Raw genomic sequence first — 54,590 nt, 5'->3', positions numbered from 1 at the left:
AATGCCGACCAGGTATTTTTCCTTGTCGGTGCCCTTGATCTGGTTTTCCAACTCGTAACTGATGTCGAAATGGTCTTCCAGGGCGCGCTTGCCACGGCCGGTGACGATGGAGATTTCCGTCAGGCCCGCATCCAGGGCTTCTTCGACGCCGTACTGGATCAGTGGCTTGTTCACCACCGGCAGCATTTCTTTGGGCATGGCTTTAGTCGCTGGCAGGAAGCGAGTACCGTAACCGGCTGCTGGGAACAAGCATTTCTTGATCATATAAGTCCTTGAAAAGGCGGTGTGTACAAGTTTCGGCGCAGTCTAATCAGCCGGCAGGCACCTTACAATGCCTGCGCTGGCCAACCGATGCCATCATAGAGAAATAAACCGGCGGATAGTTCAATCGCCTTTCGCTTCGATGGTTCCAGCGGTCCCCACTGTACGCCCATCAGCACGGTTTGCGAGCATTTGGCGTATCATGGCCGCCTTGATTCCGCCAACGAGGCAGCTAGATGTCGGCAACACAGAACGCAAACGGTTATTCGGTCAGCCAGGACAAGGACGGCCAGTGGTGGATTATCAACTACCACGGCGAGCAGGTCGCCGGTCCCTTGCCCACCAAGACAATGGCGGTGGAAGTCGCCGCGGTCTTTCAGGACGAACGTTCCGCCCCGGCGCCCCGGGAACGTGAACAGGCGCCAGCGCGCAATACTCGCCGCAAGAAATAAACAGACGGCCCCGCCGAAGCCCTGGTGCTCGGAAGGGGCCGCGGGTTTAGCTGTACCGGAATGGCCATTCGCTATAATCTCGCGCCATTCCTCCCCATCCTGATGACAACCCCCCAATGAAGACAATCCTGGTGCTGTTTGCAGTTCTGGCCCTGGCAGGCTGTGCCTCAGCCGAAAAAACCTATCTGGATACCGGTGAACAAGGCTTGGCCATCGACTGTTCAGGCGAAGCCAATTCCTGGGCGACGTGTTACGAGAAAGCGGAAGCTTCCTGCGCCGGTACGGGCTACCGCATCGTCGGCACGGATGGCACGCCACAGGCCAACGACAGCGAAAAGACCCTCGGTGTGGACGTGGGCAACTTCACCAGCCGCAGCGTGGTGGTCGTCTGTAAATAAAGGACGGGCCCTGCTTAACCGGAAATACAAGCGTTGGCCGCGTCCTGAACGTCGCCCGGGCGCACCGGTACGTTGGAGAGGCTTTCGTGCAGCTTGATGCTGGAGCCGCTGGAGCGTTCGTCGATGTCGAACACCGCGGCCGGTAGCGCCGACAGCTTGCCGGGGACGATCACCCGCACGCCATTCTTATGCGGCTCCATTTGCAGCGGACCACGGCTCTCCAGAAGCTTGTCGGCAACGCACTTGGCGTATTCATGAGGTTTTTTGCCGGAGATGACGCTCATGGTGGGCGGCGTCTGGTTGATGTCCGATACCGATGCACATCCACCCAAGGCCAAGGCCAATACCCACACGCTGCGCTTCATATGAATCCTCCAATAAAGACCCTCCGACAATGCAAACGTCGATTTTCTCCAACGTCCTCTCATTTTTTATTCGCCACCGCCTGATAAATGAATGACACCCAGGACAGGGGCCGGATATTAACCCGCGGTGCTGATAAACTGCGCTCCATTATCATTGCTTCATCTTACTGTCCTGATTTGCAAGAAATGCCCTTCTGGAGGCGCCCATGAAATTCATCCACCAGCGCGAGCACCTCAACGAAGACGATATCGTCGTGATCGAATGCTCCCAAATGTGCAACATCCGTTTGATGAACGACGCCAATTTCCGTAGCTTCAAGAATGGTGGCCGCCACACCTACCACGGCGGCGCGTTCGACACGTTCCCGGCCAGGATCACGGCCCCCAGCACCGGCTTCTGGAATATCACCATCGACACCGTCAACCGTCGCGCCATCAGCGTTACCCGCAAGCCGACCCTGACCCACAAGATCAAGATCATCCGGCGCTCCAGTTCGAAGCTGAGTTGAGCCCCCCGTCCAAGATAGGTAAAACCGTGGCCCAGACAACTAAATACGTTATCAAGTACAAACTCAACGGCGAGCGCCGCTTCGAGTTCGCGCAACTGCAGACCGGCACCGAGGAAGAAGCGCTGGTCGCGCTGCAAAAGTTGCATGGCGAGACCGATGATCAGATCACCGATCTCAAGGTCAGCAAGGCACTCTAAAGCCTGCCAGCTGGCTTTTTGTGGTGAGGGAGCTTGCTCCCTTTCTACAAAAAGCGCTTCACATCGCAAGAATCGGAGTGCCCGGCAGCGCTGCACTCTTCAGGCTGAACAGTCCTTTTATCCAGGATTGCAATCATGTCCTCAACGCCTCTATTGACCCAACACCTCCCCCACCTCGATTGGCCCACCATGGTGGATAGCCTCGATGAGGACGGCTGCGCGATCATTCGCAACCTGCTGCCGACCGTACAATGCCGGCAGTTGAGCGGTTTGTATGAGGACGCCGGGGTTTTTCGTTCGCGGGTAGTAATGGGGCGCCACGGTTTCGGGCGCGGTGAGTACCAGTATTTCGCTTATCCGCTGCCTGAGATCGTCCAGCAATTGCGCCAGTCGCTCTATCCGATGCTGGTCCCAGTGGCTAATCGCTGGAACGATTGCATGGGCCTGGAAACGCGATACCCCGACAAGCACACGGATTTCATCCGCCGTTGCCATGCCGCCGGGCAGCAGCGTCCCACACCGTTGCTCCTCCAATACGGCCCGCAGGATTACAACTGCCTGCACCAGGACCTTTATGGCGAACAGGTGTTCCCGCTACAGGTAGCCATCCTGCTGTCGGAACCGGGAGACGACTTTACCGGGGGCGAGTTCGTCCTCACCGAGCAACGCCCGCGCATGCAGTCACGCCCCCAAGTCATCGACTTGAAACAAGGCGACGCCGTGGTGTTCGCCGTACACCAGCGGCCGGTCAAAGGCGTTCGCGGGTATTATCGGGTTAACTTGCGCCATGGCGTCAGCCGCGTACACAGCGGTCGCCGGCATACACTCGGGATCATTTTTCATGATGCGCAATGACGACACCCCCGTCACTCTCGACCTGTTCGCCGACCAGGCGCCCACCACGCCTGGCCAGGTCGAACAGATCGGCCAGCAATCCTTCGTGCTACGCGGGTTTGCCCTGCCCTGGCTCGACCGTTTGTTGCCAGCGCTGGAAACAGTCTTGCAGGCCGCACCGTTCCGGCAGATGGTCACGCCCGGTGGCTTTACCATGTCGGTCGCCCTGACCAGTTGCGGCGCACTCGGCTGGACCACCGACCGCAGCGGCTATCGCTACACCGCCCATGATCCACAGACAGGCGATCCCTGGCCCGCCATGCCGCCAGTGTTTCGCGAGCTGGCCCAGGCCGCCGCCCGGCAAGCGGGCTTCGAGCACTTCGAGCCCGATGCCTGCCTGATCAACCGCTACGTGCCCGGCGCGCGGATGTCGCTGCACCAGGACAAGAACGAGCGCTCCCTGACGGCCCCCGTCGTCTCGCTTTCCCTTGGCCTGCCGGCGACATTCCAGTTTGGTGGATTCGAGCGCAGCGACAAAAGCCAGCGCATTCCGTTGTTTCATGGCGACATCGCAATCTGGGGCGGCGTGGATCGGTTGCGCTACCACGGCGTGCTGCCGCTCAAGCCGGGACAACATACACGTCTGGGCGCCCAACGCATCAACATGACGTTCCGCATGGCCGGATAACAATGCAGAATTCAACCGCAAGACCCGGAGTGTCGTCACCTGGATGGCTCAGTAATCTAGCCAAAACGGGCCAAAGGAATCACGACCATGAACAGCACTTCAAGTACGCTCGCCCCTGATCAGGACCCTCGCTGGGCCGCCGTACTCGCCCGGGATCCGCGCGCCGATGGCACCTTTGTCTACGGCGTGAAGACCACCGGCATCTATTGCCACCCCAGCAGCCTGTCGCGCCTGCCCAACCCGCGCAATGTCGAATTCTTCGACACGCCGGAACAGGCCCAGGCAGCCGGTTATCGTCCCAGCAAACGGATGGCCAGGGACCAGACCCAGATCGCCGCGCAACAAGCGGCGCGGGTGGCGGCGGCCTGCCGGCAGATCGAGGCGGCCGAGCAACTGCCAGGCTTGACTGAACTGGCACAAAGCGCCGGCCTGAGTCCCTTCCATTTTCATCGCGTCTTCAAGTCGATCACCGGCCTGACCCCCAAGGCCTACGGCGCCGCCCATCGCTCGCGCAAAGTGCGCGAACGCCTGGCCGACGCCGGAACGGTGACCGAAGCGCTTTACGACGCAGGCTTCGGTTCCAACAGCCGCTTCTATGAAGCCGCCGACAAAGTCCTGGGTATGAAACCTGGCGAGTATCGCGCCGCCGGGCTGAACACCGATATTCGCTTCGCCCTCGGCCAGTGTTCCCTGGGAGCGATCCTGGTGGCGCAAAGCGAGCGTGGCGTGTGCGCGATCCTGCTGGGGGACGACCCGGATGCGCTGCTGCGTGACCTGCAAGACAAGTTCCGCCGCGCCAACCTCATCGGTGCCGACCGGGAATTCGAGCAACTGATTGCCCAAGTGGTGGGCTTCATCGAGGCACCGGCGCTGGGCCTGGACCTGCCACTGGACTTGCGTGGCACGGCGTTCCAGGAACGGGTCTGGCAAGCCCTGCGAGAGATCGCGCCCGGCAGCACCGCCAGCTATGCCGAAATCGCCCAGCGCATCGGCATGCCCAAAGCGGTGCGCGCGGTGGCCCAGGCCTGCGGCGCCAATAGCCTCGCCGTGGCGATCCCCTGCCATCGAGTGGTGCGCAGCGACGGCAACCTGTCGGGCTACCGCTGGGGCGTTGAGCGCAAGCGTCAGCTGTTGGCGCTGGAACGCTCGCCCGAGGATTGAACACCGATATAGATCGCCACCGAGTCGGGTGCGTTATAGACCTCGAAATCGGTGCTGAACCGGCGCACGGCCTGCGGGTTGTCGGCGAAGTACGCCCAGATCAGCCCCCAGGTCTGGATCACGCAATCGGGCATTTCGCCCTTGGCCGAGAACATCAGGTAATCCCCGCCTTCGACTTCCACGGCGGGGTAGCCTGCGCTCGTGGCGTCGACCTGTACGCCCGCCGTCACATTGAAGTAGCCGGTGGCATCGGACTCGTAGCCGGAGTACACACCGTAGACGAACGACTCCGACTGCCGCGCCGGAACTCGCTCGAACAACCCTTCGGTGAAGAATTGCTGCCACATCGGGCCGATTTTCGCCGTATCGCCCTGTTGCTCCTCGGCGTTGCGGGTGCGTACCTGCAAACCGGCGACCGTGAAAGGTTCGACGGTCTTGAGTTTCACGTCCATGGGTTCGGCTCCTTGATAAGTGGTGTCCCATGGTACCCATCCCGCCGTTGGTATCAAACCCGGGCAGCGATTGAAAAACTCGACTGGCCCTGGCCGGGTCACACCTGCTAAAAACACCGTTTCCTTCTGCCGTCGGAGACACCCGAACATGAGTCAGTGGCCAGACACCCGCATTCTTGACCTGCTCGGCATCGAGCATCCCATCATCCAGGGGCCGCTGGCCGGGGTGACCGGTCCGGCGATGGTGGTCGCCACTTGCAATGCCGGCGGACTGGGCTCGATGCCCGCGGCGATGCTCGACGTGGAGCAACTGCGCCAGGCACTGACGACCATCGCCGAGCAGACCGACAAGCCGTTCAACGTCAATTTTTTCAGTCATCAGCCGCCCGCTTTCGACGAACAACGGGCCGAGGCCTGGAAACAGCGCCTCAAGCCTTATTACGAAGAACTGGGGGTGGATTTCGACGCGCCGACGCCCGTATCCAATCGCACGCCGTTCGACGATACGGCCTGCCGGGTGTTGGAGAAGATGCGACCCAAGGTGGTCAGCTTCCACTTCGGCCTGCCGGAAAAATCGTTGCTCGATCGGGTCAAGGCCACCGGGGCGAAAGTCCTCTCTTCGGCCACCACCGTGGAAGAAGCGATCTGGCTCGAGCGACACGGCTGCGACGCGATCATTGCCATGGGTTATGAAGCCGGCGGTCATCGAGGGATGTTCCTCAGCGACGACCTCGATACTCAGGTGGGCCTGTTCGCCTTGCTGCCGCAAGTCGTGGACGCGGTGACCGTGCCGGTGATCGCCGCCGGCGGTATCGGCGATGCGCGGGGCATCGTCGCCGCATTTGCCCTGGGTGCGTCGGCGGTGCAGCTGGGCAGCGCCTACCTGTTTACCCCGGAAGCGAAGATCACGCCTTCCCATCACCGGGCGTTGCGCACGGCCAAGGAAAGCCAGACTGCAATCACCAACCTGTTCACCGGTCGGCCGGCCCGAGGGATCGTCAACCGGGTGATGCGCGAGGTCGGCCCGATGAGCCCACTGGCGCCAGCATTTCCGCTGGCGGGCGGCGCGTTGATGCCCCTTCGCGCGAAGGATGAAGCCGACTTCGCCAACCTTTGGGCCGGCCAGGCGTTTCCCCTGGGGCGGGAGCTGCCCAGTGGCGAGCTGACGCGGCGCCTGGCTGAGGAGGCTCTGGCTCGGTTCAAGGGCTGAGCGCTAGCCTGACAGTCTCCGGCGCTTGACCGGACGCTATCGCGAGCAAGCTCCCTCCCACAGGGGTTCAGTGTGAATATCAATCATGCATTCATCCCGAAATCCTGTGGGAGCGAGCTTGCTCGCGATGACGGCAGCCCTGCCACCGCTGACTTCTGACAAAAAGCCACGTTCCGTTTGTCAGCCTTTCGCTATATATTCCGCTATATAGCGAAACCATTTCCACGGAACCCTGCCCATGCGCCTGACCCCGCTCGTCCTGCTGCTTGCTACTTGCTTTTGTATCAACGCCGCCCAAGCCGATGAAGTGCAAGTCGCCGTCGCGTCCAACTTCACCGCCCCGATCCAGGCCATCGCCGCCAGCTTCGAGAAGGACACCGGGCATAAACTGATTGCCGCCTACGGCGCGACCGGGCAGTTCTATACCCAGATCAAGAACGGCGCGCCATTCGAGGTGTTCCTGGCTGCCGACGACACCACGCCGGCGAGGCTGGACAGCGAAGGCGACACCGTGCAGGGCTCGCGCTTTACCTACGCCATCGGTACGTTGGCGTTGTGGTCGGCCAAGACCGATTACGTCGACGCCAAGGGGCAAGTCCTGCGGGACAATGCCTTCCAACACCTGTCCATTGCCAATCCGAAAACCGCGCCGTATGGCCTGGCCGCCACACAGGTGCTGGAAAAGCTGGGGCTCACCCATCAGGTCAAGGGCAAGATCGTCGAGGGCCAGAACATCACCCAGGCCTATCAGTTCGTTTCCACTGGCAATGCCGAACTGGGTTTCGTGGCCCTGTCCCAGGTGTTCAAGGACGGCAAGCTGACAAGCGGTTCCGCGTGGGTTGTCCCGGGCGAACTGCATGATCCGATCAAGCAGGACGCGGTGATCCTGGCAAAGGGACGGGGCAACCCCGCCGCCCAGGCATTGATGAGCTATCTGAAGGGCCCGAAAGCCGCCGCCATCATCCAGGCCTACGGTTACCAACGCTGATGCCACTGACCGACGCCGATTACGCCGCCATCTGGCTGACCCTGAAACTGGCGTCGCTGACCACGGTGATCCTGCTTTTCATCGGCACGCCCATCGCCCTGTGGCTGTCGCGCACCCAATCGCGGCTTCGCGGTCCGGTGGGTGCGGTGGTCGCCCTGCCGCTGGTACTGCCGCCTACCGTGATTGGCTTCTATCTGCTGCTGGCGCTGGGACCCAACGGCTGGATCGGCCAATTCACCCAAGCCCTCGGGCTGGGCACCCTCACCTTCAGCTTTACCGGACTGGTGATTGGCTCGGTGATCTACTCAATGCCCTTCGTGGTGCAGCCGCTGCAAAACGCCTTTTCCGCTATCGGCAGTCGTCCTTTGGAAGTCGCCGCCACCCTGCGGGCCGGGCCGTGGGATACCTTTTTCAGCGTCATCCTGCCTTTGGCCCGACCGGGTTTCATCACCGCCGCAATCCTCGGCTTCGCCCACACGGTGGGTGAGTTTGGCGTGGTGTTGATGATCGGCGGCAACATCCCCGAGAAGACCCGGGTGGTGTCGGTGCAAATCTACGACCACGTCGAAGCCCTTGAGTACAGCCAGGCCCATTGGCTGGCGGCGGCGATGCTGGTGTTTTCTTTCCTGGTGCTGCTGGCGCTGTACTCTAGCCGCCGAACTCGCGCCGGTTGGAGCTGATCGATGATCGAGGCAAGGTTTCAACTCGACCGTGGCGATTTTTCCCTGGACCTGGACCTGCAATTGCCCGGCCGTGGGGTGACGGCGCTGTACGGCGAGTCCGGATCCGGCAAGACCACCTGCCTGCGCTGCATGGCCGGGCTGGACCGACCGACGCGGGGTTTCGTCGAGGTCAATGGCGAGGTCTGGCAAGACAGTGAGCATGAGGTGTTCGTCCCGCCTCACAAGCGAGCGCTGGGGTATGTTTTCCAGGAGGCGAGCCTGTTCGATCACTTGTCGGTGCGCGACAATCTTCTGTTCGGCCTCAAGCGCGTTGCCGCGGCGCAACGGCGCGTGGACATCAACCACGCGACGGAACTGCTCGGCATCGGCCATCTCCTCGACAGGCAACCCCACAACCTTTCCGGTGGCGAACGCCAGCGCGTCGGCATCGCCCGCGCCTTGCTGACCAGCCCGCGCCTGCTGCTGATGGACGAGCCTCTGGCCGCTCTCGATACACGCCGCAAAAACGAGATCCTGCCTTACCTGCAACGGCTCCACGATGAGCTGGATATCCCGGTGCTGTACGTCAGCCATTCCCAGGACGAAGTGGCGCGGCTGGCCGATCATATCGTGGTGCTGGACGCTGGGCGGGCCTTGGCCAGCGGGCCAATCGGCGAGACCCTCGCCCGGCTCGACCTGCCATTGGCGTTGGGGGATGACGCAGGCGTGGTGATCAACGGAAAAGTCGCCGGCTACGACCCGGGCTATCAGTTGCTCACCCTGACCCTGCCCGACAGCCAGTTGAACGTGCGGGTTGCCCACACGGCGCTGGCGGTCGGGCAGCCGCTGCGCTTCAAGGTCCAGGCCCGGGACGTCAGCCTGAGCCTGGCGAACGACGGGCAGACCAGCATCCTCAATCGCCTGCCAGTGGCGGTCGTCAGCGAACTGGCCGGCGACAATGCCGCCCATGTGCTGATCCGCGTGGAGGCCGCCGGCACACCGCTGCTGGCGCGGATCACTCGGTATTCGCGCGACCAGTTGAAGCTGCATCCCGGACAGATCGTGTGGGCACAGATCAAGGCGGTGGCGGTGTTGGCGTAGCCTTCGCGCCTGTAGGGCCAGCACACAAGCGTCCCAAGTGACATGAGAATCTCGGCACGACCGCAACGGGCAGAGGTCAATGAATTCACAGGCCATTTGAATTCATCGCCAAGGATCAACCATGCCCGACACGCCGCTGCCCGATGCACTCCCGGCCGACTTGCACTATGTCGATGACACTGCGCCGGGCATCACCCGCAGGAAACTGCGAGGCAAATTCTGCTATTTCGACCCTTCGGGCCAGCGCATCACTGACGCGGCCGAAATCCAACGCATCAATTCCCTGGCCGTTCCGCCGGCCTACACCGACGTCTGGATCTGCTGCGACCCGCGCGGCCACCTCCAAGCCACCGGGCGCGATGCCCGTGGGCGCAAGCAGTACCGTTATCACACGCGCTGGCGCGAAGTGCGCGATGCCGACAAGTATTCACGCATGCTGGAATTCGGCCGCACCCTGCCCCGGCTGCGCAAACGCCTGGAAGAGATCCTCGCCACCCCCGGCTTCAGCCGCGACAAAGTCATGGCGACGGTCATCACCTTGCTCGACGTCACCCTTATTCGCGTCGGCAATACACAATACGCCCGGGACAACCGCTCCTACGGCCTGACCACCCTGCGCAACAAGCATGTCGCGGTCAATGGCAGCGCCATCGCTTTCCAGTTCCGGGGCAAGAGCGGCATCGAACACCAGATCACCGTGAAGGACCGGCGCCTGGCGCGGATCGTCAAGCGCTGCCAGGAAATGCCCGGGCAGAACCTGTTCCAGTACCTGGATGAAAACGGCGAGCGCCACGCCATCACTTCTTCGGATATCAACGCCTACCTCAAGACCCTCACCGGCGCCGATTTCACCGCCAAGGACTACCGCACCTGGGCAGGCAGCGCGGCGGCGCTGGAGGGCTTGCGCACACTGCAGTGGGAAACCGAAACCGAGGCCAAGCGGCACGTGGCCGAGATGGTCAGGCAGGTCGCCCGACAGTTGGGCAACACGCCCGCCGTCTGTCGTAAATGCTATATCCACCCCGCCGTTGTGGAGGGTTTCATGCGCGGCGTCCTGCGCGAACTGCCCAAGCCCCGGGTTCGCAAAGGCCTGAGTGCCCAAGAAGCTGCGCTGACGATGTTCCTGCAGCGCATGGCCCAAGCCGTCGAAGCCTGTTGACCGAAGCAATCGAGCGCTGCGGGCCTCGATAAGCGAGTGACGGAAGTGGAACATCCGACAGCCGGCGGACTCCCAACTGTACAGAGCCGCTGATCCGCAGACTCGTCAACGCGTAAGTCGAGAGGAGTTTCAGATGTCCGAACACATCGTCCATTTCCATTGCCAGATCGATCAAGGAACCACCGAGCGCTTTCGGGACAATTGCCTGGAAGCCATTGAAAAAGGCGCCGACTCGCTGATGCTCAACCTCTCTACGGTCGGCGGTAGCACGAACTTCGGTTTCACCCTCTACACCTTCATCAAGTCTCTTCCCGTGCCGGTGCGCGCCGTGAACGCCGGCAACATCGAGTCGATGGGCATCGTCATGTACCTGGCCGCCAGCGACCGCACCACCACACCCCACTCGCGCTTCCTGATCCACCCGATGAATTGGTATTTCGGCCAGAAGTCGGTGGATCACTCGCGCTTGCGCGAATACCTGTCCAGCCTGGACAACGACGTGGCGCGGTATGTGGAAATCTACGTCAAGGAAACCGCCGGTGCCGCCACGCAACTGGATATCTTCAAGTGCCTGTGCGCCGAGGAGCGTGTGATCCCGGCGGAAAACTCACTGGCCTTTGGCATTGCCCACAGGGTTGAACAAGTGGTGTTTCCACCCGAAGCCAAGCATTGGAAAGTGAGCGGCGGTGAGGACTGAGTTACTCGATGAATAAATATCATTTGCCGCCGCTTTGTTAATTAATCTTTTCGATGTTGTATAAGCTCAAGCGAAACGGCTGTATAAGTTTTTTCAGCAACACTTTTCAACTCACTACCGTTCGTCGCCAGCGAAACGTTTTTTCTAAACTTCCATCCGCCGTTTTCTTTCACAATACTGCGAGGCACGTTTTACTCGCTTAACCAAAATGAGGATTCTCGAAATGGCTAATAGCGGAAACAAAAATCCAGGTAACTTCGCAAACGACCGTGAGAAAGCATCCGAAGCCGGCAAGAAAGGCGGACACGCTTCCGGCGGCAATTTCGCAAATGATCGGGAAAAAGCCTCTGAAGCAGGCCGCAAAGGTGGCGAACGCAGCCACGGCGGCGGCAGGAAGTCGTAACCCGAGAACCGTTGGGGCGCAGCTCTGCTGCGTCCTGGCGCTTGACTTGTCGAGGTAACGAATGAGCCAGGATCGATTCATCGTCAGTTTCATCGCCGACGGCCAACCCGATAGCCGGGTATTGGCAGGCGACACCGAGACGCTTACCACCGAAGAAGCCGAGGCACTCTTGCGAGTGTCCTTTACTGAATTAAAGAGCGTCAAGATCAGCGATGTTCAAGTTCAGAAAAGAACCAAGCCAAACGAAACGGAACATGATGTTCCGGGGCATTTCAAACAGCCGTAGTGTATATAACCTTCCTTTTCAACTCCCTGCCCCGTGGCGAGGGAGTTTGTTCCCTATGGGCTGCACAGCAGCCCAACTCGTATTAACAAAACATATATATCCAGGTGGATTGCCCTGGGCCGCTTCGCAACCCAGCGGGAGCTAGCTTCCTCGCCACAAAGCATTTGTTCAAATGACTTTAATGGGTATGCCCCGCCGGATCCTTTATCTGCCACACCTGCCCTTTGCGCCACGCATCCGCGCCAGGATCGATGTCCGGTGCGCTGATCGATTCGCGGGCGTGTTTCTTCGCTTCGCTGTCGATGCCCATCCGGCGGTCGCGCTCGCGCACCAATTGCGGATCGATCTGCCCATCGGCGGTGAACCCCATCATCAACTGCGGAACGCCGTAAGGCAGAGCGTTGCCCTGCTCGGTGTGCCAGGTGTGCCAGGTCTTGCCGTAAGTGGTGACCAGGTTCTTCATCAAGCGGGTTTCCGCCACCTCCGGTATGCCCGGCGCGACCAGTTGTCCAGACTTCACCTCATGCACATGGCTGTGCCACAGCTGCTTTTCGGCGGCGGGCAAGCTTTCGAACAGGCGCTTACTGATGATGTATTCCACGCCCATCAATTTGGCCTTGGCGCTGTTGGCATCGAAGATGGCGCACTGGAACACTTCTTCGTTCAGTGCCGTGCAGTAATGGTGCGCTTCCATTTGCCCGGACATCCGGCCGTTATAAAAATGAAAGCCGTCCAGGTAGGTATCCAACGCTTGCAAAGGGGGTTTGTTCTGCATGATCCCGGCCCCCGCTTCCAGCGTCGCGGTGGTTGGGCTTTTCGCGGCGCCTGGCGCGTCTACCGGTGAGTGGCTGTTACCGCCCGCGCAGCCCGCCAATCCCACTGTAGCCACACACAACAGGGCCCAGGTTCCATGAACCATCTTTCCAGTCATCTCGACTCTCCTTTCCATGACTGCTCATGAGAAAGGCATTGGAAGACCGGGGTTTATTTTTTTCCCGAGGCAACCGATGAGCGGCCGTTAGCGGCGCTCGCCGTAGGCCTGTTTGACCGAGTCTATCCAGGCCGGGTCCAGGCGTGATTGCTCTGAATCCAGGCCCAGCGCCTGCATGTTTTCCAGATGCTCGTCGGCCTCACGGACCAACGAGGCGTGGTCGCTGGAATTGGCATCCAGCCGGTGCATCTGGGCCAGGCCCAGGTGATAGAAACGCAGTAGCTTCATCGCTGCCGGATCCCGGGCCTGCACACCGGCCTTTACCTGGTGCATCACGTTGGTGACGCTCATCAGGCTGCGCTTGAGCTGCCAGCCATACACCGCAGCGGCCATCCACGGCTGCGACCAGAAATAGCCGCGCATCAGCCCGACCATCACCAGCACGGCAGCGAAAACGCCGCCGACATTGAAGCGAAAATTATCGCCCCCGGGTGTACCGAACAGCATCACCGCCAGGCTGGACAACAGCATTGCCAGCGCCAGAAACACCACGGCCACGATGAGGGTGCTGCGACGGGTCTGTTGCCGGTAGTCGGCGGCGTCCCACGGTTTGATCTCGAACATCGCGTCGCAATTTCCTTGTATGGCGTGAAAAGACTCGCGCATTATCGCCTGCCCGGTCGATTTAGCTATGCTGGGGCTCATTTTGTGTTGCAACCGACCCGATGGATCCGGATCAAAGTCCATGGCGATACCGCAAGGATCGTGCGATCTTCCTGCGTGGACGTTTTTTTCAAGATGCCGCCGTCGTGCGAGCGGCATCGTTTTCAAGGAAAGCTGAATGACTCAAAGACATGTAATCAACGCTTCGGTAAGCCCCAAGGGCAGCCTGGAGACTTTGTCCCAGCGCGAAGTGCAGCAACTGAGCGAAGCCGGTTCCGGCAGCATCTACGATCTTTTCCGCCAGTGCGCCCTGGCGATTCTCAACACCGGCGCCCATGTCGATAACGCCAAGACCATCCTGGAAGCCTACAAGGACTTCGAGATCCGCATCCACCAACAGGACCGTGGTGTACGCCTGGAGCTGCTGAACGCGCCGGCCGATGCGTTCGTCGACGGCGAGATGATCGCCAGCACCCGGGAAATGCTCTTCAGCGCCCTGCGCGACATCGTCTACACCGAGAACGAGCTGGACAGCCAGCGCATCGACCTGAGCTCGTCACAGGGTATCAGCGACTACGTGTTCCACCTGCTGCGCAACGCCCGGACCTTGCGCCCTGGCGTGGAACCGAAAATCGTCGTGTGCTGGGGCGGCCACTCGATCAACACCGAAGAATACAAGTACACCAAGAAAGTCGGCCACGAACTGGGCCTGCGCAGCCTGGACATCTGCACCGGCTGCGGTCCCGGCGTGATGAAAGGCCCGATGAAAGGCGCCACCATCGCCCACGCCAAGCAGCGCATCCAGGGTGGCCGCTACCTGGGCCTGACGGAGCCGGGCATCATTGCCGCGGAGGCACCGAACCCGATCGTCAATGAACTGGTGATCCTGCCGGATATCGAAAAGCGTCTGGAAGCCTTCGTGCGCGTCGGCCACGGCATCATCATCTTCCCGGGCGGCGCCGGTACGGCGGAAGAATTTCTCTACCTGCTGGGCATTCTCATGCACCCGGCCAACCAGGACCTGCCGTTCCCGGTGATCCTCACCGGGCCTAAAAGCGCCACGCCGTATTTCGAGCAGCTGCACGCGTTCGTCGGCGCGACCTTGGGCGAAGCCGCGCAGAAGCACTACCAGATCATCATCGACGACCCGGCCGAAGTGGCGCGGCAGATGACCCAGGGGCTCAAAGAAGTGAAGCAGTTCCGCCGCGAGCGCAACGACGCCTTTCATTTCAACTGGCTGCTGAAAATCGACGAAGGTTTCCAACGCCCGTTCGACCCTACCCACGCCAACATGGCCAGCCTGGGCTTGAGCCGCGACCTGCCCTCCCACGAACTGGCCGCCAACCTGCGCCGGGCATTTTCGGGGATCGTGGCCGGGAACGTGAAGGACAAGGGCATCCGCCTGATCGAAGAACACGGCCCGTACGAAATCCATGGTGATCCCGCGATCATGGAGCCGCTGGATCGCCTGCTCCAGGCCTTTGTCGCGCAACACCGGATGAAACTGCCGGGCGGCGCGGCGTATGTGCCGTGCTATCGGGTAGTGACCTGATCCCGAAATCGCTGAGGTTAAAAATGTGGGAGCGAGCTCGCTCCCACAGGGGCTAGCGTTGGTTTGAGACGCGTATCAATCCATCGTCCACCACAATGCTCAGCCCACGGTAATCCGCGATCTGCGAATGCACCGTCACCACCGGGTGCGTATGCGTGGCCGTCACTACCATCACGTCCATGCCCGCCGCCTCGCCAGCCTTGATTCCGGCTTCTGCGTCCTCGAACACCAGGCATTCCTGCGGAGCAACTTGCAAGCGTTGTGCGACCAATAGGTAGCACGCTGGATTCGGCTTGCCGGCGCTCACGTCCTCGGCGGTCACCATCACGTCGGGGCGCGGAATCCCGGCCGCTTCCATGCGACGCAAAGCCAAGGCCATCGGCGCCGAGGTGACAATCGCCCATTGCGTCGGCGGCAGGCTCTTGAGAAAGCCCAGCGCACCGGGCACCTCGACCACCCCTTCCACGTCCTCGATTTCTTCGATGGTGAGCTGCGCGGCCTCGGCCTGGGCATCCACTCCTGGCAGGTTCTGGCGGGCAACGGTGTCGACGGCGCGCACGCCATGGATAGTCGGCAGGAATTTAGCCACGTCCAGGCCATGGCGCATGGCCCAGCGGGTCCAGATCCGCTCGGTGGCGGCGACGGAATTGAGCAGCGTGCCGTCCATGTCGAAGAGGAAGGCGCGGTAGGCAACGGTGGGGAGTTCTGCGGACATCGGGATCCTCGTCAATCGGAAAAGGTGACTAACCCTGTGGGAGCGAGCTTGCCCCCCAAGGGTTCCATGTCGGGCCGGTTACACCAACCGCTCGATCCGCTGGTGCTGCCAGACCCGTTTGTAATACAGCGTCTGCAGCAACAGCATGCTCAGGTAAGCCACCGGAAACGCCATCCACACCCCTTGCAGGCCGAAGTGTGCGTCCAGCAGGTAGGCGACCGGAACTTGCACGCCGATGATGCAGAAAATCGAGATCGCCACCGGCATCAGCACCGTGCCGCTGGCGCGCATGATGCCACCGATGATGGCCTGGAAGCCGAACACCAAAAGGCTCCATAGCATGATGTGCAACAGGTGCTCGGCCTGGACCCGCGCCGCCGGGTCGGTGATGAACAGGCCCAGCAACCAGTGGGACAACAGGTACCCCAGCAGCACCAGCCCACCGGTCAACCAGACGTTGATCAGCATCCCGGTGCGCAGGATCGGCCCCAGGCGTTCCAGGCGTCCGGCGCCGATGGCCTGGGCGCCGAGGATCGACGCGGTGATGGCAATCGACAGCGCCGGGAACTGCACGTAATTGACAATCTGCGTCACCGCGCCATAGGCGGCCGTGGCTTGGGAGCCGTGGCGATTGACCAGGGCCAGGATGACCAGCTCCGACAGCGAGATCACCACCATCTGCAATCCGGTGGGCAGGCCGATGCGCAGCACTTTGCCGAGGATATCCCTGTCCAGGCGCATCGCCGCGAACAGCGCCCGATCCGGCGCCAAGGCATGGGCCCGTCGATTCAGGCGCCACGCCAGCATCGCCATCGCCGACGCGGTGCCCACCAGCCCCGCCAGCGCCGCGCTCTGGATGCCCATCTGCGGCAACCCCAGCCAGCCACGGATCAACGCCGGCGTCAGCGCCATCCCGACGCTGGTGGACACCAGCAACGCCAGCAACGGCGAAACGGTATCGCTGACACCACGCAATAGCTGGGTGAAAAGCACAAACACCAGCAGCATCGGGAGGATCCACATCATCACCCGCGCATACGACACCGCATCCTCCAGCACGTCGGCGGGCGTTCCGAGGCCTTGCAGCCCCTCGCGGGCAAAAACACTGCCGAGGATCGCCGCCGTCAGTCCGATGATTGCCCCCAGCAGCAGCGTCGAGCCGGCAATCGCCTTCACGGTTCCCGTCTCGCCGGCGCCGTAGGCCTGCCCGATCAAGACCCCTGCCCCCGCGCCCAGGCCAATCACCAACGCGATGAAGAAAAACACGATGGGAAACATCCCCGATACCGCCGCCAGGGCCTGGGTGCCGAGCATTTGGCCGATGTAGATGCTATTGAGCGTACCGGACATCGATTGCAGGAAATTGGACAAGACCATGGGGGCCAAGAACAGCAGGTAGGTTTTCCAGAGAGGCTGGGTGGGCATGAGGGCTCGATGGCAGGTTCGAAAACTGGTGCGGGTAATTTAGCTCAATCCTTTCATTGTGTTTCAGAGAATGATCTGACGAACACTGTTGAGGTTCACCGTGATTTCTTCCACAGGTCAGGCCACCTCGACATTTCCAGGATCTCGTCTATTCTGCGATAGCAATGTGCCACTTTTTTTCCAAAACCGGACGACTGGTCCTCAAGACCGGGTCGACTTTGCAGATAACCAGTTATTCGCAAATATCCTGTCAGCAATACTGTTCAAGGACCGAACCATGATGTCGTATTCCCACGACCATTCCCTTGCCACATCCCAGACGCACACCTCCTGGCACGCCTTGATCGTTGCCATCATCGCCGGCGCAGGGCTGCTGGTACTCAATGGCACGAGCGCTCAAAACATCGGTTTCAGTGCTGTGCTTCTGGTCCTTGGCGTGGGTGCCGGTATCTGGGGCGCGCGCTCGCAGCGCCTGCAATTGGACAAGGTGGCCGCAGCGGCCATCGCCCATCATGAACTGCAAGCAGCCGACCATGGCGCTCACAAAAGCAGCGCGCAACTCAACGAAGTGATCCTCGGCGCGATGCCGATCTGGGCCAAGCAAGTCGAAAGCTCACGGCAGCAGACAGAAACCGCGATCGTCTCGTTGACCAGCCGCTTCACCGGCATTTCCTCGCGTCTCGAAGAAACCGTACAAGCCTCGCAACTGGCCGCTGGCGAGTTGGCGGGCAGTGGTGGTGGCGGTGCCGTCCAGGTGCTGGCGCAGAGCGAAGGCGAACTGGTGAAGGTGATCGATTCGCTGAAGAGCACCCAGGCCAGCCGTGATGAAACCTTGGCCCAAGTGCGCAACCTGACGGCCTACACTGGCGAGTTGCGGACCATGGCCGCGGATGTCGCTGCGATTGCCGCCCAGACCAACCTGCTGGCCCTCAACGCCGCCATCGAAGCCGCCCGCGCAGGCGAAGCCGGACGCGGTTTTGCGGTAGTGGCAGATGCCGTGCGGGCCCTGTCGAGCAAGTCCAGCGAGACCGGCCAACAGATGTCGGCCAAGGTCGATGTCATCAACACCGCCATCACCCAATTGGTGCAGGCGGCTTCCAGCGGCGCCGACCAGGACAGCCAGTCCGTGGCCGTGTCCGAAGGCAGCATCCAACGCGTGCTCGAACGCTTCCAGAGCGTCACCGGCCGCCTCGCCGATTCGGCCGACATGTTGCAACGGGAGAGTTTCGGTATTCGAGACGAACTCACCCAAGTGCTGGTCAGCCTGCAATTCCAGGATCGGGTCAGCCAGATCCTCAGCCACGTGCGCGACAACATTGAGGACCTGCATGTGCACATGCAGCAAGCCAGCCAGTCGCCCGAACAGGCCATCTCCATCGACGCCCGCCAATGGCTGGCGCGCATGGAAACCACCTACGCCACCGACGAGCAACGCCGCAACCATCACGGCGACTCGGCCGCGCAACAGACTTCACAGGAAATAACCTTCTTTTAGGAGCCCCTCATGGCGAAAAATGTATTGGTTGTCGACGACTCCGCGAGCGTTCGGCAGGTCGTCGGCATCGCGTTGAAAAGTGCCGGCTACGACGTGATCGAGGCCAGCGATGGCAAGGATGCACTGGGCAAGCTCAACGGCCAGAAAGTGCACCTGATCATCAGCGACGTGAACATGCCGAACATGGACGGCATCACCTTCGTCAAGGAGGTCAAGAAACTGGCCAGCTACAAATTCACGCCGATCATCATGCTCACCACCGAATCCCAGGAATCGAAGAAGCAAGAGGGCCAGGCCGCAGGCGCCAAGGCCTGGGTGGTCAAGCCGTTCCAGCCAGCGCAGATGCTGGCGGCGGTGTCCAAGCTGATTCTTCCCTGATGGCTGGAGGCTTCAATGCCGCTGCTGTACGAAGTAGAAAATGACACCGCGCAGGTGCAGATCGACGGCGAGCTGACGATCTACACCGCCGCCGACCTGGCCGCGCAATTGCTGCCACGGTTGGGGGCCACGCCCGCCATGGTGCTGGACCTGTCGCAGATCACCGAGATGGATGGCGCCGGCCTGCAATTGCTGCTGATGGTTCAGCGCGAGGCGCCCAAGGCCGGGACCCAACTGACGGTGGCCAACCCAAGCAAAGCCGTCACCGAAACACTGGCGCTGTGCAACCTGGTTGCGTAGTCCCTTTGCAACACGTCGGACACGACAAAGGATATGAGCGTGAGCATCAATCTCGATCAGGCACAACAAACCTTCATCGTCGAGGCCCGTGAACAACTGCAGGCGATGGAAGAATCGTTGCTGCAATTGGAAAACGACCCCGGCGACGATGACGCCATCGGCGCGATTTTCCGAGCGGCCCATACGATCAAAGGGTCGGCTGGACTGTTCGGCCTGGAGCCGATCGTCAGCTTTACCCACATCGTCGAGGACGTGCTCGATCGCCTGCGCGAGGGCAGCGTCGCGGTGGACCCTGGCTTGATCGCGGTGCTGCTCAAGTCCGGCGACCACATGCTCGAATTGATCGACGTGGTCGCCAACCAGGGCTCGACGTTGCAGGCCCCTGCCCTGGCGCGGGAAATGGAACTGTGCCAGCTCCTGCAGGAGTACCAGGCGCCCCCGACCGCGACCGAACCGGATCGGGGAACCCAAGCCGAGCCAACCGGCTCAGCCGAAGCGTGCCTCTGGCACATCTCCCTGCGCTTCGGCCAGGACGTGTTCCGCAACGGCATGGACCCCTTGTCGTTCCTGCGCTACTTGCAGACCCTGGGTGAAATCGTCGACATCACCACGCTCACCGAGGCGATGCCGGCCATCGATACCTGGGATGCCGAATCCTGCTACCTGGGCTTCGACATCGCGTTCCGCTCCGCCGCCGGTTATACCGCGATCAATGAAGTGTTCGATTTCGTCCGAGAAGACTGTGCGATCGAAATCGTCGCCCAAGACGTCGAGGCCCAGGCAAGCATCGGCGAGATCGCGACATCCCAGGCACAGAGCGACGAAAGCACCGCCATGGTCACCACGGGCGAGCTGATGCCGGACCAACGCAAGAGCCCGCGCATGCCTGCCCAGGTCGCGCCTGACAAGCAGGCCGTGGTCAGTGACAGTAAAACCAAGGACGGCGCGTACGTCCGGGTCAATGCCGACAAACTCGACGAACTTATCAACCTGGTCGGTGAATTGGTGATCGCCAGCGCCGGCGCCAGCCTGTTGGCCCGTAACTGCCAGAACGACCCATTGCAGGAAGCCACCTCGTCGGTATCCGGGCTGGTGGAGGAGATTCTAGACGGCGCCTTGCGCCTGCGCATGATCCCCATCGGCGAGACCTTCAACCGCTTTCGTCGGGTGGTGCGCGATGTCAGCCAGGAGCTCGACAAAGACATCGACCTGATCATCAGCGGCGCGGAAACCGAGCTGGACAAGACCGTGGTGGAAAAGATCGGCGACCCGCTGATGCACCTGTTGCGCAACGCCATGGACCATGGCATCGAAACCGCTGAGGCGCGGCTGGCGGCAGGCAAACCGGCCAAGGGGCATTTGCACCTCAACGCTTACCACGACTCGGGCAGCATCGTGCTGGAAATCGCCGACGACGGCGCCGGCCTGAACCGCGACCGCATCCTGGAAAAAGCCCACGAACGTGGGCTGATCGCAGCGGGCGCGAACCTGACCGACCAGGAAATCTACAACCTTATTTTCGAACCGGGCTTTTCCACCGCCCAGGCCGTCACCAACCTGTCCGGGCGCGGCGTGGGCATGGACGTGGTCAAGCGCAACATCACGCTGCTGCGCGGCACGGTCGACCTGGACAGCCAGCCGGGCAAGGGCACCGTGGTGCGCATCCGACTGCCGCTGACCCTGGCGATCATCAACGGATTCCTGGTCGGCATCGGCCAGTCCACCTATGTCATTCCGCTGGACATGGTCCAGGAATGCATCGAGCTGAGCGAAGACGATGGCATCGCCAGCCGCGAACAAGGCTACCTCGACCTGCGGGGCGAGGTGCTGCCATTGGTGTACTTGCGCGATCACTTTCATCACGAAGGTCCGGCCTCGCGCCGGCAGAACGTGGTGGTGGTGCGCTACGCCGAACTCAAGGCCGGGCTGGTGGTGGATGACCTGTTGGGTGAATTCCAGACCGTGATCAAGCCCCTGGGCAAGCTGTTCGGCGCACTGCGCGGCATCAGCGGCTCGACCATTCTGGGCAGCGGCGCCGTGGCGTTGATCCTCGACGTACCGGCCCTGCTCACCCAGATCGCACAAATAGAAAACCGCTACAACTCGACCCCATTACAACAAGCCAACGCTCGCTGACGCTTCAACACTCCATGGAGAGGTATTCCCCAATGAAATGGTTCTACGACCTTAGAATCGCCACCAAACTGATCGCTTCATTTCTCGTGGTGTTGGCGCTGACCGCCGTCATGGGCGTGTTCTCGATCATCCAACTGGGCCAGGTGAACGGCACCGCTCTTGATATCCGTGAGAACTGGATGCCGTCCATGCGCGCCGCTTCAGGCATGCGCTTTTTTGCGGCGAGCTATCGCCTCAAGGAGAATCGCCATATTGCCGCCGACTCCGAACAGGAGCGCGTCACCCTCGAGCAAGAAGCCGAGGAAGCCAAAAAGGCCTTCGAAACGCGCCTGGGCACTTACGAGAAACTGCTCTCCAGCGCTGAGGATCGTCAGGCATTCGAAACCACCCGCGATGACTGGGCTTCCTACCTTGCAATCAGCAAAGACCTGCTCGCATTGTCCCGGCAGAACCTGACCGAGCAGGCCCAGGCGATGCTCAAGGGCGAGTCCAAGCGTCGATTCGACCTGGTGACCAACGACTTGCAAAAACTTGTCGAGCTCAACGCGGCCGGCGCTGACGTCGCCAGTGCGCACGGCACCCGCTTGTATGAAAACGCACGCCTGTCGATCATCGCCGTGCTGGTCGCGGCCCTGCTGGTGGGCCTGGGATTGGCGCTGTTCGTCTCACGCATCATTTCCCGTCCGTTGAAACAGGCGGCGGTGGTTGCCGAGCAACTGGCCGAGGGCAACCTGAACGCGAAAATCGATGGCGGTTCCAAGGACGAAACCGGCATGGTGCTCAACGCCATGCAGAACATGGTCGGCAAGCTGTCGCATATCATCGGTGAAGTGCGCAACGCGGCGGACAATCTCGCCAGCGCTTCCGAAGAAGTCAGCGCCACCGCGCAGTCGATGAGCCAGGCGACCAGCGAACAGGCGGCCAGCGTCGAGGAAACCAGCGCATCCATCGAGCAGATGAGCGCCAGCATCAACCAGAACACCGAGAACGCCAAGGTGACCGACGGCATGGCCAGCAAGGCTGCCAAGGAAGCCACCGACGGCGGCGAATCGGTGCAGCAGACCGTGGTGGCGATGAAGAAAATCGCCCAACGCATCAGCATCATCGACGACATCGCCTACCAGACCAACCTGCTGGCGCTCAACGCCGCCATCGAAGCGGCCCGCGCCGGCGAGCACGGCAAAGGCTTCGCAGTGGTCGCTGCCGAAGTCCGCAAACTGGCCGAGCGCAGCCAGGTCGCGGCACAGGAGATCGGCGAGCTGTCGTCCAGCAGCGTCGACATGGCCGAGAAGGCCGGCAACCTGCTGAACGAGATGGTCCCGTCCATCAACAAGACCTCGGATCTGGTGCAGGAAATCAGCGCCGCGTCCGAAGAACAGGCCGCCGGTGTGGCGCAGATCAACACCGCCATGACCCAACTCAACCAGGTGACCCAGCAGAACGCCTCCAGCAGCGAAGAGCTGGCCGCCACCGCCGAAGAGATGAGCAGCCAGGCCGAACAACTACAACAGGCGATGAGCTTCTTCACCCTGGACACGCCCTCCAAGTCCGCGGCCCAGGTCGCCCGGATCGACAACACGCCTGGCCCCTCCAGCCGCAAACCGGCCCGGGCGCCGGCACCGGTGATGCCCAAGGCGTTTGCCTACAACATGGCCAGCGCGCCGGACGAATCGGAATTCACCCGGTTCTGATGGCTCGGTTCCATAGGCTTGCTTAAAGGAGAAAAGGCAATGGGCGCCATCGCGACCACACGTCAGACCGCCAGCGCGGTCGAGGAAGAAGCGCAGTACCTGACGTTCATGCTCGGCACAGAGATGTTCGCCATCGGCATCTTGTGCATCAAGGAAATCATCGAGTACGGCAACCTGACCGTCGTACCGATGATGCCGGCCTTCGTTCGCGGAGTGATCAACCTGCGCGGCGCGGTCGTGCCGGTGGTGGATCTGTCGGCCCGTTTTGGCCGGCCGAACTCCACCATCAGCCGCCGCAGTTGCGTAGTGATCATCGAGGCCGCCAGCGCTGACGGCCTGGCCCAGGACATCGGGCTGCTGGTGGACACTGTATCGGCGGTGCTGGAAATCCCGGCCTCGCAGATCGAACCGCCACCGAGTTTCGGCGCGAAAATTCGCGCCGACTTCATCAGCGGCATGGCGAAGGTGGAGGGCAAGTTCGTCATCGTCCTGGAGGTGGATCGGGTGCTGTCCATCGACGAAATGTCCGAACTCGCCCAAGCCAGCCCCGCCGCACTGGAAGCGCCAGACTCATGAGCACGGACACTTGCAAGGAACGCACAGTGAATTCAATGGCGCTCACTGACCGGGAGTTCGGCCAGTTTCAATCCTGGTTGTACCAGGCCGCCGGCATCAACCTGTCGCCGGCCAAGAAAGCCCTGGTGGCCGGGCGCCTGTTCAAGCGCCTCAAGCACTATGAGCTGGACAGCTACGGCGAGTATTTCAAGCTGATCATGAGCGGCCAGCGCAGCGACGAATTACAAGTGGCGCTGGACCTGCTCACGACCAACGAAACCTATTTTTTCCGTGAGCCCAAGCACTTCGATTTTCTTCGCGATCATGTGCTGCCCCATGCGACGCCGGGCAAGACCTTTCGCCTGTGGAGCGCGGCCAGCTCGTCCGGCGAGGAGCCCTACAGCCTCGCCATGACCCTGGCCGAAAGCCTGGGCACCACGCCCTGGGAAGTCATCGGCTCGGACATCAGCATGCAAGTGTTGGCGAAGGCCCGTTCCGGGCACTATCCGATGGAGCGCGCCCGCAACCTGCCCCATTCGTTACTCGTGAAATATTGCCTCAAGGGCACCGGCAATCAGCAAGGCACCTTCCTCATCGATCGGGCGTTGCGCAACCGGGTCAACTTCATCCAGGTCAATCTCAACGACACGCTTCCGGAGTTGGGGGAGTTCGATGTGATTTTCCTGCGCAACGTGATGATCTATTTCGACCAGCCCACCAAAAGCAAAGTGGTTGCCCGACTGATCCCCCGGCTCAAGCCCGGTGGGTATTTCATCGTCAGCCATTCGGAGAGCCTCAACGGCGTTTGCGATGCGTTAAAGCTGGTCGCCCCTTCGATTTATCGCAAGCCATGAACGCCGCGATAAAGCCAGTCGCCGAAGTCTATCTGGGGCCTGGGGAGTTTCGCTTTGCGACCTGCCCGACCCGGCTGCGCACGATCCTTGGCTCATGCGTTGCCATCACCCTCTGGCATCCACGGCGCAAGATCGGCGGCATGTGCCACTTCATGTTGCCCAACCGGGTACGCTGCTCCACGGCGCTAAATGGGATGTACGCCGATGAAGCCTTTGAGTTGTTCGTCCGCCAGGCGCGGGCCCATCGCACCGAACCCGAGGAATACCAGCTCAAGCTGTTCGGCGGCGGCGAAATGTTTCCCGAGCTGCAACGCCACGTGGCGTTCGGCGACGTGGCGCGGTTGAACGTCAACGCCGCGCTGGAAATGGCCGCCCTCTATCGCCTGGACCTGATTGCCCAGGACATGGGTAGCACTGGCTACCGAAGTATTGTTTTCGACCTGTGCAATGGCGATGTCTGGGTCAGGCACCAACCGATAAGGACCTTGAATTAACCATGCCAGGCAGAAAAATCAATGTATTGCTGGTGGACGATTCCGCCGTGGTCCGTCAGGTATTACTGGCGATCCTGAGTGACACGCCGGACATCAACGTTATCGGCGCGGCGTCCGATCCGATCTTCGCCATGGATAAACTGGCGAAGGAATGGCCCGACGTGATCGTGCTGGACGTGGAAATGCCGCGCATGGACGGCATTACCTTTTTGAAAAAGATCATGAGCGAACGGCCCACGCCCGTGGTGATCTGTTCTTCCCTGACGCCCAAGGGCGCGGAAACCACGCTGCAAGCCATGGCCGCCGGCGCGGTGGAAATCATCACCAAGCCCACTAGTGGCCTGAAGAACTTCTTGCTGGACTCGGCGTCGGAACTGGTCTCGGCCATCCGCGCCGCCGCCCAGGTCAACGTCCGCAACCTGGGTAAACGCCCGGCCCCGGCCGCCCCGCTGACCCCGGCGGCCAAACTCAGCGCTGACGCGATGCTGCCCGCCGCCAACGGCCACGCCATGGCCCAGACCACCGAACGCATCGTCGCCATGGGCACCTCCACCGGCGGCACCCAGGCCCTGGAGGCGGTGCTGACGGCCCTGCCGCGCGTGTGCCCGGGCATCGTCATCGTCCAGCACATGCCGGAAAAATTCACCGCCTCATTCGCCGCCCGGCTCAACAGCCTGTGCCAGATCGAAGTGCGCGAAGCGAAGAACAACGACCGCATCCACCCGGGCCTGGCGCTCATCGCCCCCGGCGGCAAGCACATGATGGTGACCCGCAGCGGCGCGTTCTATCACGTGCAAGTGGTGGACGGCCCGTTGGTCAATCGCCATCGCCCTTCGGTGGATGTGCTGTTTCGCTCGGTGGCCAAGTTCGCCGGCCGTAACGCCACGGGCATCATCATGACCGGCATGGGCGACGACGGCGCCCGCGGCCTCAAGGAAATGCTCGATGCCGGCAGCGCCACCGTTGCCCAGGACGAGGCCAGTTGCGTGGTTTTTGGCATGCCCAAGGAAGCGATCAAACTCAACGCCGCCCAACGGGTGATGCCGTTGCTGGACATTGCGCAGGTGATCTTGCACCGCTGATCCGCGCATCTTTTCTCAAGTGAAAGCTGTGTGGCGAGGGAGCTTGCTCCCTCGCCACAAAAAGCTGTCTTAAACAGGCGAGATCGTCGCCAGCACACCAATCAGCAGCGTCAGCGCCAGGAAACCACCCAAAAAAATCGCCATCTTCGCCATGAGCTTTCTCCCAATAGAGCCATTGCGGCACGATCGAATTGTGGGACGAGAACTGAGACCGTTACAGACGCACCTGTAAGCGAAAAATACGGATCAGCGGAAAAAGGTTCGCAGCGCTCTGTATCCACGACACACAGCAATACAAACACACCGCCGCATGACACATCCCAGATACACGACAAGCGCCAAATGGCCCCGTCCGAACAGGCCAGTCCCGCCTTGCTTCGACCCGACGTGCCGAGCACCGGGCAAGCAACGTGACACCGCCACGGCACACGCCCCGCGCAACGCTTGCCAGGGGCCACACAGCTCTTATCTGGAGAAATCTCATGACGCGTACAAAAAATTCGAACTCCGCTCGCCTCGCCCTCGCCGCCCTGGCTTTGTCCGGCGGTTTGGGCCTGGCCCAGTCCGCTTTCGCCGTTGACGCCCTGGCCCAGGGTTATCAATTGGCTTCGGCTGAAAAGACCTCCGAAGGCAAATGCGGTGAAGGCAAATGTGGCGCTGCCGAATCGGCCAAAAAGGCCACACAGGCTGAAGGCAAGTGTGGTGAAGGCAAATGCGGTGCCGCCGAATCGGGCAAAAAAGTCACCGCGGCAGAAGGCAAGTGCGGTGAAGGCAAATGTGGCGACGCGTCCTTCGCTCGTACCGACACTGACGACGATGCTCGTGTGTCGCTGAAGGAATTCCTCACCGTCGCGCCGACCCAGCACGCCGAGTTCGAAAAGATTGACAGTAACCACGACGGCTACCTCTCCGAGGCGGAAACCTACAAGTACCGCACCGGCCAATACACAGCCAATGGCAAGAAAGTACCGACCGAACTGTTCATCCATATGAGCCAGGCCAAGGAGTAAATCCCCCTTCGCTCCTCCCTCCCGGCCGCCCAGGCCGGGAGGGTTTGGCCATCCCCTGGAGAAGCGCGATGAGCACGTTCACTTCACCCTCCGGCGCCGGACTCGGCCTTCGCCGTGCCCTGCTAAGCGACCTACTGGAAATGGCCCCCAGCGCCGTGGATTTCCTTGAGTGCGCCCCGGACAACTGGATCGGTGTCGGCGGCGTCTACGCCGAACAACTCGACCAACTCGCCGCACGGCACCCCATCACCTGCCACGGCCTGTCCCTGTCCCTCGGCGGTCCGCAGCCCCTCGACATTGAACTGCTGCGTGGTACTCGCCGCTTCCTCGATCGCTACGCCGTGGCGCTCTACAGCGAACACCTGAGTTACTGCTCCGACAGCGGTCACCTCTACGACCTCTTGCCGATCCCCTTTACCGAAGAAGCCGTCCATCACGTCGCCGCCCGCATTCGTCAGGCTCAGGACGTATTGGGCCAGCGCATCGCGGTGGAAAACATCTCCTACTACGCCGCGCCCTTCCAGGCCATGAGCGAGATCGACTTCATCACCGCCGTGCTACAGGAAGCCGACTGCGACCTGCTGCTGGACGTCAACAACCTCTACGTCAACGCGATCAATCACCGTTACGACGCCGAGAAGTTCCTCGCCGCCATCCCGGCCCAACGCGTCACCTACCTGCACGTCGCAGGCCATTTTGACGAAGCCGAGGATTTGAAAATCGACACCCACGGCGCGGCCGTCAAGCAAGACGTCTGGACGCTGCTACACCAGGCGTATCAACGATTCGGCTCGGTACCAACCCTGCTGGAACGCGACTACAACTTCCCACCCTTGTCGGAACTGCTCGCTGAAGTCGGGCAGATCAAACACCTTCAAAAACTCGCTTGCCCGGCAACACCGGAGGCCCGCCATGCCTGAACAACTGCTCGACCAACTCAACTGCATGGCCAATTACGTCCGCAATCCTCAAAACCCACCACCGCCGGGAATTGAAACCCGACGCCTGGCCGTCTACCGGCAACTGTTCATCGGCAGCATCGAATCGCTGCTGGCCGCCAGCTTCCCGGTCATCCACCAAACCCTGCCAGACGCTGACTGGCGATGGCTGGTCCACGATTTTTACGCGAACTACCGTTGCCAGACGCCACTGTTCACGCAGCTGGGCGGGGAGTTTGTCAGCTATCTGGAACAACGTGCCAGCTCGCAGAACCACCCCGCCTGGCTGCCCGAGCTGGCGCAACACGAATGGAGCGAAAGCGCCCTGTTGCTGAATGATGCGGTGGAGCCCGCACACAATCCCCACGGCAATCTGGTTGAAGGCACGCCCGTGATGTCGGAACTCGCGTGGGCACACGCCTATGAATGGCCGGTGTGCGACATCGGGCCGGATCATCGGCCCATCGACAAACCAACGGCCCCGACGTTGGTCCTGCTTCAGCGCCGTGGTGGGCACGTGACGTTTTCACGCCTTGCGCCAATGGCTTATGCGCTGCTGGTTTCGCTGACGGAGCATAGGCGCAGCGGGCGGGAGCATCTGGTTGCGTTGGCCGAGGCGGCAGGAGTGACGGTGCGTGAGTTGATGCCGGTGGGGGTCGCGGCCCTTGAGGGGTTCAAGGCGCAGGGGATTGTGTTGGGAACGCGTTGGGGGTGAGCAAGACCATCGAAAGATACATCTCCATCAACGCTTGCGCCCCACCCCAAGACAAAATATCTTCCGATAATCAGAAGGCGACGTCCCCAGATGCGCGCCAAAGTGCTGCCTCAACGACAATGACGTCCCAAACCCCACCTCCCCTGCGATGCATTCGATGGGCAACTCAGTCGTTTCCAGCAATGCCTGCGCTCTGGCCACTCGTTCAGCAGTTAACCATTTGGACACGGTTGTGCCCGTCGCCTCCTTGAACCGACGGGTAAACGTTCGCCTGCTCATCTTCGCCGTGTCTGCCAGAGCGTCGAGAGACAGGTCACTGGACAGATTCATTCGGGCCCATGTCAGGACGTCGGATAAATGAGTCTCGCCAGCGAATGCTGGCACTGGGTGTTCAACATACTGCGCCTGGCCTCCCGGCCTGTGAGGTGGCGTCACCAGCATTTTCGCGGTGCGATTCGCCACGTCCGCACCGAGGCGCTCGCGCACCAGGTGCAAGCAACAATCGATTGCCGCTACGGTGCCCGCGGACGTCACGATGTTATCGGCACGGACGTAAAGCACCTCGGGTTTGAATCGAACCTTGGGAAAACGTTGCGCAAACTGGTCACGGGCAGCCCAGTGGGTAGTGGCTTCCTTTCCATCGAGCAGCCCGGCATCGCCGAGGACGAATGCCCCCAAACACAATCCCACAATGAGCTTGCCTTGCGTGTTGGCCAGCTGCAGCGCTTCCACGAGCTGGGGCGATGCAATCAGGGATTGATCGCCCCACGCCGGGATGATGATGACGTCGCAGGTTTCCATCAGCTCCAGGCCGAGGCTTACCGACAACCCAATGTCTTGGTCGGTACCGACCATTCCGGGCACTTCTGCGCAGTAATTGATTTCATACCGAGGCCCATCGGGCGCAGGCTGGGCGGTTCCCAATACCATTCCCGGCACCGAAAGGTGGAAAAGGCTGACGCCTTCGAAAGCTAAAACAGCAACGCGTACGGAGAGCATGGGGGCAGCCTCGGTTCGCCCCGTAGGGCTCAAGGTGAACAACGTTGATCAGTTGGCCCGATTATATCGAAATGTGTCGTTCGGGCCACTGTTGACCCCCGAGACATTCGGCAAGAATGGACCCCTCGTGGTAAACAACAGGAATGATTTTTATGAAACTCAGAACGTTACAGCTTGCCCTCAGCATTGCTTGCGCCGTGGCCGCTACCCCTTCGTACGCCGGTTCAACTACTCCCAAGGCGCCTGGCGCCCCTCATAAACTGGATTTGCAGCAGGTCCGCAACGCGACGGTAAAAATCACCTTCGGTGACACCACCTTCCTGATCGATCCGATGCTGGCAAAAAAAGGCGCCTATCCGGGTTTTGAAAACACCTATCGAAGCAACCTTCGCAACCCCTTGGTTGATCTCACCCAATCGCCGGAGAAGGTTATCGCCGGAGTCGACGCCGTCATCGTCACCCATACACACCTGGACCACTGGGACGATGCCGCACAAAAAGCGCTGCCTAAAGACATTCCGTTGTTCGCTCAACATGAAGCAGATGCGCAACTGATTCGTTCCCAAGGTTTCAAGGACGTACGCGTACTAACTGACGAAGCGGAATTCGGCGGCGTCAAAATCACCAAGACCGGCGGCCAGCATGGCACTGACGAAATGTATGCCGTGCCAGCGCTCGCAAAACCTCTGGGCGAAGCCATGGGCGTGGTTTTCCAGGCGCCAGGCTATAAGACTCTCTACCTTGCCGGTGACACGATTTGGCGTAACGAGGTAGACCAGGCCATCAACCAGTACCGTCCGGAAGTAATCGTGCTCAACGCCGGCAAAGCAAAAATGGCGGGATTCGAAGGTTCGATCATCATGGGTGAAGATGATGTGCTTCGCGCCTCAAAAGCCGCGAAAAACGCACACATTGTCGCGGTGCACATGGACGCGATCAACCATATGTCCCTCACTCGTGAAGAACTGCGCGCCTACGTTAAGAAGCAAGGGATTGAGGAACGTGTAGATATTCCGGAGGACGGTGCTTCGCTGGAATTCTAAGCGAAAAGGGGCAGGTTTATTTAATCAATAAATCTGCCCCTTTCTCGATGCCGGCGCGGTGGTGGCGCTTGAAACGTTCAAGGCGCAGGGATTGTGTTGGGGGTGACCCAAAGCGCGGAGTTCTCTACCGCCCAAAGGATTCATTGAAAATCGTATTGACATATCGGCAAATCTCGATATTATCCACTCCATGGAATTGATCGAAGTATTTAAAGCCCTATCGAACCCTACACGCCTTCAAATCTTGAAAGGCCTGAAGGACCCGACAAAGAACTTCCCTGCGCAGGATGAAGGTGACGTTCTCACGGTGGGCGTTTGCGTCAGCAGTATCCAGGAAGGCATCGGATTGTCCCAATCCACGGTGTCTGGTTATCTTGCGACGCTGCAACGAGTGGGCCTGGTGGAAGTCAGGCGCATCGGTCAGTGGACCTACTACAAGCGTAATGAAGCGGCCATCAGCACCCTTGCTGAAATCATAGGGAAAGAGCTCTAATTTTTTGCCGTAAGATATCGAGATATCTCGATATCCCTTTTTATAGATATGAGGTGTCATTATGAAAGCGATGGTATTGAAATCATTTGGCGGTGCGGAATCGTTTGAACTTCGCGATGTGCCCAAACCCGTGCCGCATGCAGGGCAAGTCCTGGTCCGGGTGCATGCCACCTCCATCAATCCCTTGGATTACCAGGTCCGACGCGGCGACTATCCGGATCTGGTGCCACTGCCGGCCATCACCGGACACGACATTTCGGGCGTTGTCGAAGCAGTTGGGCCGGGCGTGACAGCCTTCGCTCCCGGAGACGAAGTCTGGTACACCCCGCAAATATTCGATGGCCCAGGAAGTTACGCCGAGTACCACGTAGCTGCTGAGAGCATCATCGGCAAAAAGCCTCCCTTGCTAAGCCACCTTGAGGCGGCGAGCCTGACATTGGTTGGCGGGACGGCGTGGGAAGCACTGGTCGTGCGTGCGTCGCTCAGAGTGGGAGAAAGCATTCTGATACACGGCGGCGCGGGAGGTGTCGGTCACGTGGCGATCCAGTTGGCGAAAGCCATCGGAGCACGGGTATACACGACCGTGCGCGAGGCGAACTTCGAGTTCGCGCGCAGTATGGGGGCCGATGTCGTCATTGATTACGAGAAGGAGGACTACGTCGAGGCCATCATGCGGGAAACAGAAGGCCGTGGGGTTGACGTCGTGTTTGACACCATCGGCGGCAATGCACTGTCACGCAGCCCGGACACACTTGCACAGCTTGGTCGCGTAGTCAGCATCGTGGACATTGCACAACCGCAAAACCTGGTTCAGGCCTGGGGCAAGAACGCGAGTTATCACTTCGTTTTCACAAGGCAGAACCGAGGCAAACTCGATGAGTTGAGTGCATTGATAGCACGAGGTCAGTTGCGGCCACACGTTGGCGCGGTCTATTCCCTTGCCGACATCCCGCTCGCCCATGCACGGCTGGAAAGTCCCAACAACGGCGTTCTAGGAAAAATCGCGATCGCCGTTGAGCCATCGCTCATCTCATAAGCCCGTACTTTTTAACCGTTCATGTCATTTCGAGGTACGCCATGATTTACGAGATCGCCCTGCTCCCCGTTCACAAGGACCGCATTGAAATGTTCCGACGTGCGTTTGCCGAGGTCGCTCCTCTGCTCACCCGTGCAAAGGGATACGGCGGTCACTTGCTGGCGCCCGGGATTGAAACCCCTGAACAATTCAACCTGATCGTGAGATGGCAGTCACTTGAAGATCACACGCCGGGTTTCGAAGAGAGTGAAGACCATCGGATATTCATGATGGGATTGGAGGAATATTTTTCGGATGAACCGAAGGTCTACCACATCGAGGGAGGCAGTTTTTAGGACAGATGGACATCTCCACCCCAACGCCCGATACACCGTATCGGGCGTTTTGGCGTTTGACTTAGGCCCCAATTCATTCCGAATGCCTGCCTGGCGGTGTTCCGGATCGACCGAAAACTGGCAGGTCGGCGGTGGTTATGCCTACGCGCACACGCCATCAAGCATGCCGAGAACCCGCCGAAAGAGGTATTCTGCGCGGCTAGAAAACAGCCATGGCCAACGGCTGTTCGCAACTTGAAGCGGTCTTGAAAGTGGTGCGCCAGGAGGTCTGCATGTTGATTGGATATCGATTCGAGCGTACCGCGCGGGATGACCTGCATATCCACTCGATCAATTGGGTGCAGGGCGGATTCGTGCTGCTGACAAGCGCGATGACTTTCATTTTTCCAGTGGCGGCCGTGCTCGCAATCACAGATGCCGACTTGTCGCCGACAGGCATGGATCCATTGGCCTCACTCCTGCTCGTGCTCGGGCTGCTGCTGATTCCTGCCCTAGGCTTGGCGCTGATGCTTTACACCGGCACCCGCGAAACCTTGCTGTTGTCGCGTATCGACGGTGAAGGCAAGCGCCGTACCCGGAACTTCTTTGCACGCCGCGAACGGGTGCATTCGGTGTTTAGGTTCGACGCCGTCAAGCACCTCGAGCTCCGCCGCCATCAACAGGCCAAACCAGCCAACACCCAACTGTGGTTGGTGATGCGCGATGGCGCCACCCACCGCCTGACAAGTGACAACGTTGCGGTGGTGTCGGGCAGTGAACGCACCGAGCGGTGGCTGCGTGAGCTGAGCGACTACCTGCAAGTACCGATGCCCACGGAGGTTGCTGTCGGTTCGACGGCCGTTTCGAAAGTGCCCTACAGGCCCGCTCCAACCCCCGCGAAGATCGCCAGGCAGCGCAAAGCGAAGGCGCTCACGCCTTCGGCTGAGTCGACCGAACAACTAGGCATCCCCGCACGCGCCCTGCTCGCCTTCATTGGCGCTTTCCTGGTTGTGCTGGAGCTGACCCGTCTGATCGCATGGACGCCGTCGCTATTTACCGGACGGATACGCATCGGCAGCACTCGCCCGACGATCTTCTACTGGACCGAACAGCCCGTGGCCTTTTCATTCCACTTGATTATCGGCCTGGCAGAGCTGCTTATCATCGGCGTCATCGCCTGGGGCTGCGTGCGCGTGGCGATCGAGGGGCGGTTGAAGTCAAAATAGATCTGTCCCGTTTTCTCCTCGTTTTCTCCTCTCGATTACCAGCTATCTAGATAATCAAAAGCTATTTGATAGTCGTAGTTCGCCCAATCGATTGAATGCTGAAAGTACGGCTGGATAATTCCTACCCAGTCCAACAGGAGATCAAACCCCCCGTTATTTATGTTGTTATCGAACGGGATGCCTAAAGCCTCCACGACCGAGCCATCATCACCCAGATCCTCTGTATATTCTTCTCCTTCGAAGGATTCCGTTTGCTTGCTATACCACTCAAGTCGCAATTTGAGTCCCATCTTTTGATCCTCACAAATACTTTCTTATGCTGCGATTTTTCTTAGGGCCATCTGTCTGCTCGCCAGTAATTGGATCGAATGCACCTAAATGACTTCCGTCGCTTGCTCGGTAAGCTTCCAGTTCACCGTGCGAGGCATCCCACTCGTAAATGGTCCGGCCTTTGGCGTCGAGCCAGCGATCTCTTAAGCCTCCGCCTCCTTGCACCGGAGTTTTCTTCTTGCCTTTCTTCAGACCAGAGAAGCCCGTAATTTCATGTGTCTTCGGAGCAGGATGATAGTCGTGGCCCGCCTCGGCCAGACCCTTTCGGCGGATGCTCAAAACCACATAAACCGGCCGAACCCCCGAGTCCACCGGGAACACCAGAATGAAATCCTTGTACTCCGGCGGATAGATCGGATTGACGATGATGCTGTCCGCCATCGGCGTCGACGGGTAGATCCAGATATGCGGGGTTTGGGGGGCGGCTTCCAGGGCGGGGATGCCGAGGGTTTCGGAGGGGTCGGTGGCTGGGGTCCAGATCAGTTCGATGCCATCGCCCAGGTCGGCGATGTATTGGTCGGCGCGCGGCGTCAGGTGGACGACGTCGACCATTTCCCAGCCGCGGTTCTGACCGGTGTAGAAACCGTAACCCTTGATACTGCCGTCGGCCTGTTGCTCGATGCTCAAGCGCATGCGGCTGCGGGCCTTTTTTAGCTGGCGTAGCTGGTCTTCGCTGTAGAGCGCGCTGTCGCCCAGGCTGGAAGGCCAAAGCAAGGCGACGATCCCCGTTAACAGCGCCGCGCCAACCGTGCCTGCAGCGGCTCCCGCAGTTGTCGCGGCGCAGCCGCCCAGGGCGAGTCTGCCCAATGTAGCGGGAATTGCAGTTGAGCCGATCTGCTTGAGGGGGACAGTCCCGGAATCGTCGGCCTCGCGGCCGCCAAGCCACTTCAAGTCGCCGTACTGCTTGACCAGCTCCGGCGGAATGAAACCATGGGGGTTGTTGTAGTCGATGATGCCGTTGGGGAGCTCGCAGCATTTAGCGAAAACGGACCCGGTGATGGGCAGGGATTTTTTTTCGACCTTGCCCCATCTTTCCTTTTCGTAGGCGGCCTGTCGCGCAAGCATGGCGTCATGACTGCGCTGGAGTGCCTCGTACTCGGCCAGCTCGCTGGACGTCATGTCCCGGTAGGAAATGTTGTGCCCTTCGCCGGACCGTGGATTTTTGACTTTTGGCAGATTGTTTGGGCGCGTCACGAATCGCGATTCTCATCCTGAAAATTCAGGACGGACGCTATCGCAAGGGACTCATGCGGCGCTGTCAGACGCTTCTCGAATTGCCCGTTCCGTTTTCCTCAGACGGTGTGGGCCGGCAAGGCAACAAGATCTGCGTCTGTGTCACGAACCGGATTAGCTCGCCCGCTGCCTGCACGCCTCTCCGAACGCGCGAAAGATCGCCCGATAATCCGGATGCTCCGTCACTTCCCATTCCGGGTGCCATTGCACCCCCAACGCAAACGCCCGGCTGCCCTCCACCGAAAGCCCCTCCACCAGGCCATCCTCCGCCACGGCTTCGATGCGCAAACCCTGCCCCACCCGTGCGATGCCCTGGCCGTGGACGGAGTTGACTTCGATCTGTTTCTTGAGCCCCAACCGCGCCAACACCCCGCCCGGTCGCACGGTCAGTGCATGGTTGCGGGCGTATTGGTCCTGGACCGGCTCGTTGCTCGGCGGCTCGTGCTCGGCGCCGGGGCCGTTGAGTTGTTGATGGAGCGTGCCGCCAAAAGCGACATTCATTTCCTGGAAGCCGCGGCAGATGCCAAGCACCGGAAGACCGGCCTCGACAGCGGCGCGCCAGAGCGGCAGCGCCAGGTTATCCCGGGCCGGGTCGTGCTCGGTGCCAGGCGGGCTGGGTGGGCCGCCGTAGTGATGGGGTTCGATATTGGAAGGCGAGCCGGTGAAAAGCAGCCCGTCCAGGCCAGCGATGACGTCAGCCGGATCGATCAGTGACGCAACCACCGGAAGGATCACCGGCAGTGCCTCGGCGGCGGTCGCGACGGCTTGTGCGTATTTGTCATTGCTGAGCTGGACGGTGTGTGGGCCGACCTTGCCTGAACAGGCAATGATTCCGATCATGGGTGGACGAGACATAGGGTTCCCCGTTTTTCAGTTGCCTATGGATCGGATTTCGGCGCGGGTTCGGTTGTTCAATTTTGATGACGGCTGGCGCCATTGCCTGAACGAAGCCATCGACACAGCGGTCGGAACAGCAAACCCCGGCAAAGAAACCTCACCCATGCCCTTACGATCCGCTGTCCTCGTCACCTTGATCGCGTTGTCTGCCGGCACGTCTGCAATGGCGCAAGAGCCGTTGCGCCTGGAAAGCCTGAAGCGCTGCGGCGACTTGCTCGAAATCGAGCGCCAGGAGTGGTGCTTGACCGCGCGAGGGCTGGGTGAAGCAACGCCGCAACTGAAACTCGGTGAAAAAGCGATTCCCGCTGACAGGGTCCAGCGTGACGGCCAACGCCTGCGTCTGCATTTGGACAAGGCCGACTACCAAAGCGGGCCGCTCTGGCTGGAAGACGGTCCGCGCGCCAGCAATGCCGTCTGGTTGACCCTGCGCAGCAGTCATGTCGTCGCGGCCGGGCCGGATGAGGTGACCAAGAACATGGACGGCCTGACCACCTATGTGGATCTGGTCAGCGTGTTGATCGAGGAAAGCCACGATGGCCGCCAGGAGGCGGAACGTCTCGCCAACAAGTACGGGGCCAGGGTGGTCGGCAGCATCGCGCCGCTCAACGTGTATCAATTGCGCCTGCCGGCCAGGGACCTGATGCAGCGCGACGCGTTGGTGCTGCGCCTGGGCGGCGAAACCAGCGTCGATGCCGTAGTGATCGAAGAGTCCGGGGCCGAAGAAACCGAGCAAGCGCCCACCCAGCCCGAAGAGCCCAAGAAACCGGCCCAGGGCTCCGATGAATGGGCCGCGAATCGCTTTCTCGACGCGGTGCATTACTACCAGCGGCGTATCCCCGGGCAGCAGGCGCCGATCCAACCGCAGCCGGTGCGCATCGGCTTGATCGAGCGTGACGTGGATTTCGACACGGCGGATTTTGCCGACTATCTTGGCCCCTGCTCCATGCCGCGCACCTGCGTGTACGCCCGTGATGCGAACAAACCCGACAACCATGGCACGACCGTCGCCGGCATTCTCGCCGCGCGCTGGAACGATGGTGGCAACACCGGTTTGCTGCGGGGCCTGGACAAGGCGAGCGGCGGCTTCGAAGTGATCGTCGAGCGAAATTCGGACGCGGGGATCACAGCCAACATCGCCGCCTCGGTGAACCTCGTCGAGGGTGGCGTGCGTGTGCTGAACTGGAGCTGGGGCATCCACCGCGTGGGAGCGAAAGACGTCAAGGGCGATGACGTCGATTCGCTGCTGCGTTCGGGTATTGCCATGAGCGGCTACGAAGAACTGCTGGAAGAGTTTTTCCTGTGGCTGCGCAAGGAACATCCCGACGTGGTGGTGGTGAACTCCGCTGGCAATGGGTCGTCATTCTCCGGCACCGATGAATACCGCCTGCCCTCCTCGTTCATTACCGAACAGTTATTGGTGGTCGGCGGACACCAGCGCAGCGAACGGGCCGGCGTCGCCGTCGATGACCCAGGCTACGCGGTCAAGCGCAACTCCTCGAATATCGACATGCGCGTCGACATCACCGCCGCCGCGTGCACCCACGCCTCGACGCCCAATGCCGGCGAGGATGGCGCGGTGCATTGCGGCACATCGTACGCCACACCCATGGTCACCGGCCTGCTGGCAGCGATGCTGTCGATCAACCCGCAACTTCACCCCGAACAGCTGCGCATGCTCCTGCGCCGCAGCGCCATGACCATTGGCGACAATCACGACTTCGAACAAATGGACGGCGAAGACCTCACCGCACCCATCCTGCCGTCGGAGCGCAATTACCAGCTCAACGACAAGGACGTAGGGCGTTCGGCACGGCTGGACATGCAAAAGGCGCTGGATCTTTCGGTGCAGAGTCGCAGCCGGGTGCGTTGATGCAGGGCTCAAAATCAGCGCTACACTTTCGGCGATAACTTATTCGACTGGCGGTATGATCGACCCCCAGCCTCTTACGCGCCCAAGTGGAACAACATGAATCGTCGCAAGAAAATAAACCAGTTGCTCAAGGCCAACGCCAAAAAAGCCAGTGCCAAGCTGGCACCGAAAAGCAAAGACCGATACATCAGCAAAGCCGACCGACTGAAAATGGCGGCTGAAGCCGGACCGGACTCGACCGTTTCCCCTGAGAGCTGATTCTTTGAACCCCATTGACCCCCTGTCGCTTCAACGCGTCATCACCGCCCACGGCACATTCGAAGGCGCGGCCTATTTCGACGCAGAGGAAAGCCTCGTCCACGACATATTCGTGGATCGCATCGTTCTCCAGACCAACTACCTGGACCACAGCAGCTATAAGGTCGACCTGGCCGAGGGCGCGGTACGTGTGCGCAAGACGCGGCTGGATAACTACCACCGAGGCCACAAGGCCCAGGTGATCGACGATGCCATGGACGAGGACGATTGGCTGGAATTGGGCAGCCTGTGGCAGCGTCTGAGTCGTGACCTGGACACTCAGGGGCAAACGCCACCACCGGATCCGGCCGATACGCTGGCGGACCTGTTCGACTGCCTGTTCGACGAGACACACGCGCAAGCGCTGATCGAAAACATGCCGGCGGCTACCGGCCGATGGGACTGGGCGTGGACTCAGCTGCAATCGGCCCTTGTCAGCACGCATCGGATGGCTGAGTTCGAGTGGAAGGAATGGTCGTTGTCTGGCGTCTACGCCATCAACGCCCTCGCCCCCCTGCGCGAACGGGGCATTGAAATCCCCACGCCCGACGGCACAGTCGTCGATGCAGTCAATCACGCCGACGATTGGGAGCGGGCGCTGCTCCAGTATTTCAATGCACGACTGGAAATCCACGATCTGAAGCTGTTGGCCATCGGCACGCATTTCGACGAGTACCAAGCGTTTGCATGCCTGCCGATGAACGGTCTGGGCCTGGCCAATGCGTTGGAAATCATGGGCAGGCTGGGCATCGTCTACAAATGCTGATCCTGCTGTTTTGCGGCAAGGGAGCTCCCTTGCCACAAAACCCTGCACACCCAGGAAGCAGAACACGGGTATCTGAAATCCCCATAGTTGCTATCGACGCCAGCGCCGTTCTCGTTCCGCTGCGCCCTCTCTAATCTGCCCACCAACGGGATCGACGACGATCTCGGCAGATCAAACCGTCCCTTATGGAGAGAGAAACGATGAACACAATCAACCGCACCCTGGCTGTCGCAACCCTGGCCCTGGCCACCCTCGGCGCCGAAGCGGCGACACCTGTCCAGGCCGGCGCCAGCGCCTCGGCAATCGGCAGCGTGGTGCAGTCCGCCAGCTACATCACCACCAAAGATGGCGTCCAGCTGTATTACAAGGATTGGGGCCCGCGCAATGGCCAGGTCGTCACCTTCAGCCACGGCTGGCCGCTGGATTCCGACAGCTGGGAAGGACAGATGATGTTCCTCGCGTCCAAGGGCTACCGCGTGATCGCCCATGACCGCCGCGGTCATGGGCGGTCCAGCCAACCTTGGGAAGGCAACGACATGGATCACTACGCCGACGACCTCGCGGCGGTCATCGAAGCGCTGGACCTGAAGAATGTCACCCTGGTCGGCTTCTCGACGGGGGGCGGTGAAGTGGCTCGGTACATCGGTCGCCATGGCACAGCCCGGGTGAAAAAAGCCGTGCTGGTGTCCTCGGTTCCACCGCTGATGCTCAAGACGGATACCAACCCCGGCGGCTTGCCGCTCGAAGTCTTCGACGGCCTGCGCAAGGCCTCCCTGGAGAACCGCTCGCAACTGTACCTGGACATCGCGTCCGGTCCGTTCTACGGCTACAACCGCAAAGGCGCCAAGCCATCCCAAGGCCTGATCCAATCGTTCTGGGTTCAAGGCATGCAGGGCGGCAGCAAGAACACCTATGACTCGATCGCGGCATTCTCGGCGACCGACTTCCGTGGCGACTTGAAGAAATTCGACGTGCCGACGCTGGTGATCCACGGCGACGATGACCAGATCGTGCCCATCGACGCTGCAGGCCGCGCCTCGGCAGCGCTGATCAAGGGTGCCCGGTTGCTCGTCTATCCCGGTGCGCCGCACGGGCTGACCGAGACACACAAGGATCGTCTCAATCAGGACCTGCTGACTTTCCTCAAGGAATGAGGCTCGGATCGCCCTGGACGGTAACCCCTGTGGAGCGAGCCTGCTCGCTCCCACATGATTTTGCTCAAGGCCCTTCTTCGAAAGGGCTTTGGCGTTGCAGCGCCGCCTCCACCGCCGCCTTATCGATCACCGACCACACCCGAACGATCTTGCCCTGCTCGAAGGTATAAAACACGTTCTCGGAAAATCGAATCCGCCGACCGTGGGTGTCCAATCCGAGGAAACGTCCGCGCGGCGAGCAATCAAAAAGCAAACGACTCGCGACATTCGGCGGTTCGACCACCAGCAGGTCGATATTGAAACGCAAGTCCGCGATCGTGCCCACATCGTTTTCCAGCATCGCCCGATAACCCGCCAGGCCCACCGGGTCTCCGTTGTAGTGCACGCTGTCGTCGACGAAGCTGCCCAGGTCTTGCCAGCGACGGGCATTGAGGCAGGCGATGTAGTTGCGGTATTGCTCGGCCAGGTCCATGTCCAGGTCCTCCATCAGCGAGGGTTACCTGGCAGTGACTGCAGACAAAGGCCAGTGGTTCTGGACGAACGCCTTCAATGCCGCAACAGTTTGCGCAACGGAATCTCATCCTTGCGAACCGGCGACTTGATGACGATGTAGCTGAAGTACTTGGAGATGCCGATGTTCTTGTCCAGCAGGCTTTCCATCACGTCCTGGTAATCCTGGATGCTGCGGGTCATGAAACGGACCAGGTAATCGTAGCCGCCACTGATCAAGTGGCATTCGAGCACTTCGTCGACGAGGCGAATATTGGACTCGAACTTGGCGAAGTCCTCACGCTTGTGGTCGCTCAGGGTGACTTCGGTGAACACCGTCACCGAATCGGTGATCTTGGCAAGATTGAGATGGGCCTTGTAGCTGGAGATATACCCCGCCGACTCCAGGCGCTTGACCCGTTGCAGACATGGGCTGGCTGACAGCCCCACAGCGTCGGCCAGGCTGACGTTGGTCATGCGACCGTCTTTTTGAAGCTCGACCAAAATGCTGATGTCGATCCGGTCCAGTTTCGCTAAACCTTCCATCGCATACCCCTCGCCTGCCGTTTGTAAGACAATCTTCTAACAAAATCAGCGCCGTAAAGACAGCTGATGCTGAGCCACCAGGTCCGCCATACTGTTGATGCAGTAGTCCGCCGCGCAGGGTGCCGGGGAGGTGTCGAGGTCGCGACAGATCAGGCACACCGCCCCAACCGCCCGCGACCCTGTGCCAGGGCGGGTCACGTGAAGGATCGCCGCCGCGTCCAGCCCATTGGCGTCCAGCCAGTCACGATCCTGCAGCGGCGCGCTCGCCAGCGAAATGAAATCCTCCGGCTCGATGCCCAGGCGCCCGCACAACACGCCACGGTCCTCGGCGTCGCGGTCGCCAAATACCAACAACCGATAGAACTTGCGCAAGTAAAGCATCGCTCCCGGTGCGTCCTCGAACAGCGTCCAGCCCGCGGCCGAGCGGGCGAAGCTCATGCCCTCCTCCCAACTGGCCTTGAGCTTCCAGCGCTCGGCCAGTTGACGGTGGGCGAAACACAGCAGGCCACTGAAGCCCAACTCGCCGAAGCGCGGATACAGGGATTGCAGCACCTCGTTGAAATCGGCGAGCAGCGCGGCTTTGTCCAATGGTCCGGCATGGTTTTCCAACAACGGCTGCAAGGCCGCCCAGACACCTGAATCACGATCCACCAGGACCTCATCGCAGTCGATCAGCAACGCCTGGTATTCAGTCAGCTTCATCTGTAAGCCTCCGATGATGTCCCATCGATCAACGCTCCCTAAACGGCACAGACCCGTGCCAAGGCGCCTTCGAGAATCTGCAACGCTTCGTCGATCTGCGCTTCGGTGGTCACCAGCGGCGCGAGGAAACGCAGGACGTTGCGGTACACCCCACACTTGATCACCAGCAGCCCACCGGCACGGGCTTCGTCGATCAGCCGCTGGTTGAGCTCCGCATCCGGCGTACGCGCATCGTCCTGCTTGATCAGCTCGATCGCCAGCATGAAACCCTTGCCCCGCACATCGCCAATGCGCGGATAGCGCGTTTGCAACGCCAACAGGCCCTGGCGCAACCGTTCACCCAACGCCTCGCCGCGGGCCAAAAGCTGTTCTTGCTCGTAGGCGTCGATCACCGCCAGCGCCGCCGCGCACGACAACGCGTTGCCGCCATAGGTGCCGCCCAAGCCACCGGGCAGCGGCGCATCCATGATCGCGGCCTTGCCGACAACGCCCGACAGTGGCAAGCCACCGGCCAGGCTCTTGGCGACGGTGACCACGTCTGGCTGGATGCCGGCATGCTGGAAACCGAACCATTTGCCGGTACGTCCGAAGCCGGTCTGGATTTCATCGAGGATCAGTACAATCCCGTGTTTGTCCGTCAGCGCGCGCAGGCCCTGGAGAAACTCGGTGGGCGCCGAGAGGAAACCGCCGTCACCTTGCACCGGCTCGATGATGATCGCCGCCACTCGCTCGGGCGCCACTTGGGTTGCTAGCAGCTCGTCCAGCGCTTGGAGCGCCATTTCGCCGGTGACGCCTCGATACGCGTTTGGATAAGGCGTGTGGAAGACTTCCGGCGCGAACGGCCCGAAGTTCTGTTTATAGGGCTGGCTCATGCCGGTCAGGGTGGTGCCAAGCAACGTGCGGCCATGGAAGCCGCCATGAAAGGCAATAACTGCCGAGCGGTTAGTGTGGGCACGGGCGATTTTCACGGCGTTTTCCACGGCTTCGGCGCCGGAGGTAAAAAACGCTGCCTTATAGTCGTGCTGGCCGCCGATCATTTCACACAGGCGCTGAGCCAGATCCAGATACGGCTTATAGGCCACGACCTGGAAACAGGCATGGGAGACTTTCTGCAATTGAGCCTGCACCGCCGCGACGACTTTCGGGTGGTTGTGGCCGATGTTGAGCACACCGATGCCACCGACGAAGTCCAGGTAGCGCTTACCGTCCACGTCCCATAACTCCGAACCCTGGGCCCGATCGATCACCAACGGGTGCGCGGTCACCAGCCCACGGGGCACGAATTGATCACGCTGACGGAGCAGACTCGGGGTTTCTTCGACTTTACTGTTCATTGGCATTTCCCATCGTGAGCCGCGCAACCAGGAAGCGGCTGCGGTGTGTTCACAGGTTAAGCGTTCGACGCAACGGTCTACGCCGAACTTGCTCGTTGAGAAATCCGGATCGACTGTTTACACCCCGGCAAACAGCAGAATCCGCCAACGGCCTCGCGCCCCAACGATTCTGCCGCCATGGGCGCGCTACAGCACCGCCTCGTGCCCCCCTGCGCATGCCTTTCGACAGATCCTGCTTCGCCATTCAGGCATGCTGAACACTCTGGAATCTGACGCGAGAACTGTCCATGGCCCTGCTCTATAAAGCTGACCCGATACGCGGCGAACAGTGGCGACGCCTGTTCGCCGAACAGGCACCCGACATCCAATGGCGGGCCTGGCCAGATATTGGCGATCCTCGGGATATCCGCTACCTCGCCGCCTGGCAGGCACCGGATGACCTCGAGACGCTGCTGCCCAACCTTGAGGTGCTGTTCGCCCTCTCGGCCGGCGTCGACCAACTCGACCTCGCACGTTTGCCACCCACGCTGCCCGTGGTGCGGCTGCTGGATCCGGGCATCAGCCAGGGCATGTGCGAATACGCCAGTTTCGCCGTGCTTAGCCTTCATCGAGACATGATGCGCTACCGCCAGCAACAGGCCGAACGTCGCTGGCAGGCGCATCGCCTGGTGCCGGCCCGGCAACGTCGGGTGGGTGTCATGGGTCTTGGTCTGCAGGCGCGACAGATACTCGCCACCTTGAAGCCATTCGGCTTTGCCTTGTCGGGGTGGGCCCGTAGCGAACATCACATCGATGGCGTGACCTGTCACGCCGGCGCCGAGCAATTGCCCGCTTTCCTCGGCCAGTGCGACATCCTCCTGTGCGTGCTGCCGCTCACCGAACAGACCCAAGGCATCCTCAACCGCCAGCTATTGGAGCATCTGCCCAAGGGGGCAGCCTTGATCAACATGGGCCGGGGGGGGCACCTCGTCGAGGCGGACTTGCTCGACGCACTCGCCAGCGGGCAACTGAGCGCGGCAGTGCTCGACGTGCTGACGCAGGAACCGGCCGATCCCGGGCATCCTTTCTGGAACCACCCGCAGATCCTGCTGACGCCTCATATCGCGGCGATGACCCAGCCGGAGACAGCCTTTGACGGACTGCTGGAGAACATTCGACGGCACCAGCGGGGCGAATCGATGCTGGGCTTGGTGGATCGCGAGCGCAATTATTGACATGGCTATCGCGCAAATCGGCTCGGTATTTCCTGCTGGGCTGACGCCCCGTTGGGGCAAGAAATTCGGCCGGCACCGCTGCGGCTTATCGAAGCTGCCGAATTCACTGGCGGCTATTGTCAGCCCAGGCGACAGGTGAGATACAACCATTCTGCACGGACAATTGCGTCCGGCTCCACGTCAATTTCCAGGGGACCCGCCATGTCCATTTCGCAACGCCCTGCTTACGTTTATCGCGCCATGACCGACGCTGATGTTCCCTCGGCGCATGCCTTGTCCGTGCAGCTGAAATGGCCCCATCGCCTGGAGGATTGGGCCATGTTGCAGCGGCTCGCCCAAGGTTTCGTCGCACTGGATGGGGATCGCTTGATCGGCACTGCGTTCTCCTGCGCCCAGGGCAACTACGCCACCATCGGCCTGGTTATTGTCGACGATGAATACCAGGGCCGGGGCATTGGCCGCAAATTGATGGAATTGGCGATCGAGGCTTGCGGTTCGCGTACCGCCGTTCTCAATGCCACGTTGGCCGGCACGCCTCTATACGCCAGCCAGGGCTTCGTTGAGTTCGGGCAGATCCAGCAACATCAAGGGCACACATCGTCACCTGTCCCGCCGGCCCTGGGCAACGGCCAACGCTGCCGTGCGCTGGCACCGGCCGATCGGGCCGAGTTGATCAGGCTGGCCAACCTTGGCAGCGGCCTGGATCGCGAGGCCGTGCTGAACGATCTGTTCGATGTCGTTGAACAGGGCGTGGGCATCGAGCAGGACGGCCAGTTGCGCGCCTTCGCCCTGCTTCGCCCTTACGGACGCGGACGCTGCATCGGCCCGGTCATCGCCCAGGACGCCACGCAGGCCCGGCACCTGGTCGCGGCATTGCTGGCCCACGTGCCGGAGGCGTTCGTGCGCATCGATATTCCCGCCGACTGCGGCTTGGGGCCCTGGCTCGAAGAGATTGGCCTCAAGCACGTCGACACCGTTGCCCAGATGGCACAAGGCACCGCGCCCCAGGCCAGTGGCGGCGTGCGCCAATTCGCACCGGTGACCCAGGCCATCGGCTGACAGACTCTTCATTCCATGCCGTTAATTCCGGAGCAATGTTTCATGCTTGAACCCACTGCAATGCTGTTGGCGCGCGCCGATGGCAGCCCCGCCTCCACCTCATTCAAGCTAGGTTCATTGGGTGCCAATGACCCCTTCGACCGGCTCATTGCCTACGCTGGGGTTGATGGCATGGCCGCCGGCGTGGTCCGGGCCGGCGGACGAATCAGCGTCGAGGAGTATCCGTTCAGCGAAACGATCGTCGTCCATGCCGGCGCGGTCACGCTGCGCAGCCAGGCGCAAACGCTGCGGCTCAATCCGGGCGAAAGCGCTGTGATAGCCCGTGGCACCGCCCTCGAAATTGATGCGCAACCGGCTTCGCTGTGGGCCTTTTGTGCCGATACCCAATCCGTCGAGGCCAATCAACCGGGACTCACCGCCCTGCCCGCGCCGACCTTGCTTGCACCCTCCGCGGCGCCCGACGAAGAGATCCTGCTCAGCCCGGCGCCGCAATGCCGCTCGCACAACCTGTTCGTCGAGCAAGCGACGAACCTGCGCATCGGCATCTGGGATTCAACCCCCTACACACGCAAGTCACGGCCGCACAAGCTGCATGAACTGATGCACCTGCTCGAAGGCAGCGTCACCTTGCAACTGGCCGACGGCACCGAGCTGATCGTCGGCACCGGCGATACAGTGTTCGTTCCCTTGGATGCCCCTTGCGCCTGGAAAAGCAGCGTCTATGTGCGCAAGGTCTACGTCGTGAGATGAGCGCCAGGCACTGAATTCGGGATTGCACCGGGTTCTTGTGGGAGCGAGCCTGCTCGCGAAGAGGCCGGCACATCCAGCATCTTCATAGCCTGGAGTGCCGCCATCGCGAGCAGGCTCGCTCCCACATTGGATTTTTGGTAGCCACAGAACTCACATAATCCACATTGGATTTTTGGTAGCCACAGAACTCACATAATCCACATACCCTTGTGGGAGCGAGCCTGCTCGCGAAGGGGCCGGCACATCCAGTATCTTCATCGCCTGGGGTACCGCCATCGGCGAGCAGGCTCGCTCCCACAATTATTCTGTTTTTTCTGCATTACCCGCCGTATCGATACTCACCACCACCGACATTCCCGGCCGCAGGCGTTCGCTTTCCGGCTGGCCTGGATCGACTGTGATGCGAACCGGCACGCGCTGGGCGATCTTGACGAAGTTGCCCGTGGCGTTGTCGGCCTGCAACAGGCTGAACTCAGAACCGGTGGCCGGGGAGATCCGTTCGACATGCCCATGGAATCGGCGATGGCCGAGGGCATCCACGGTGAAACTTGCCGGCTGGCCAACACGCACCTTATCCATCTGGGTTTCCTTGAGGTTGGCGATCACCCATTTCTGGTTCGGGACCAGGGCCATCAGCTGTGCACCGGAGTTGACGTAGGCCCCGAGGCGTACGCCGATCTGCCCCAACCGACCGTCCCGGGGCGCGACGACTCGGGTGTTGGACAGATCGATGCGCGCCAGTTGCACCGTCGCCTCGGCACTGGCGACGGCGGCTTCGAGGGAGCCACGGTTGACGACCACCGTTTGCAAATCCTGGCGGGCGATTTCCAGGCTGGCCTGGGCTTGCGCCACGGCGGCTTGGGTTTGTGCGCTGGCCGCGCGGCTCAGGTCCAGCTTACGCTGGGACACCGAACCGTCTTTGATCAGTTCCTCGTTGCGGCGCAGGTCGGCGGCGTTTTTTCGTGCCTGGGCCTGGCTGTCCGCCAGCGCGGCCTGGCGCAGCTTGATGGTGGCTTCGGCGCTGTTGCGTTGCTGCACGACGTTGGCGAGGGCCGCTTGCTGCACGGCCAGTTCCGCCAGTGCCTGGTCGAGACGTTGTCGATAGATGCGGTCGTCGAGGCGCACCAACAGATCGCCAGCCTTCACGAACTGAAAATCCTGCACCGGCACTTCATGCACGTAGCCGCTCAACTGCGGCCCGATGATCGTCACTTGCCCGCGCACCAAGGCATTTTCTGTGGTTTCCACGGCGCTACCGAACGGCGGCAATTGCCAGGCATAAAGCACCACCAGCACACCGACAATCGCCACCGCCGCGAACCCCAGGGATGAAAGAACTCTTATCCGCAGGGAACGCGGTTTTGTCGCTGGAACGGCGGGTGGCGCCTGGTCCTCAGGCGTATCGGCGATGGCGTTGGTGGTCGTGGAGGTCGGCTCGGTCATGAAGAAGTGGCACCGCTTGGTTGTGTCGAAGGGGCAGGCGCTGTGGCGACGTGCTGGGTGGTAGTCATCAGCCACAGGGCGCGGAGGGAGATCCAGATCATGGTCAGCACGGCGATCACCGCGATCAGCATGAACACATCGTTGTAGGCCAGCACGTTGGCTTCGCGGGTGGCGGCCGCGGCAAGGCTGCGAATGCCTTGCAGGTGCCGCAGGCCCGGATCGGCGATCAGCGAACCCACCGCCGAGCCACCGCTGTCCACCCGCGCGGCCACGCGAGGGTCGAACAGGTTGATGTTTTCCACGAGGTGGCTGGAATGAAATTTCTCGCGCACCACTTGGAAGGTACCGAGCACCGCGGCCCCCACCAGGCCACCGAGGTTCTGGCAAATCCCGAACAACACGGAAAAACTCACCAGATTGCGCGGGTTGGTCAGTACATTGCGCACGCCGAGAATCATCGTCGGCCCCAGGAAAAACGTACTGCCAAACGCCAGCAGAAACTGACTGAAATACATGTTTTGCGGGCGGCTCAGGTTGTTCGAGTAGCTGTCCATGACCGAACCTGTCGCCATCAACGCGAGGGAGATGATCAGGGGCATGAACAGGTGCGCCGGGTTGATCGTCAAGGCACTGGTCACCAGCCCGGCGATGCTGCCGACCAGCATCACCACATAAAGGCTGTGCATCTGTTGGCTGCTCATGTTCAGCGCTTGCAGAAACCCCACCGCTCCAGTGGATTGTTCCGAAGTCACCATGCGAATCAGGATCACCGCCAGGGCCAGGCGGATCATCACCCCACTGCCCAGCCAGCGCGTCATCAGCATCGGGTTGCTGCGGTTATGCTCGATCGCCAGGCCCGCCAGGATCAACACGATGGACAGCGCCGAGGCCACGCCGATCCATGGCGCCTCCAGCCACCAATCGATGCGCCCCAACGACAGCACCGCGCACAACAAGGCGACGCCGCTGGCAAGCACCGTGAAGGTCAGGAAATCGAGTTTTTCAAACGTCTTGAAGCGGTCGCCCGGTGGCAACTTGAGCAGCAGCACGCAACCCAACGAGAGCAGTGCCATCCCCAGTTCGAACAGGTAGAGGCCCCGCCACTCGGCAATTTGCAACAGGTCTTCGGAGAACAACCGGGCCATCGGCAAGGCCAGCTGCGAAGTCCCCAGGCCCAGCACTAGCGCCTTGAGCCGCCACTTCGCCGGGAAAGCCTGGACCATGTAATACAGGCCCAAGGAGCTGAGGGCAGCGCCGACCATGCCATGGGCCGCCCGCACGGCAATCGCCGAGTTCAGGTCGTTGACGAACAGATGACCGAACGTCACTAGGGCGTACAGCGCCAGGAACACCTCAGTGAACGCGCGCAAGCCGAACTGCTGGCGAAACTTCACCAGCAGCAGGTTCATGGAGACGTTGGTCATGACGTAGGCGGCGGGCAACCAGGCCATCTCGGCGGTGGTGGCGCCGAGGGCCCCTTGCAAGTAAGGCAAGTTGGCGATCACCAGCGAATTGCCCAACCCCCCGGTCAACGCCACCAGCACGCCCACCAGCGCAAAGGCGAGCCGTTTGGGCGTGGGATGCAGTGGCGTCGACGGGGAGCCTGGCAGCGTCGGCCTTTCGTGGGGCTCCCAGGCGCGTGGGGTGTATTGATCCATTCAGAGACCTTGCAGGGACATGTCGGCTCGTTTGCCACGGGTCAATTCCCGTTCGACGATGGGAAGGTGCAAGAAGTGCCCGGGGCTTTTGCGTGGCGAGGGAGCTTGCTCCCGCTGGCTGCGCAGCAGCCTCCCCTGTAAACGGAATACGCCGTAGAGAGTCGCCTGGGATGGGGCTGCTGTGCAGCCCGGCGGGAGCAATCTCCCTCGCCACCCACTGCTTTTTTCGAGGCCATTCGACTAATGTCTTACGCCGGTCATCGCATGACCTGCGCCGCTCGTCGCTATCCTGGGGGCACCGTTTTTCCTTGCCGCAACGGCCCGCTTGCCTGCGTTTTGTTAGGCGAAAGCGTTGAAATAGCCCATGGCCGGATCATTCTCGATGAAAATTTGCGGTAATGGCCAGTTGACAACGAGGAACGCTCCACAAATAATCCGCTCCATGTTGTACGACGACGTATGACAAATAAAAACAACAAAAAGTAGGAGCGTCAGAGTGAGCACTCGTGCCCGTTTTTCGTCCAGTAACCGCCCCAGCCGCCGTACCCTTCTCAAATCCACGCCCGCGCTGTCACTGCTCGGCTGCACCGGTCTGGCGCTGTTCATGCCCATGACCGCTGGTGCCGAAGGCTTTGTCGATGATGCCAAAGCCACGCTGAACCTGCGTAACGCCTATTTCAACCGCAACTTCGTCAACGACAACGCCACCCAGGGCAAAGCCGAGGAATGGACCCAGAGCTTCATCCTCGACGCCAAGTCCGGCTTCACCCAGGGCACCGTCGGTTTCGGCGTAGACGTGCTGGGCCTGTACTCGGTCAAGCTCGACGGCGGTCGTGGCACGGCCGGCACCCAGCTGCTGCCGGTGCACGACGACGGCCGCCCGGCCGATGACTTCGGTCGCCTGGGCGTGGCCCTGAAGGCCAAGGTCTCGAAGACCGAATTGAAAGTCGGCGAGTGGATGCCAGTGTTGCCGATCCTGCGTTCCGACGATGGCCGTTCCCTGCCGCAAACCTTCCGTGGCGGCCAGGTGACCTCCACCGAGATCAACGGCCTGAGCCTCTACGGCGGCCAGTTCCGCGCCAACAGCCCGCGTAACGACGCGAGCATGGAAGACATGTCGATGAACGGCCGCGGTGCATTCACCTCCGACCGTTTCAACTTCGGTGGCGGCGAATACGCCTTCAACGAAAAACGCACCCAGGTCGGCGTCTGGTACGCGGAACTGTCCGACATCTACCAACAGCAATATTTCAACCTGACCCACAGCCAGCCGATCGGCGACTGGACCCTGGGCGCCAACCTCGGTTACTTCACCGGCAAGGAAGACGGCAGCGCACTGGCCGGCGACCTTGACAACAAAACCGCCTTCGCCATGCTTTCCGCCAAATACGGCGGCAACACCTTCTACGTCGGCCTGCAGAAAGTCGGCGGCGACGATGCCTGGATGCGCGTCAACGGCACCAGCGGCGGCACCCTGGCGAACGACAGCTACAACTCCAGCTACGACAACGCCAAGGAAAAATCCTGGCAACTGCGCCACGACTTCAACTTCGCCGCCGTCGGCGTGCCGGGCCTGACCCTGATGAACCGCTACATCAGCGGTGACAACGTTCACACCGCCACGGTCGACGACGGTAAGGAATGGGGCAGGGAAAGTGAGCTGGCCTACACGGTGCAGAGCGGCGCACTCAAGAGTCTCAACGTGAAATGGCGTAACGCATCGATTCGTCGCGACTTCAGCACCAACGAATTCGACGAGAACCGTATCTTCATCAGCTATCCGATTTCGCTCCTGTAAGACCCATGGAACACTTGCCATGAACGCCTGCCAGCGCCATGGCGAGCCCCGGCAAGGATGCCGACCCAGAGCGGTTCGTCGATCAAACGTTGACAAGGTAGCGGAAGGATAAGGATATTCCCTCTCGGTCGTACGACAACTTATAACAACTGTACCTCTCACTGTTTGCTCAGGTAATGCCATGACCACCACACAGATTCGCCATCCCTTCAATCGCCTGCTGTTGACCGGCGCCGCCGGCGGCCTTGGCAAAGTCTTGCGCGAACGCCTCAAGCCTTATGCCCGCCACATTCGCCTGTCTGACATTGCCAACATGGCCCCGGCCATCGATGAAAGCGAGGAAGTGGTGCCGTGCGACCTGTCGGATAAGCAGGCCGTGCATCAACTGGTTGAAGGTGTCGATGCCATCCTGCATTTCGGTGGTGTATCGGTTGAGCGTCCATTCGAAGAGATCCTCGGCGCCAACATCAGCGGCGTGTTCCACATCTACGAAGCCGCGCGTAAGCACGGTGTCAAACGCGTGATTTTCGCCAGTTCCAACCACGTCATCGGTTTCTACAAACAAGACGAAACCCTCGACGCCCACTGCGCTCGCCGTCCGGATGGCTACTACGGCCTGTCCAAGTCCTACGGCGAAGACGTCGCCAATTTCTACTTCGATCGCTACGGCATCGAAACCGTCAGCATCCGCATCGGCTCGTCGTTCCCGGAACCGCAGAACCGCCGGATGATGAGCACCTGGCTGAGCTTCGACGACCTCACCCAACTGATCGAATGCTCGCTCTACACACCCAAAGTCGACCACACCATCGTCTATGGCGTCTCCGCCAACCGTGACGTCTGGTGGGACAACAGCCACGCCGCGCACCTGGGCTACAAGCCCAAGGACACCTCGGAAATCTTCCGCGCCAAGGTCGAAGCGCAACCGATGCCGGCCGCCGATGATCCGGCCATGGTCTACCAAGGTGGCGCCTTTGTGGCCGCCGGCCCGTTCGACTGATCCGCCTGTTGTCCGTGGGATACAAACGAACCAAGGAATCACCATGCAAGCCGAATTGATTGTCGACGCACGCAACGCCGTCGGGGAAAGCCCTGTGTGGGTGCCCGAGGAAAACGCCTTGTATTGGGTGAACATCCCCAGCGGCGGCCTGCAGCGCTGGAGCGCCAGCAGCGCAAAGATCCAGAGCTGGGAAGCCCCCGAAATGCTCGCCTGCATTGCCCGTCACCAGGACGGTGGCTGGATCGCGGGGATGGAAAGCGGTTTCTTCCGCCTGCATCCACATGACGACGGCAGCCTGGACAGCGAGCTCTGTGCAAACGTCGAGCACAGCCGCACCGACATGCGCCTCAACGATGGCCGTTGCGACCGCCAGGGCCGTTTCTGGGCCGGCAGCATGGTGCTGAACATGGGCGCCAATGCGGATGAAGGCAAGATGTACCGTTATGAAGCCGGACAACGCAGCCCGGTCGAGGCGCAACTGAGTGGTTTCATCGTGCCCAATGGTCTGGGCTTCAGCCCCGACGGCCGGACGATGTACCTGTCCGATTCACACCCGCTGATCCAGCAGATCTGGGCCTTCGACTACGACATCGACAGCGGCACCCCATCCAACCGCCGCCTGTTCGTCGACATGATGCCCCTGGCCGGTCGCCCGGACGGCGCGGCAGTCGACGCCGATGGTTGCTATTGGATCTGCGCCAACGACGCCGGCTTGATCCATCGCTTTACGCCGGATGGACGTCTCGACCGCTCCCTGGAAGTGCCGGTGAAAAAACCGACCATGTGCGCCTTTGGCGGCAGCCAGCTGGACACCCTTTTCGTGACCTCGATCCGTCCTGGAGACGACAACGATCCGCAATCCCTGGCCGGTGGCGTGTTCGCGCTGAACCCCGGCGTCAAGGGTCTCGCTGAACCTGCTTTCGGAGGATGGAAACACTCCGCGAACTGATCTGCTTTGCCGCTTCACATCGATAGACATAAAAACAACAACACTGGAGATTGACCATGAATTTCAAACGTACACTTCTGATCGCGGCCTTGCCCCTGGCCTTCCTGGCACAGGCGGCGCAGGCTCTGGACATCAAGATCGCCGACATCCACCCCAAGGGCTACCCAACCGTGGTCGCCGAGGAATCCATGGGTAAAACCCTGGAAAAGGAGAGCAAAGGCGAACTGAAGTTCAAGTACTTCCCGGGGGGCGTACTGGGCTCTGAAAAAGAAGTGATCGAGCAGATGCAAGCCGGCGCAATCCAGATGTCCCGCGTCAGCCTGGGCATCGTCGGCCCCGTGGTGCCGGACGTGAACGTCTTCAACATGCCATTCATCTTCCGCGACCAGGCGCACATGCGCGCCGTGATCGACGGTGAGGTCGGCGATGCGATCCTGGACCGGATCACCAACTCCGAATTCGGCCTGGTGGCCCTGGCCTGGATGGACGGCGGCACGCGCAACCTCTACACCAAGAAGCCCGTGCGCACGCCGGAAGACCTCAAGGGCATGAAAATCCGCGTCCAAGGCAACCCTATGTTCATTGAAATGATGAACGCCATGGGCGGCAACGGTATCGCGATGGACACTGGCGAGATCTTCAGCGCGTTGCAGACTGGCGTGATCGACGGCGCGGAAAACAACCCGCCGACCATGCTCGAGCACAACCACTACCAGAACGCCAAGTTCTACAGCTTGACCGGGCACCTGATCCTGCCTGAGCCGATCGTGATGTCGAAAATCACCTGGAACAAGCTCACCCCAGAGCAGCAGGACATGGTGAAAAAAGCGGCCAAGGCTGCCCAGGCTGAAGAGCGCAAGTTGTGGGACGAGAAATCGGCCGCCAGTGAAGAAAAACTCAAGAAAGCCGGCGTCGAGTTCATCACCGTCGACAAGAAACCCTTCTACGACGCCACCGCGCCGGTCCGAGCCAAATACGGTGCACCGTACGCCGACCTGATCAAGCGCATCGAAGCTGTCCAGTAAGACCTCTTAATCTGTACTCATGAAACGGCTGGGCGCGCCTGCGGTTAGAAGGCGCGCCCGGTAACGGTGGAACCCGATGAAGAATTTGCTGCTGCGTATCAACGACAAGATTTACATGACTTGCATCTGGGTGGCCGGCCTCTCTGTCCTTGCCGTTGCGCTGATGATCCCTTGGGGCGTGTTCGCCCGCTACGTCCTTGGCACCGGC

At 60.9% G+C, this 54,590-nt stretch carries 62 protein-coding genes (2 of these 62 cut by a window edge); 45 read left to right on the top strand and 17 right to left on the bottom strand.

Translation table 11 applies throughout. From position 1 onward, the window contains the following. Positions 1-264, bottom strand: partial view of a UTP--glucose-1-phosphate uridylyltransferase GalU gene (gene galU / locus DOCECA_RS07205; RefSeq protein WP_039592970.1) — the start only. It extends 576 nt beyond the left edge of the window; the window shows 264 of its 840 coding nt (coding positions 1-264); the start codon lies at positions 262-264; its stop codon lies off the left edge, out of view. A 233-nt stretch (positions 265-497) separates the two neighbouring features. Here galU and DOCECA_RS07200 point away from each other — a divergent pair, with 233 nt between their 5' ends. Further along, positions 498-713, top strand: coding sequence for a hypothetical protein (locus DOCECA_RS07200; RefSeq protein WP_420767715.1), 216 nt, complete (start codon positions 498-500; stop codon positions 711-713). A 116-nt stretch (positions 714-829) separates the two neighbouring features. Further along, positions 830-1,111, top strand: a complete 282-nt coding sequence (locus DOCECA_RS07195) for a hypothetical protein (RefSeq protein WP_445571666.1) — start codon at positions 830-832, stop codon at positions 1,109-1,111. A 14-nt stretch (positions 1,112-1,125) separates the two neighbouring features. On the opposite strand, the gene DOCECA_RS07190 is transcribed toward DOCECA_RS07195, so the two are convergent. Next, positions 1,126-1,476 (bottom strand): hypothetical protein, encoded by a 351-nt coding sequence (locus DOCECA_RS07190; RefSeq protein ID WP_420767713.1) that lies wholly within the window; start codon positions 1,474-1,476, stop codon positions 1,126-1,128. A gap of 206 nt (positions 1,477-1,682) precedes the next feature. Here DOCECA_RS07190 and DOCECA_RS07185 point away from each other — a divergent pair, with 206 nt between their 5' ends. From DOCECA_RS07185 to ada, 5 genes are all read left to right on the top strand, one after another. Beyond that, positions 1,683-1,985 (top strand): DUF1883 domain-containing protein, encoded by a 303-nt coding sequence (locus DOCECA_RS07185; protein ID WP_003182962.1) that lies wholly within the window; start codon positions 1,683-1,685, stop codon positions 1,983-1,985. 26 nt (positions 1,986-2,011) lie between these two features. Further along, positions 2,012-2,182: a hypothetical protein gene (locus DOCECA_RS07180; protein ID WP_420767712.1), complete on the top strand. Its 171-nt coding sequence runs from the start codon at positions 2,012-2,014 to the stop codon at positions 2,180-2,182. Between the two features lie 135 nt (positions 2,183-2,317). After that, positions 2,318-3,037, top strand: coding sequence for a 2OG-Fe(II) oxygenase (locus tag DOCECA_RS07175; protein WP_445571665.1), 720 nt, complete (start codon positions 2,318-2,320; stop codon positions 3,035-3,037). After that, positions 3,024-3,704, top strand: a complete 681-nt coding sequence (gene alkB / locus DOCECA_RS07170) for a DNA oxidative demethylase AlkB (RefSeq protein ID WP_420767710.1) — start codon at positions 3,024-3,026, stop codon at positions 3,702-3,704. Before DOCECA_RS07175 ends, alkB begins: the two co-directional genes overlap by 14 nt. Positions 3,705-3,791: 87 nt before the next feature. Continuing rightward, positions 3,792-4,865, top strand: a complete 1,074-nt coding sequence (ada, locus tag DOCECA_RS07165) for a bifunctional DNA-binding transcriptional regulator/O6-methylguanine-DNA methyltransferase Ada (protein ID WP_434610964.1) — start codon at positions 3,792-3,794, stop codon at positions 4,863-4,865. Here ada and DOCECA_RS07160 read toward each other — a convergent pair. Next, a complete protein-coding gene (locus DOCECA_RS07160) occupies positions 4,829-5,317 on the bottom strand; it encodes a GyrI-like domain-containing protein (RefSeq protein WP_434674994.1) in 489 nt (162 codons plus the stop codon). The genes ada and DOCECA_RS07160 overlap by 37 nt on opposite strands. 148 nt (positions 5,318-5,465) lie before the next feature. On the opposite strand from DOCECA_RS07160, the gene DOCECA_RS07155 reads away from it, so the two are divergent. From DOCECA_RS07155 to DOCECA_RS07120, 8 genes are all read left to right on the top strand, one after another. After that, a complete protein-coding gene (locus tag DOCECA_RS07155; RefSeq protein ID WP_434610959.1) occupies positions 5,466-6,527 on the top strand; it encodes an NAD(P)H-dependent flavin oxidoreductase in 1,062 nt (353 codons plus the stop codon). A gap of 238 nt (positions 6,528-6,765) precedes the next feature. After that, positions 6,766-7,515 (top strand): molybdate ABC transporter substrate-binding protein, encoded by a 750-nt coding sequence (gene modA, locus DOCECA_RS07150; RefSeq protein WP_445571664.1) that lies wholly within the window; start codon positions 6,766-6,768, stop codon positions 7,513-7,515. Next, a complete protein-coding gene (modB, locus tag DOCECA_RS07145; RefSeq protein ID WP_420767705.1) occupies positions 7,515-8,195 on the top strand; it encodes a molybdate ABC transporter permease subunit in 681 nt (226 codons plus the stop codon). Before modA ends, modB begins: the two co-directional genes overlap by 1 nt. A 3-nt stretch (positions 8,196-8,198) precedes the next feature. Then, positions 8,199-9,278, top strand: a complete 1,080-nt coding sequence (modC, locus tag DOCECA_RS07140; RefSeq protein WP_434610955.1) for a molybdenum ABC transporter ATP-binding protein — start codon at positions 8,199-8,201, stop codon at positions 9,276-9,278. 121 nt (positions 9,279-9,399) lie between these two features. Then, positions 9,400-10,437 (top strand): DNA topoisomerase IB, encoded by a 1,038-nt coding sequence (locus DOCECA_RS07135; protein ID WP_445571663.1) that lies wholly within the window; start codon positions 9,400-9,402, stop codon positions 10,435-10,437. 133 nt (positions 10,438-10,570) lie between these two features. Continuing rightward, positions 10,571-11,134, top strand: a complete 564-nt coding sequence (locus DOCECA_RS07130) for an ATP-dependent Clp protease proteolytic subunit (RefSeq protein WP_030142235.1) — start codon at positions 10,571-10,573, stop codon at positions 11,132-11,134. A 223-nt stretch (positions 11,135-11,357) separates the two neighbouring features. Beyond that, complete coding sequence (locus DOCECA_RS07125) at positions 11,358-11,537, top strand: con-10 family general stress protein (protein WP_003182983.1); 180 nt, start codon at positions 11,358-11,360, stop codon at positions 11,535-11,537. A gap of 61 nt (positions 11,538-11,598) precedes the next feature. Beyond that, positions 11,599-11,823 (top strand): hypothetical protein, encoded by a 225-nt coding sequence (locus DOCECA_RS07120; protein WP_420767702.1) that lies wholly within the window; start codon positions 11,599-11,601, stop codon positions 11,821-11,823. A gap of 178 nt (positions 11,824-12,001) precedes the next feature. Here DOCECA_RS07120 and DOCECA_RS07115 read toward each other — a convergent pair whose 3' ends face one another. Both DOCECA_RS07115 and DOCECA_RS07110 read right to left on the bottom strand, forming a co-directional pair. Next, entirely contained in the window at positions 12,002-12,754 is a 753-nt protein-coding gene (locus tag DOCECA_RS07115) for an OBAP family protein (protein WP_445571662.1), read from the bottom strand. Positions 12,755-12,841: 87 nt separating this feature from the next. After that, a complete protein-coding gene (locus DOCECA_RS07110) occupies positions 12,842-13,378 on the bottom strand; it encodes a DUF3087 family protein (protein ID WP_434610951.1) in 537 nt (178 codons plus the stop codon). A 217-nt stretch (positions 13,379-13,595) separates the two neighbouring features. Between DOCECA_RS07110 and ppnN the strand changes: the two genes are divergently transcribed. Beyond that, complete coding sequence (ppnN, locus tag DOCECA_RS07105) at positions 13,596-14,969, top strand: nucleotide 5'-monophosphate nucleosidase PpnN (RefSeq protein ID WP_420767699.1); 1,374 nt, start codon at positions 13,596-13,598, stop codon at positions 14,967-14,969. 52 nt (positions 14,970-15,021) lie between these two features. Here the strand turns inward: ppnN and DOCECA_RS07100 are convergent, their stop codons facing one another. Both DOCECA_RS07100 and DOCECA_RS07095 read right to left on the bottom strand, forming a co-directional pair. Next, positions 15,022-15,684 carry an HAD family hydrolase gene (locus DOCECA_RS07100; RefSeq protein ID WP_445571661.1) on the bottom strand — a complete coding sequence of 221 codons (663 nt, stop codon included), beginning with the start codon at positions 15,682-15,684 and terminating at the stop codon, positions 15,022-15,024. Positions 15,685-15,762: 78 nt separating this feature from the next. After that, on the bottom strand, positions 15,763-17,109 hold the full coding sequence (locus DOCECA_RS07095) for an MATE family efflux transporter (protein WP_434563601.1): 1,347 nt from the start codon (positions 17,107-17,109) through the stop codon (positions 15,763-15,765). 277 nt (positions 17,110-17,386) lie between these two features. Between DOCECA_RS07095 and DOCECA_RS07090 the strand changes: the two genes are divergently transcribed. From DOCECA_RS07090 to DOCECA_RS07035, 12 genes are all read left to right on the top strand, one after another. Beyond that, positions 17,387-18,604: a methyl-accepting chemotaxis protein gene (locus tag DOCECA_RS07090; protein ID WP_434610947.1), complete on the top strand. Its 1,218-nt coding sequence runs from the start codon at positions 17,387-17,389 to the stop codon at positions 18,602-18,604. A gap of 9 nt (positions 18,605-18,613) precedes the next feature. Beyond that, positions 18,614-18,982 (top strand): response regulator, encoded by a 369-nt coding sequence (locus tag DOCECA_RS07085; RefSeq protein ID WP_003180343.1) that lies wholly within the window; start codon positions 18,614-18,616, stop codon positions 18,980-18,982. Between the two features lie 15 nt (positions 18,983-18,997). After that, positions 18,998-19,282: an STAS domain-containing protein gene (locus DOCECA_RS07080; RefSeq protein WP_445571660.1), complete on the top strand. Its 285-nt coding sequence runs from the start codon at positions 18,998-19,000 to the stop codon at positions 19,280-19,282. 39 nt (positions 19,283-19,321) lie between these two features. Then, positions 19,322-21,418 carry a chemotaxis protein CheA gene (locus tag DOCECA_RS07075; protein ID WP_445571659.1) on the top strand — a complete coding sequence of 699 codons (2,097 nt, stop codon included), beginning with the start codon at positions 19,322-19,324 and terminating at the stop codon, positions 21,416-21,418. A 32-nt stretch (positions 21,419-21,450) separates the two neighbouring features. Beyond that, complete coding sequence (locus DOCECA_RS07070; protein ID WP_445571658.1) at positions 21,451-23,109, top strand: methyl-accepting chemotaxis protein; 1,659 nt, start codon at positions 21,451-21,453, stop codon at positions 23,107-23,109. Between the two features lie 39 nt (positions 23,110-23,148). Next, the gene (locus tag DOCECA_RS07065; RefSeq protein ID WP_420767692.1) at positions 23,149-23,685 is read left to right on the top strand and encodes a chemotaxis protein CheW; all 537 of its coding nucleotides are present in this window, start codon (positions 23,149-23,151) and stop codon (positions 23,683-23,685) included. After that, positions 23,682-24,518 (top strand): CheR family methyltransferase, encoded by an 837-nt coding sequence (locus DOCECA_RS07060; RefSeq protein ID WP_420767691.1) that lies wholly within the window; start codon positions 23,682-23,684, stop codon positions 24,516-24,518. Before DOCECA_RS07065 ends, DOCECA_RS07060 begins: the two co-directional genes overlap by 4 nt. After that, on the top strand, positions 24,515-25,012 hold the full coding sequence (gene cheD, locus DOCECA_RS07055; protein WP_434563593.1) for a chemoreceptor glutamine deamidase CheD: 498 nt from the start codon (positions 24,515-24,517) through the stop codon (positions 25,010-25,012). Before DOCECA_RS07060 ends, cheD begins: the two co-directional genes overlap by 4 nt. A 2-nt stretch (positions 25,013-25,014) precedes the next feature. Then, positions 25,015-26,094 (top strand): protein-glutamate methylesterase/protein-glutamine glutaminase, encoded by a 1,080-nt coding sequence (locus DOCECA_RS07050; RefSeq protein WP_434563591.1) that lies wholly within the window; start codon positions 25,015-25,017, stop codon positions 26,092-26,094. Between the two features lie 482 nt (positions 26,095-26,576). Continuing rightward, positions 26,577-27,104 (top strand): HvfA family oxazolone/thioamide-modified RiPP metallophore, encoded by a 528-nt coding sequence (locus DOCECA_RS07045; protein ID WP_445571657.1) that lies wholly within the window; start codon positions 26,577-26,579, stop codon positions 27,102-27,104. A gap of 68 nt (positions 27,105-27,172) precedes the next feature. After that, complete coding sequence (locus tag DOCECA_RS07040) at positions 27,173-28,024, top strand: HvfB family MNIO-type RiPP peptide maturase (RefSeq protein ID WP_434610933.1); 852 nt, start codon at positions 27,173-27,175, stop codon at positions 28,022-28,024. Continuing rightward, entirely contained in the window at positions 28,017-28,757 is a 741-nt protein-coding gene (locus DOCECA_RS07035; protein WP_420767686.1) for an HvfC family RiPP maturation protein, read from the top strand. The genes DOCECA_RS07040 and DOCECA_RS07035 overlap by 8 nt, the downstream gene beginning before the upstream one ends. Before the next feature lie 27 nt (positions 28,758-28,784). Here the strand turns inward: DOCECA_RS07035 and DOCECA_RS07030 are convergent, their stop codons facing one another. Next, positions 28,785-29,756 (bottom strand): GlxA family transcriptional regulator, encoded by a 972-nt coding sequence (locus tag DOCECA_RS07030; RefSeq protein ID WP_445571656.1) that lies wholly within the window; start codon positions 29,754-29,756, stop codon positions 28,785-28,787. 152 nt (positions 29,757-29,908) lie between these two features. Here DOCECA_RS07030 and DOCECA_RS07025 point away from each other — a divergent pair, with 152 nt between their 5' ends. The 5 genes from DOCECA_RS07025 (at position 29,909) to DOCECA_RS07005 (ending at position 33,868) form a co-directional block, all read left to right on the top strand. Further along, positions 29,909-30,799, top strand: coding sequence for an MBL fold metallo-hydrolase (locus DOCECA_RS07025; protein ID WP_445571655.1), 891 nt, complete (start codon positions 29,909-29,911; stop codon positions 30,797-30,799). Positions 30,800-30,989: 190 nt separating this feature from the next. Then, complete coding sequence (locus tag DOCECA_RS07020; protein ID WP_434650735.1) at positions 30,990-31,292, top strand: ArsR/SmtB family transcription factor; 303 nt, start codon at positions 30,990-30,992, stop codon at positions 31,290-31,292. A 61-nt stretch (positions 31,293-31,353) separates the two neighbouring features. Continuing rightward, positions 31,354-32,328 carry a zinc-dependent alcohol dehydrogenase family protein gene (locus tag DOCECA_RS07015; protein WP_434650733.1) on the top strand — a complete coding sequence of 325 codons (975 nt, stop codon included), beginning with the start codon at positions 31,354-31,356 and terminating at the stop codon, positions 32,326-32,328. A 41-nt stretch (positions 32,329-32,369) separates the two neighbouring features. Next, the gene (locus tag DOCECA_RS07010; RefSeq protein ID WP_420767681.1) at positions 32,370-32,663 is read left to right on the top strand and encodes an antibiotic biosynthesis monooxygenase family protein; all 294 of its coding nucleotides are present in this window, start codon (positions 32,370-32,372) and stop codon (positions 32,661-32,663) included. Positions 32,664-32,935: 272 nt separating this feature from the next. Next, entirely contained in the window at positions 32,936-33,868 is a 933-nt protein-coding gene (locus DOCECA_RS07005; protein WP_445572151.1) for a hypothetical protein, read from the top strand. Between the two features lie 35 nt (positions 33,869-33,903). Here DOCECA_RS07005 and DOCECA_RS07000 read toward each other — a convergent pair whose 3' ends face one another. The 3 genes from DOCECA_RS07000 to DOCECA_RS06990 all read right to left on the bottom strand — a co-directional run bounded on the left by DOCECA_RS07000 (position 33,904) and on the right by DOCECA_RS06990 (position 36,286). After that, positions 33,904-34,158 carry a colicin E3-like toxin immunity protein gene (locus tag DOCECA_RS07000; protein ID WP_434610917.1) on the bottom strand — a complete coding sequence of 85 codons (255 nt, stop codon included), beginning with the start codon at positions 34,156-34,158 and terminating at the stop codon, positions 33,904-33,906. Positions 34,159-34,168: 10 nt separating this feature from the next. Then, entirely contained in the window at positions 34,169-35,392 is a 1,224-nt protein-coding gene (locus DOCECA_RS06995; protein ID WP_434610915.1) for a colicin E3/pyocin S6 family cytotoxin, read from the bottom strand. Positions 35,393-35,545: 153 nt separating this feature from the next. Next, positions 35,546-36,286: a gamma-glutamyl-gamma-aminobutyrate hydrolase family protein gene (locus DOCECA_RS06990; RefSeq protein ID WP_445571654.1), complete on the bottom strand. Its 741-nt coding sequence runs from the start codon at positions 36,284-36,286 to the stop codon at positions 35,546-35,548. A gap of 145 nt (positions 36,287-36,431) precedes the next feature. Between DOCECA_RS06990 and DOCECA_RS06985 the strand changes: the two genes are divergently transcribed. The 4 genes from DOCECA_RS06985 to DOCECA_RS06970 all read left to right on the top strand — a co-directional run bounded on the left by DOCECA_RS06985 (position 36,432) and on the right by DOCECA_RS06970 (position 40,415). Beyond that, a complete protein-coding gene (locus DOCECA_RS06985; RefSeq protein WP_445571653.1) occupies positions 36,432-38,198 on the top strand; it encodes a S8/S53 family peptidase in 1,767 nt (588 codons plus the stop codon). A gap of 96 nt (positions 38,199-38,294) precedes the next feature. Then, positions 38,295-38,456 (top strand): DUF2986 domain-containing protein, encoded by a 162-nt coding sequence (locus DOCECA_RS06980; protein WP_420767676.1) that lies wholly within the window; start codon positions 38,295-38,297, stop codon positions 38,454-38,456. A 4-nt stretch (positions 38,457-38,460) separates the two neighbouring features. After that, positions 38,461-39,261 (top strand): DUF6630 family protein, encoded by an 801-nt coding sequence (locus tag DOCECA_RS06975; RefSeq protein ID WP_445571652.1) that lies wholly within the window; start codon positions 38,461-38,463, stop codon positions 39,259-39,261. A gap of 200 nt (positions 39,262-39,461) precedes the next feature. Beyond that, positions 39,462-40,415: an alpha/beta fold hydrolase gene (locus DOCECA_RS06970; RefSeq protein ID WP_434610909.1), complete on the top strand. Its 954-nt coding sequence runs from the start codon at positions 39,462-39,464 to the stop codon at positions 40,413-40,415. 64 nt (positions 40,416-40,479) lie between these two features. Here the strand turns inward: DOCECA_RS06970 and DOCECA_RS06965 are convergent, their stop codons facing one another. From DOCECA_RS06965 to gabT, 4 genes are all read right to left on the bottom strand, one after another. After that, a complete protein-coding gene (locus tag DOCECA_RS06965) occupies positions 40,480-40,887 on the bottom strand; it encodes an ester cyclase (RefSeq protein ID WP_434676585.1) in 408 nt (135 codons plus the stop codon). A 74-nt stretch (positions 40,888-40,961) separates the two neighbouring features. Then, positions 40,962-41,450: an Lrp/AsnC family transcriptional regulator gene (locus tag DOCECA_RS06960; RefSeq protein ID WP_420767674.1), complete on the bottom strand. Its 489-nt coding sequence runs from the start codon at positions 41,448-41,450 to the stop codon at positions 40,962-40,964. 45 nt (positions 41,451-41,495) lie between these two features. Beyond that, a complete protein-coding gene (locus tag DOCECA_RS06955) occupies positions 41,496-42,152 on the bottom strand; it encodes an HAD family hydrolase (protein ID WP_445571651.1) in 657 nt (218 codons plus the stop codon). Positions 42,153-42,190: 38 nt separating this feature from the next. Continuing rightward, positions 42,191-43,486 carry a 4-aminobutyrate--2-oxoglutarate transaminase gene (gene gabT, locus DOCECA_RS06950; protein WP_445571650.1) on the bottom strand — a complete coding sequence of 432 codons (1,296 nt, stop codon included), beginning with the start codon at positions 43,484-43,486 and terminating at the stop codon, positions 42,191-42,193. Between the two features lie 287 nt (positions 43,487-43,773). On the opposite strand from gabT, the gene DOCECA_RS06945 reads away from it, so the two are divergent. From DOCECA_RS06945 to DOCECA_RS06935, 3 genes are all read left to right on the top strand, one after another. Continuing rightward, positions 43,774-44,700, top strand: a complete 927-nt coding sequence (locus DOCECA_RS06945; RefSeq protein WP_434610902.1) for a 2-hydroxyacid dehydrogenase — start codon at positions 43,774-43,776, stop codon at positions 44,698-44,700. Positions 44,701-44,901: 201 nt separating this feature from the next. Beyond that, a complete protein-coding gene (locus DOCECA_RS06940; RefSeq protein ID WP_434563561.1) occupies positions 44,902-45,759 on the top strand; it encodes a GNAT family N-acetyltransferase in 858 nt (285 codons plus the stop codon). 42 nt (positions 45,760-45,801) lie between these two features. After that, entirely contained in the window at positions 45,802-46,509 is a 708-nt protein-coding gene (locus DOCECA_RS06935) for a cupin domain-containing protein (protein ID WP_445571649.1), read from the top strand. A 300-nt stretch (positions 46,510-46,809) separates the two neighbouring features. Here the strand turns inward: DOCECA_RS06935 and DOCECA_RS06930 are convergent, their stop codons facing one another. Next, positions 46,810-47,952, bottom strand: coding sequence for an HlyD family secretion protein (locus DOCECA_RS06930; RefSeq protein ID WP_445571648.1), 1,143 nt, complete (start codon positions 47,950-47,952; stop codon positions 46,810-46,812). Beyond that, positions 47,949-49,610 carry an MFS transporter gene (locus DOCECA_RS06925; RefSeq protein WP_434563555.1) on the bottom strand — a complete coding sequence of 554 codons (1,662 nt, stop codon included), beginning with the start codon at positions 49,608-49,610 and terminating at the stop codon, positions 47,949-47,951. Before DOCECA_RS06925 ends, DOCECA_RS06930 begins: the two co-directional genes overlap by 4 nt. Positions 49,611-50,106: 496 nt before the next feature. Here DOCECA_RS06925 and DOCECA_RS06920 point away from each other — a divergent pair, with 496 nt between their 5' ends. From DOCECA_RS06920 to DOCECA_RS06900, 5 genes are all read left to right on the top strand, one after another. Further along, on the top strand, positions 50,107-51,408 hold the full coding sequence (locus DOCECA_RS06920) for an OprD family porin (protein WP_445571647.1): 1,302 nt from the start codon (positions 50,107-50,109) through the stop codon (positions 51,406-51,408). A gap of 181 nt (positions 51,409-51,589) precedes the next feature. Further along, positions 51,590-52,408 carry an NAD-dependent epimerase/dehydratase family protein gene (locus DOCECA_RS06915; RefSeq protein WP_420764460.1) on the top strand — a complete coding sequence of 273 codons (819 nt, stop codon included), beginning with the start codon at positions 51,590-51,592 and terminating at the stop codon, positions 52,406-52,408. 43 nt (positions 52,409-52,451) lie between these two features. Further along, positions 52,452-53,357, top strand: a complete 906-nt coding sequence (locus DOCECA_RS06910) for an SMP-30/gluconolactonase/LRE family protein (RefSeq protein WP_420764461.1) — start codon at positions 52,452-52,454, stop codon at positions 53,355-53,357. 56 nt (positions 53,358-53,413) lie between these two features. Beyond that, positions 53,414-54,382, top strand: a complete 969-nt coding sequence (locus DOCECA_RS06905; RefSeq protein WP_420764462.1) for a TRAP transporter substrate-binding protein — start codon at positions 53,414-53,416, stop codon at positions 54,380-54,382. 76 nt (positions 54,383-54,458) lie between these two features. Continuing rightward, on the top strand, positions 54,459-54,590 hold the 5' portion of the coding sequence (locus DOCECA_RS06900) for a TRAP transporter small permease (RefSeq protein ID WP_420764463.1). Its footprint extends 396 nt past the window's final position; 132 of the gene's 528 nt are visible here — the first part of the coding sequence; it begins with the start codon at positions 54,459-54,461; its stop codon lies off the right edge, out of view.

Source organism: Pseudomonas sp. E102 (genome assembly GCF_052660185.1).
Note: the sequence above shows the minus strand (reverse complement) of the source record. Positions and strands in the feature narration are given on the sequence as shown.

What these genes read in the sequence shown, in the direction of transcription:
- DOCECA_RS06930 (WP_445571648.1), bottom strand. Translation starts at nt 47,952, where the DNA reads ATGACCGAGCCGACCTCCACGACCACCAACGCCATCGCCGATACGCCT.
- DOCECA_RS07045 (WP_445571657.1), top strand. Translation starts at nt 26,577, where the DNA reads ATGACGCGTACAAAAAATTCGAACTCCGCTCGCCTCGCCCTCGCCGCC.
- DOCECA_RS07115 (WP_445571662.1), bottom strand. Translation starts at nt 12,754, where the DNA reads ATGACTGGAAAGATGGTTCATGGAACCTGGGCCCTGTTGTGTGTGGCT.
- DOCECA_RS07065 (WP_420767692.1), top strand. Translation starts at nt 23,149, where the DNA reads ATGGGCGCCATCGCGACCACACGTCAGACCGCCAGCGCGGTCGAGGAA.
- DOCECA_RS07130 (WP_030142235.1), top strand. Translation starts at nt 10,571, where the DNA reads ATGTCCGAACACATCGTCCATTTCCATTGCCAGATCGATCAAGGAACC.
- DOCECA_RS07110 (WP_434610951.1), bottom strand. Translation starts at nt 13,378, where the DNA reads ATGTTCGAGATCAAACCGTGGGACGCCGCCGACTACCGGCAACAGACC.
- DOCECA_RS06955 (WP_445571651.1), bottom strand. Translation starts at nt 42,152, where the DNA reads ATGAAGCTGACTGAATACCAGGCGTTGCTGATCGACTGCGATGAGGTC.
- ppnN (WP_420767699.1), top strand. Translation starts at nt 13,596, where the DNA reads ATGACTCAAAGACATGTAATCAACGCTTCGGTAAGCCCCAAGGGCAGC.
- alkB (WP_420767710.1), top strand. Translation starts at nt 3,024, where the DNA reads ATGATGCGCAATGACGACACCCCCGTCACTCTCGACCTGTTCGCCGAC.
- DOCECA_RS06965 (WP_434676585.1), bottom strand. Translation starts at nt 40,887, where the DNA reads ATGGACCTGGCCGAGCAATACCGCAACTACATCGCCTGCCTCAATGCC.
- DOCECA_RS07040 (WP_434610933.1), top strand. Translation starts at nt 27,173, where the DNA reads ATGAGCACGTTCACTTCACCCTCCGGCGCCGGACTCGGCCTTCGCCGT.
- DOCECA_RS07035 (WP_420767686.1), top strand. Translation starts at nt 28,017, where the DNA reads ATGCCTGAACAACTGCTCGACCAACTCAACTGCATGGCCAATTACGTC.
- DOCECA_RS07190 (WP_420767713.1), bottom strand. Translation starts at nt 1,476, where the DNA reads ATGAAGCGCAGCGTGTGGGTATTGGCCTTGGCCTTGGGTGGATGTGCA.
- DOCECA_RS07090 (WP_434610947.1), top strand. Translation starts at nt 17,387, where the DNA reads ATGATGTCGTATTCCCACGACCATTCCCTTGCCACATCCCAGACGCAC.
- DOCECA_RS07155 (WP_434610959.1), top strand. Translation starts at nt 5,466, where the DNA reads ATGAGTCAGTGGCCAGACACCCGCATTCTTGACCTGCTCGGCATCGAG.
- DOCECA_RS07020 (WP_434650735.1), top strand. Translation starts at nt 30,990, where the DNA reads ATGGAATTGATCGAAGTATTTAAAGCCCTATCGAACCCTACACGCCTT.
- ada (WP_434610964.1), top strand. Translation starts at nt 3,792, where the DNA reads ATGAACAGCACTTCAAGTACGCTCGCCCCTGATCAGGACCCTCGCTGG.
- DOCECA_RS07135 (WP_445571663.1), top strand. Translation starts at nt 9,400, where the DNA reads ATGCCCGACACGCCGCTGCCCGATGCACTCCCGGCCGACTTGCACTAT.
- DOCECA_RS07085 (WP_003180343.1), top strand. Translation starts at nt 18,614, where the DNA reads ATGGCGAAAAATGTATTGGTTGTCGACGACTCCGCGAGCGTTCGGCAG.
- DOCECA_RS06980 (WP_420767676.1), top strand. Translation starts at nt 38,295, where the DNA reads ATGAATCGTCGCAAGAAAATAAACCAGTTGCTCAAGGCCAACGCCAAA.
- DOCECA_RS07015 (WP_434650733.1), top strand. Translation starts at nt 31,354, where the DNA reads ATGAAAGCGATGGTATTGAAATCATTTGGCGGTGCGGAATCGTTTGAA.
- DOCECA_RS06990 (WP_445571654.1), bottom strand. Translation starts at nt 36,286, where the DNA reads ATGTCTCGTCCACCCATGATCGGAATCATTGCCTGTTCAGGCAAGGTC.
- DOCECA_RS07000 (WP_434610917.1), bottom strand. Translation starts at nt 34,158, where the DNA reads ATGGGACTCAAATTGCGACTTGAGTGGTATAGCAAGCAAACGGAATCC.
- modB (WP_420767705.1), top strand. Translation starts at nt 7,515, where the DNA reads ATGCCACTGACCGACGCCGATTACGCCGCCATCTGGCTGACCCTGAAA.
- DOCECA_RS07080 (WP_445571660.1), top strand. Translation starts at nt 18,998, where the DNA reads ATGCCGCTGCTGTACGAAGTAGAAAATGACACCGCGCAGGTGCAGATC.
- DOCECA_RS06935 (WP_445571649.1), top strand. Translation starts at nt 45,802, where the DNA reads ATGCTTGAACCCACTGCAATGCTGTTGGCGCGCGCCGATGGCAGCCCC.
- DOCECA_RS06960 (WP_420767674.1), bottom strand. Translation starts at nt 41,450, where the DNA reads ATGGAAGGTTTAGCGAAACTGGACCGGATCGACATCAGCATTTTGGTC.
- DOCECA_RS07125 (WP_003182983.1), top strand. Translation starts at nt 11,358, where the DNA reads ATGGCTAATAGCGGAAACAAAAATCCAGGTAACTTCGCAAACGACCGT.
- DOCECA_RS06945 (WP_434610902.1), top strand. Translation starts at nt 43,774, where the DNA reads ATGGCCCTGCTCTATAAAGCTGACCCGATACGCGGCGAACAGTGGCGA.
- DOCECA_RS07120 (WP_420767702.1), top strand. Translation starts at nt 11,599, where the DNA reads ATGAGCCAGGATCGATTCATCGTCAGTTTCATCGCCGACGGCCAACCC.
- DOCECA_RS06905 (WP_420764462.1), top strand. Translation starts at nt 53,414, where the DNA reads ATGAATTTCAAACGTACACTTCTGATCGCGGCCTTGCCCCTGGCCTTC.
- modA (WP_445571664.1), top strand. Translation starts at nt 6,766, where the DNA reads ATGCGCCTGACCCCGCTCGTCCTGCTGCTTGCTACTTGCTTTTGTATC.
- DOCECA_RS07185 (WP_003182962.1), top strand. Translation starts at nt 1,683, where the DNA reads ATGAAATTCATCCACCAGCGCGAGCACCTCAACGAAGACGATATCGTC.
- DOCECA_RS06925 (WP_434563555.1), bottom strand. Translation starts at nt 49,610, where the DNA reads ATGGATCAATACACCCCACGCGCCTGGGAGCCCCACGAAAGGCCGACG.
- DOCECA_RS07200 (WP_420767715.1), top strand. Translation starts at nt 498, where the DNA reads ATGTCGGCAACACAGAACGCAAACGGTTATTCGGTCAGCCAGGACAAG.
- DOCECA_RS06985 (WP_445571653.1), top strand. Translation starts at nt 36,432, where the DNA reads ATGCCCTTACGATCCGCTGTCCTCGTCACCTTGATCGCGTTGTCTGCC.
- gabT (WP_445571650.1), bottom strand. Translation starts at nt 43,486, where the DNA reads ATGAACAGTAAAGTCGAAGAAACCCCGAGTCTGCTCCGTCAGCGTGAT.
- DOCECA_RS06910 (WP_420764461.1), top strand. Translation starts at nt 52,452, where the DNA reads ATGCAAGCCGAATTGATTGTCGACGCACGCAACGCCGTCGGGGAAAGC.
- DOCECA_RS07175 (WP_445571665.1), top strand. Translation starts at nt 2,318, where the DNA reads ATGTCCTCAACGCCTCTATTGACCCAACACCTCCCCCACCTCGATTGG.
- DOCECA_RS06940 (WP_434563561.1), top strand. Translation starts at nt 44,902, where the DNA reads ATGTCCATTTCGCAACGCCCTGCTTACGTTTATCGCGCCATGACCGAC.
- DOCECA_RS07095 (WP_434563601.1), bottom strand. Translation starts at nt 17,109, where the DNA reads ATGCCCACCCAGCCTCTCTGGAAAACCTACCTGCTGTTCTTGGCCCCC.
- DOCECA_RS07100 (WP_445571661.1), bottom strand. Translation starts at nt 15,684, where the DNA reads ATGTCCGCAGAACTCCCCACCGTTGCCTACCGCGCCTTCCTCTTCGAC.
- cheD (WP_434563593.1), top strand. Translation starts at nt 24,515, where the DNA reads ATGAACGCCGCGATAAAGCCAGTCGCCGAAGTCTATCTGGGGCCTGGG.
- DOCECA_RS07010 (WP_420767681.1), top strand. Translation starts at nt 32,370, where the DNA reads ATGATTTACGAGATCGCCCTGCTCCCCGTTCACAAGGACCGCATTGAA.
- DOCECA_RS07005 (WP_445572151.1), top strand. Translation starts at nt 32,936, where the DNA reads ATGTTGATTGGATATCGATTCGAGCGTACCGCGCGGGATGACCTGCAT.
- DOCECA_RS07160 (WP_434674994.1), bottom strand. Translation starts at nt 5,317, where the DNA reads ATGGACGTGAAACTCAAGACCGTCGAACCTTTCACGGTCGCCGGTTTG.
- DOCECA_RS07025 (WP_445571655.1), top strand. Translation starts at nt 29,909, where the DNA reads ATGAAACTCAGAACGTTACAGCTTGCCCTCAGCATTGCTTGCGCCGTG.
- modC (WP_434610955.1), top strand. Translation starts at nt 8,199, where the DNA reads ATGATCGAGGCAAGGTTTCAACTCGACCGTGGCGATTTTTCCCTGGAC.
- DOCECA_RS06915 (WP_420764460.1), top strand. Translation starts at nt 51,590, where the DNA reads ATGACCACCACACAGATTCGCCATCCCTTCAATCGCCTGCTGTTGACC.
- DOCECA_RS07195 (WP_445571666.1), top strand. Translation starts at nt 830, where the DNA reads ATGAAGACAATCCTGGTGCTGTTTGCAGTTCTGGCCCTGGCAGGCTGT.
- DOCECA_RS07070 (WP_445571658.1), top strand. Translation starts at nt 21,451, where the DNA reads ATGAAATGGTTCTACGACCTTAGAATCGCCACCAAACTGATCGCTTCA.
- DOCECA_RS06970 (WP_434610909.1), top strand. Translation starts at nt 39,462, where the DNA reads ATGAACACAATCAACCGCACCCTGGCTGTCGCAACCCTGGCCCTGGCC.
- DOCECA_RS07050 (WP_434563591.1), top strand. Translation starts at nt 25,015, where the DNA reads ATGCCAGGCAGAAAAATCAATGTATTGCTGGTGGACGATTCCGCCGTG.
- DOCECA_RS07060 (WP_420767691.1), top strand. Translation starts at nt 23,682, where the DNA reads ATGAGCACGGACACTTGCAAGGAACGCACAGTGAATTCAATGGCGCTC.
- DOCECA_RS07030 (WP_445571656.1), bottom strand. Translation starts at nt 29,756, where the DNA reads ATGCTCTCCGTACGCGTTGCTGTTTTAGCTTTCGAAGGCGTCAGCCTT.